We start from the raw sequence: 43,459 nt of genomic DNA, 5'->3' as shown, positions 1-43,459 counted from the left end.
CGCGCGTCCCGTTGTTCCGGCCATGCTCGATCTGATCGAGCAGGCCATCGCGGTCTGGGACGAGTTGGCCGGGTATCTGAACGATGCCTACTACGTGCGCCGTATCGATCCACAGGAGATCAGCGAGCCTCTGGTCGATGCGCACCGTGATCTGTGCGAGCAGCTCGACCTCGACTCGGAGGAGATCGCTGAACGTCTCGACCGGCTGGTCGACCGCTGCCATCACGACACCGTCGACCCTGCCCTGTACGCCGAGCTTCTCGGTGAGGACGCGGGCCCGACCGGCCGTTCCTCGCATCGGTAGCCGGGCTCGCGATGCCGGTCGTCAGGTGACATCACCCATCTGGGCGTAGCGGCCGAGGTCGAGCCGAGATTGGTTTTGCGCCGAGTGTCTGACAGCTCCGGTATCTGCAGCGCGGACCGGGCGGAGGGTGGTCCACGGCTACGGATCGGCCCTCCGCCCCTGTCCTGCGCGCTTATCGGTCTTCGTCGCCGCTGCTGTCGCCGTCACTCCCGGGAATGACTGCGAATCCATCCGCGAACACTGTCCACGTCGCGGCGCCCCGTCGAATTCGGGGACGGGTCACCGGAACGTGACCATGGCCCCTGCCGCCCGCGAGAACTGCTCATGCCGGCGGTCTTTCGGCATTCGCAGCGAGGCTGACTCCTGCTCAACGGCGGCGCTTATCGTGTTCGCCCCGGCGGAGGTCGTCCAGGAGGGTGCCGATGAAGCGTTCCTCCATCACCGACCGGCCGGCGCCGTTCATCGCCTTCGCCAAGGACGGATCCCAGGGGCTGGCCGCCGGCGCGCCGGCCAAGGGCAGACCGACCGGGTCGGCAGCGAGGTAATCGGAGCCTGACATGCGCCACGGCACGGCGTCCGGGTAGCGGGCCAAAGCGGCGGCGGTCAGCCGGATGCCGGCCCAGTCGAAGTCGTTGCGCCATCGGATCACCGTGCCCGCCGCCCGGCTTCCCAGGAGCGTGTGGACCGCGACGGACGGCACCCCTTCGGTGCAGATCAGCGGGGCGGTGGCCTGTCCCGCCGCGGCTCGCAGAACGGCCGGGTTCTCGCACACGTAGATGTCCGGGACCGGCAGGGACAGCGGTTCGAGTCGTAGCTGGTGCAGGGTCATGCGGAACGGGACATGAGCCGTCGCGGCGGAGGACAGCCAGTCGCCGAGAAGTCCACCGGTGGCGGGAAGGTTGAGCACCAGGGCCTGGCTGGCGAGGTCGTCGGGCACCAGCCCGGCCAACTCCCAGAGCGCCCGCTCCTGCTCCGCTCCGGTCGGTGGCTTGACCTGGTGCCAGGCGGCCAGCGCCCGGAGCACGAGGCCGCGCATCGGCCCCTCCGCGAGGGCCTTGGTGTCGCCGAGGACCCGTTCGGCGAAGACCGGCATCGGTTCGGCGCTGAGCGGCAACGCGTCGAGTGCGGTCAGCACCCGGGAGAACAGTTGTCCGCTTCGGGCCATCCGGGTGAGTGTCCCGTCACGGCGCAGCCCGTCCACCCATTCCTCGAACCAGGGCATGCCGGCGTGACGGCTGGCGGCGGCCAGGGTGAGCATCGCCTTGCGCGCCTCGGCGAGGGCGGCGCGCTCGGCGGGGCGGTCCCGGAACGGGCCCACCGCCGACAGCAGATCGATGTCGTGGGCGGTGCGCAGGAACGCATCGACCTCTGCCAGGCGAACGGTGACCCGGCTGACACCGGCGGGCCGGTGCACCCCGGTTATGCCGATGACGACGTGCCGTTCGGCTTCGTCCGGTGCGGTCAGGGAGACCGTCCCGGCGAGGCTGCCGCCGGTGCGCTCCAGGCTGCGCCGGGCGGCGGCCAGCAGCCGCCGCCAACCCGGATCGGTGGTGAGGTCAGGCATGGGAGGGAACCGTACGCGTCGACGGCGAGCCGAGCGCGGCAGCGAGCGTACCGTCGAAATCGGCCACGTTCACGGCGCCGTCCCACACCAGCAGGACCGTCGACACGGTGTGCTCGACCGTGGAGTGCGACAGGTCGTAGTGGGCGCACCCGGTCACCGCCGGATGGGTGGCCCACAGGTCGTACCCGGTCATGAAGAGGTCCAGATCGAACTGCTTGGCCAGGGACATCAGTTCGCCGCGCCCGTTGTCGTCGACACCGGCGAACGCCTCGTCGAGCCCGAGCAGCCGGGGCGCGTCCGGGCGGGCCGACCCGAAGAGCGCGTTGGCCGCCGCGAACAGCGGCAGGTGCAGCGACACCGACTGCTCGCCACCGGACAGCTGGCTGTGCCGGGCACGGGTGAGCGGCTCACTGACTCCGCCGGGACGATGCAGGGTGAACGCGAAGACCCGCCACTGCCGGTAGTCCAGCACCTCGGCCAGCAACTCCCGGTAGGGCTTCTCCGGGGCCTGCGCGCGGGCCGATTTGATCCGGGCCGCGAAGTGGCGGCGCAGGGTGGTCAGCTGACCCGGGCCGAGTCGTGCCGGGTCGCGTTCCAGCAGCTTGCACACCTCGCGCTGCTCCGGGTCGAGGTCGTCGGAGAGCCGCCAGCCCACGCCGACGGTCAGTCCGGACGACATCCGCCGGGCACGCATCTGCCGGTCCATCGCGTCGACCAGGTCGCGGGCCTCGATCGTACGGCGGTGTATCTGTCCGGCCAGCTGCCCCAGCAACGCGTCCTCGAAGACCCTCTGCTCGGCGTCGGTCAGCAGTTGTTCCTGGTCACGGCGTTCTCCGGAGATCCGTTCGGCGAAGTGCGCGACCGGGGTCAGGCCCTGTTCGTCGGCGACCCGCACGACGATGACGCCGTCGTCGGTGTCCCATTCCGGCCGGTGGTCGAGCCCGGCGGCCGGCAGTTGCGCCTGCAGTTCGGTGAGCGCGCCGGTCAACCGGGTCGCGCTCTGCTTGAGCGAGGTCTCGGTCGGGCTCAGCTCGCGGGTCGCGGTCAGGATCGCCTCATGCAGCGCTACGACCGCCGGGTCCAGGTCGTCGTCCGCGGTGTCGGCGGCGGGCCACCGCAGGTGCGGCGGGCAGCGGATCAGACCGAGAAGATCGCTTTGAGCGTACGGGCGGAGCCGCACCGCCTCGCGCCGCGCCTCGGTGATCGCCTCGGCAACGGACCGCTCGCCGACCTCGGCCCGGGCCACCGCGCCGGCTCGGCTCTGCACCGCCGCACTGTGCGCCGCCCTGGCCCGTTCCAGGGTCGCCTCCGCGTCGGTGACCGCGTTCTCGGTCTCGGCCACTTCGGCCAGCACCCGGGTCGCCTCGGCTCCGATCGCCGCGGAGAGGGTGCGCAGTTCCTCGTCCTTCTCGGTGTGCCGGGCCTGCGCCGCATGCGCGGCCCGAACGGCGGCTTCGCAGCGTTCCTCCGCCTCGGCGTGCCGCTCGGCGGCCTCCCCGGCGAGCACGCCGGCGCCGTCCGCACCGTCGTGGGCGTGCCGCAGCTCGACGCCGAGCCGGTCGAACCGGTCCAGCGCCGCGGCGGTCGAGTCCAGCCGATCGACCGGCAACGACCGGTCTGCACACGCCCGGCGCAGCCTGGCGCCGGCGGCGGCCCGGGCGGCCACGGCCGCGTCGAGCCGTCCCGCGGCCTCGAGGCAGGCTTCACGGCGTACCCGCAGAAGGGTCGCCGCCCGGTCCAGCTCGCGTTCGGCCTGGGTGATCGCGGTCCGCGCCGGAAGCTCCGCGCCGGCCCGGTCCATTGCCTCCAGCATCCGCTGCCGGGACCGGCGGGCCGCCTCGACCTCGTTGATCTCCTGTTCGAGGGCGGCGATCCGGCGGTCGCAGTCGGCGATCCGCACGGCCCGGCGCGCCGCGCGGGCGGTCGCCCCGATGTACTCACCACGGTCCTTGGTGAACCGGCCGACGCCGGAGCCCTGGGCCCATCGTCCGTCGCCGGTGACTCCGGAGGGACCGGTGATGTCGCCGAGCGCGATGCCGCGCAGCACCGCCGTGATCCGTTCGGCGGGCACGAGGCCCTGGTCCTCGGGTACGAGCACGTCTGCCAGCGTCCGGCCGGCCTGCTCGCCGGAGCGCAGGTAGGCATCAAGTTCGCCGTCGTCGGCGGTCGGGTGTACCCAGGCGTCGAGCAGGCCGGCCGCCTGCAGGGCGGCCTCGACGCCGGCCGCCTCGGTCTCCGGTGTTCCGTCGGCGAATCGGACGAGACGCCACAACGGCGCACCGGACCGGCCCTCCCGCGAGGCGGGCCTGGTCGGCGACGGCGGCGGCGAGTCGTCGTGCTCGGCCGCGATCAGCGCCCGCTCGTCCGTCGCCTCCCGGCGCTGGGCAGCCAGCCGGTCGGACCGGGAGCCGAGCGCGGCCACCTCGTCGCGGATCGCGCCCGCCGGGCCGGCCATCCGGTCGTGGTAGAGGTCCCGCAGGGAGGGGCTGGTCACCGCCGCGGCGAGACTGTCCGGCAGGTCCGAGACGCCGAGAGCGGCGAACAGTTCGGCGTGCTCGGTTCCCCAGGCCCGTACCTCCTCGGCCGTTCGCGCACGGACCACCTCGAGGGCGTCGCCGGTCCGTTCCTCCGCCGCCGCGGCGTCCTCCGCCGCGGCCCGGGCGGCCCGGTCGGCTTCCGCCGCCCGCACATGTTCGCGTTCCGCCTCCGCCAGCCGGTCCGCGAGTTCCCGGATCGCCCGTACGTCCGCGCGGCGCGCCGCGGGCCGGGATGCCAGCCGGGTGGCCAGCCCGTCGGCGTCCGCATCGCCGGCTCGCCATTCGATGCCGCCGGCTTCCGCCTCCGACGCGATCTCTGCGGTCACCCTGGCCACCTTGGCCCGTGCGTCGTGCAGCGCCGCGGCGGCCCGCCCGGCCTCCGCCCGCCGCTTCCCGGCGGCGTCACGCTCCACCTCGACGTGCCGATCGGCACGGCGGGCGGCGTCCGCCAGGTCGTGCACGTGCCGTTCGAGGTCGGCCAGTTGTTCGTGCGACCGGTACGCGGCCGAACTCTTCAAACGGTCCAGGTGCGCACGCAGCCGGCCGGGCTCGCCCTCGACCACTCGCAGCCGCTGCTCCGCCTCCTCGGCCCGCCCGCGCGCCGCCTCGGCCTCCTCCCGCGCCGCGGCCAGCGCCTCCCGGCGTACGTCCGCGTTGTCCCGGCGTGCGGTGAGCGCATCGGCCGCGGCTCGCGCGTGGGTCCGCAGGTAGGTGGCGTAGACGGCCAGGAAGGAGGTGGTCGCGGCATCGGCCGCGGTCAGACCCTCGAGGGTACGGGCCACAGCTTCCATGTCGTCGAACGAGCGCGCCGCCTCCACCAGCAGGTCGTCCTCCACCGGGCGCAGGCCGCGTTGCAGGGTGCGCGACAGTTCCACCGGATTCAGGTCCTTCGCCAGCTGCGGCTTGCGCAGGGTCAGGACCAGGTCGAGCAGCTGCTCGTAGCGGGCCGGGCCCAGGCCGAACAGCTTCGCGTCGACCAGGTGCCGGTACTCCTCTGCTGAGTCGCGTACCGCGTCCGCGCCGAGCCGGTCGATCAGGTCCCGCCGGGACACCGGCCGGTCGTCGGCGTCCAGCAGCGCCAGGTTCACCCCGACCCGGCCGTCGGCGACGAAGTGCCAGCGGGTCACGCGGTCGTTGTGCCGGTGGGCGCGCAACCCGATGCCGATCGTCACGAACCGGTCGCCGTCGCCGAACTCCATCCACACGTAGGCGTATGCCGTTTCCTGACCCCGGTAGAGCAGGTTCGACTTCATCGTCCGGTCCTCGCCGGCGAACGGGTTCAGCCGGCGCGGCTCGATCCGCCCGTCCAGCACGAACGGGAACAGCACTTCCAGGGCCTTCGTCTTGCCGGAGCCGTTCGGGCCGCGCAGCACGAGCCAGCCGTCGACGAACAGGAACTCCTCGTCGCGGTAGTCCCACAGGTTGATGATGCCGGCGCGGGTAGGGGCGAAACGAGCCAAGACGGAGTCCTCGATCTAGAAGAGGGTTCGTTGTTTGACCTGCGCGACCGTGTTGCGGTAACGGCCGATCAACGGGCGGGCCAGCACACCGCCGGGCACGGTCAGCACCGCGCCGAACCGGGCGAGCAACTCGATCGCCTCGGTGCGCAACCGGTCCGGATCGGCGTGCCATGCGGCGCCGAAGGCCGAGCCGTACCGCTGCAGGATCTCCGCGGTCGCCTCCCGCAGGAAGCTGTCGGTGATCAACGGCAGCCGCCGCTCCGCGTTCTCGCCCGCAGGCGGCGGGTCCGCCGCCGTCTCCGGTGCGCCGAATTCCAGCGGGACGCCGGCCGGCAACCCCGCGTCGACCTGGCCGATCAGCTTCTCCTGCGCCTCCGCCGGGTCCGGCACCGGAATGCGGCGTGCCCTGCGACCGTCCGGATCGGACACCCGGTCCGCGATCGCCACGGCCAGCAGCACGGCTGCCTGCGCTACCGAGCCGGTGCCCGGGAACCGCTCCGCCGACCAGCCGGCCGTGTCGACCAGCAGCACACCCTCGGCCCGCCGCTCCAGGCGCAGGCCGGTCAGCCGGTACAGGTCGGCCGGCAGCGCCTGCCCGCGCAGATGATTGCCGATCTCGGTGGAGACGTCGTCGTAGTAGACGACCGGCCTTTCCAGCACCGTACGCCGGGCGGCCTGCGCGGCGGCCCGGCGCTCGGCGTTGCCGCTGCTGCTCAGCGAGCGATCCAGCAGGGCGGTCACCGATTCGATGTGCTGCAGCACCCGGGGCGGCCGGAACAGTGCCAGCACGGCGTCACGCGCGACGTCGTACAGGGCCTCACCCGCGCCGGGATCGCTCGCCCACGCCGAACTGGAACCGTCGGCGAGCCGCAACACACCCCGCTCCTCCAGCCAAGCGACCGCGTCGACGAACGCCCGCCGGTCCGCGCCGATGTCCGGGTCCAGTCCCAGCCCGCTGATCCGGCCGGCGTCGGCGGCCACCGCCTCGGCCAGCTCGCTCAGCGTGATCTGAATGCCGGCACGGCCCAGCGTCGCCAGGCACAACGACAGATAGGCGTAACGCTGCCGGTCGAACGGGCGACCGGTGCGCGACACCGCGGGCCGGTCCGTCTCCAGCCGGTCGGCGGTGCGGACCAGCCGCGCGGTGGCGCCGTGCAACTCCAGCCGGTACCCGAACGCCTCGGACAGGTCACCGCGCAACTCGGCGGTGAACCGGCGGACCCGGGCCAGCGCCTTCTCGTCCGGCCAGGTCGAGGTGATCAGCGGATGCCGCAGCAGGAGCCGGACCGCGCGCTGATAGTCGGCGAGCTCCAGATCGGAGACTTCGGCGGCGAACCTCACGCGGCCGCCGTCCCGGTCCGGCGCGCGGCAGTGTGCACTGCCGTCGTCACGGACAGTTCGAAGCCGTCGATGTGCAACCTGCCCGACTCGGTGGGCACCGTGGTGAACCCTCCGGGGCAGGGGGTGAGCGTCAGGCGTACCCCGAAAGCGGCGGCCGCGAGCGGAGTCTCCCGCCGGCCCGCCTGCCGGGTCGCCAACGCGATGTCGAGCAGCCGGCGCAGCACACCGGCCTGCGCTTCGGTGAGGGTTTCCGCGTCGATGAGGCCGGCGGCCGCCTCCGCCTGGCGGCGCTCCTCGGCGACCTGCCGCTCCCGCAGAGCCCGGCGGGAGGTTTCCGACCGTTCGATCCGGGCGATCCGGCCGTTGCCCTGCCCGGGCATCCGGCCGCTCTGCACCAGCGTCCGGGACAGCTCCACCGCCGGCGCCTCCCACCAGGACAGCCGTCCCGGGATCGCGTCCGGATCGGCGTACGCCACCCCGACGTGTCTCGGTGCGCCCAGCCCGAACACCACGTCGAAGACGGCGTGCGCGGCCTCGTCGGAGCCGGCGCCGGTGAACCAGGCAGCCAGGTGCCGCAACTGGGACTCCCGGCTCACTCCACCGCGGCGGGCCTCCGTGACACGCCGCAGCAGCGCCAGCACATCCCCGATCGCCGCCATCGTCGCCCCGGAGAGCCGGTCGGCCTCACTGGGCCGGTCGGTTTCCGGCGCCAGCCACGAGCGCAGTCCGCTCCAGCGCCGGCGCCAGTCCTCGAGGCGTTCGACCGGTGTCGCGAACAGCCGCTCATCCGCTTCGGCCGCCGCCTCGATCATCCGATCCAGGCCGGTCGCCTCGACCTCGTGCACGGCCTCCCGCAGGCGCGGTGTGTACCGCTGCAGCTCGTCGTGGAAGTCCCGCAGGTGGGCGAGGAGTGCGTCCTTGTGGCTGAGGAAGACCTCCGGACGTATGTCGTGGGTTCGGCTCAGGTCGCCGAGCATGTGATAGAAGCGGGCGGCGCGTTCCGCGACGTCGGCCAGCGCCCGGTCCAGGCGGTTGAGCTTGCGGTAGACCTCCTCGGCGTCACCGTCGGAGTTCGCCGTGGCAAGGGCCTTCAGGTCGGCGAGCAGGTCGGCGAAGACCAGGCGGGACAGAGTGCTGTCGTCCAGCCCGGCGGCGAGAACGGACTCGACGGCTCGGTGGGCGCGGTAACCGGCCTCGGTGAACTGGTAGACCGAATGCCGGTTGCGGTATTCGGCGAGCGTGGCGGCCCGGGTGCCGTCCTGGCCGCGGTCCAGCACGCCCCAGTCGACGAGGGCGTCCAGCAGCCGGGGCAGATCGAGCCCGGCGGGGTCCGGGCAGTCCCGGTGGATCCCGGCAAGACCGGCCAGTGCCGCCTGCACGTCCGACGTGTGCAGGACGACGTGGTAACTCGATCGGGCAGCGTCGAAGGCGCGCAGAAGCCACAGGTACGCGAGCCGGTTGTCGGCATTGACATAGCTGAACAGCCGAAGGCGATCATCGACCCCGAAGTCGTCCAGTCCGAACGAGGCCCGCAGTTCCGGCATGCGGCCACGATACCGGTCAGGGCCCGACCGCCCTCAGACGCGGTGTGCGAGCGGTCACTTGGACGGATGAGCCGGCGACGCGCATCAGGCGTCAGAGGTTTGTAAGATTCTCCGCCGTCGATACCGGTTAGGTTCAATTCGTGCCCCGGAAACGGGGAAAAACCTCCAAGTCGGATATGAGGCGCGGGCCGGGGTGCCGATGGTCGTGCACCTTTCCCTGCGCCTCCCTGGGGTGGGAGAAACGATGCGGAAGTTCCTGGCCGAGTTCGTCGGCACCTTCTTCCTGGTGCTGACGGTCGGTATCGCGGTGATCAAGATGAGCGCGCTCGCACCGCTGGCCATCGGCGGTGTGCTGACCGTGATGGTCTACGCCGCTGGGCATGTCTCCGGCGCGCACTTCAACCCGGCGGTGACGCTCGCGGCCCTGGTCCGTGGGGTGATCTCGCGTGTCGACGCGGCCGGGTATGTGGTGGCTCAGGCGGCCGCGGGTGTCCTCGCTGCCCTCGCTGCCGGATGGATCACGCACCCGGCGCCGATCTCGACGTTGACTCTCTCCGGCCGTGCGATCGGGGTGGCGCTGCTGGCCGAATGCCTATTCACATTCGCGCTCGCCTATGTGGTCCTCAACGTGGCTACCAGTCGGGACCACCCCGACAATTCGTTCTACGGGCTTGCCATCGGCGGGACGGTAATGGCCGGCGCAGCGACCGTCGGCGGCATATCCGGCGGCGTCTTCAACCCGGCGGTAGCGCTCGGAGGCGCCGTTCTGGGGCTGTTCGCCTGGTCCAGCATCTGGGTCTACCTCATTGCCGCGCTGGTGGGCGGCTCCGCGGCCGGCGCCCTGTTCCTGGCGCTCAATCCCGGTGATCGGCCGAACGCGCGGCTGGATGCAGGGCACCAGGGCGTCACGAACGATCCCGCCCCCGCCAACGTCTGACCGAATTCTGATCGCCGCCCGCTCCACGCACGGATCCCACGACCCGTCCTGGCGGCGTGGACCGGCGACTCCGCAGAGCGGCAACCCGGGAAGGGAACCGATGTCCGAGAACCACGACCCCATCGTCCATGACGCCACCGAGGGAAGCGCCTCCGTACCGTCGCAGGGGCACGAGCCGATCGATCACGACGCGCGGGAGGGTGCCACGTCGCAGTGCCCGGTCGCGCACGGCCGCGCGCCGGAGCCTGTCCGGGGCGGCGGCAACCGCAGCTGGTGGCCGGACACGCTGAACCTGAGGATCCTGGCCAAGAATCCCGCGGTGGCCAATCCACTCGGTGCCGCTTTCGACTACGCGGCGGCGTTCAAGGCCCTCGACCTGCCGGCCGTCAAGGCGGACATCGAGCAGGTCCTGACCACCTCGCAGGACTGGTGGCCGGCCGACTACGGCCACTACGGCCCGTTCATGGTCCGGATGGCGTGGCACAGCGCCGGCACCTACCGGATCAGCGACGGACGCGGTGGCGCCGGGGCCGGGCAGCAGCGTTTCGCGCCGCTCAACAGCTGGCCGGACAACGCCAACCTCGACAAGGCCCGCCGCCTGCTCTGGCCGGTCAAGAAGAAGTACGGTCAGAGCCTGTCGTGGGCCGACCTGATGATCCTGGCCGGTAACGTGGCGCTCGAGTCCATGGGCCTGCAAACCTTCGGCTTCGCCGGCGGGCGCCCGGACGTGTGGGAGCCGGACGAGGACGTCTACTGGGGCCCCGAGACCAGCTGGCTGGGCGACGAGCGCTACACCGGCGACCGGGATCTCGAGAACCCGCTCGCAGCGGTGCAGATGGGTCTCATCTACGTCAACCCGGAGGGGCCCAACGGCAACCCGGATCCGGTCGGCGCGGCCCGCGACATCCGCGAGACCTTCAGCCGGATGGCGATGAACGACGAGGAAACGGTCGCCCTCATCGCCGGCGGTCACACCTTCGGCAAGACCCACGGCGCCGGACCGGCCGACAACGTCGGCCTCGAGCCCGAGGCCGCTCCGCTCGAGGAGCAGGGCCTGGGCTGGAAGAACGCCTATCGCACCGGCAAGGGTGCCGACACCATCACCAGCGGCCTCGAGGGCGCTTGGACGAACACCCCGACGACCTGGGACAACAGCTTCTTCGAAATCCTGCTGGGACACGAGTGGGAGCTCAGCAAGAGCCCCGCGGGCGCGAACCAGTGGAAGCCGAAGGACGGCGCCGCGGCGGGCACCGTCCCGGACGCCCACGACCCCGCCAAGACGCACGCGCCGACCATGCTGACGACCGACCTGGCGTTGCGCGTCGACCCGATCTACGAGCCGATCTCCCGGCGGTTCAGGGACGACCCGGCAGAGTTCGCGGACGCGTTCGCCCGCGCCTGGTTCAAACTGACCCACCGCGACATGGGGCCGCTCGCCCGCTACCTCGGCCCCGAGGTCCCGTCCGAGGTGTTGATCTGGCAGGACCCGCTCCCCGCGGTCGACCACCCGCTGATCGACGCCGCCGACGCCGCGACCCTCAAGGCCCAGATCCTCGCGTCCGGCCTGACTGTCCCGCAACTGGTCTCGACCGCCTGGGCGTCGGCGTCGACGTTCCGCGGCAGCGACAAGCGCGGCGGCGCCAACGGGGCCCGCATCCGCCTGCAGCCGCAGAACTCGTGGGAGGTCAACGATCCCGATCAACTGAACAGCATTCTGCGTACGCTCGAGGGCCTCCGGACATCCTTCAACGCGACCGCGACCGGCGGCCGGAAGGTCTCGCTCGCCGACCTGATCGTCCTCGCGGGCAACGCGGGCGTCGAGAAGGCGGCGGCCGTCGCCGGCCACGCCGTCGAGGTGCCCTTCACCCCGGGCCGCACCGACGCGTCCCAGGAGCAGACCGACGTCGAGTCGTTCGCCCCGCTCGAGCCGACCGCCGACGGGTTCCGCAACTACCTGGGCAAGGGCCATCGCCTGCCGGCCGAGTTCCTGCTCGTCGACCGGGCGAACCTGCTCACCCTCAGCGCGCCCGAGATGACCGTCCTGATCGGCGGCCTGAGGGTCCTCGGTGCGAACCACCGGCAGTCCCCGGAGGGCGTGCTCACCCATGCTCCCGGGACACTGACCAACGACTTCTTCGTCAACCTGCTCGACCCGGGCACGATGTGGACGCGGACCGCCGACGACGGAACCGCTTTCGAGGGCCGCGACCCGGCCACCGGTGAGGTCAAGTGGGTCGGCAGCCGGGTCGACCTGCTCTTCGGCTCGAACTCGGAGCTGCGTGCACTGGCCGAGGTGTACGCGAGCGACGACGCCGGGGCGAAGTTCGCCGCCGACTTCGTCGCCGCCTGGGCCAAGGTCATGGAACTCGATCGGTACGACCTGGACTGACCCGTGGGTCCGGGCCGGCCCGCCGAAGGGACGGCCCGGACCTGTGAGCGCCACGCTGTACGCCGTCCGATGGGCCGCGGCACCAGGGCCAGGTGAATCGGTTCCGGTTCCGGGTGGAAATCTGAGTCTCCGGAGGCGCGTAGCACCTCGGCGGAAATGGATCAGCCCGACGCCTGCTCGTCCGGCCGATCGATCGCGCCGGGGATCGCGACCCCCGGCGCCAGGAGCTTCGCGAACTCGTCGGCCGGCACGGCGCGCGAGAACAGGTAGCCCTGGCCGTGAGGGCATCCGAGCCCGCGGACGAAATCGAGTTGCTCGTCCGTTTCGATGCCCTCGGCGATGACGTCGAGGTTGAGGTTGAGGCCCATGGTGACGATCGTGCGGACCAGTTCCTTGCCGCGCGAGCTGGTCGTGATGCGCGAGATGAACGACCGGTCGACCTTGAAGGCGTCGATGGTCAGATCGTGCAGGGCCTCGAGGGAGGAGAAGCCGGTGCCGAAGTCGTCGATGTGGACCTGCACGCCCAGCGTTCTCAGGCCGCTGAGCATGGAGGAGGCGACCTTGACGTCGTCCATGATGACGCCCTCGGTGATTTCGACGGCGAGGCGGTCGGGGCTCAGGCCGTAGACGCGCAGGGTTTCGTCGACGTCCTCGATCAGCGTGCTCTGCCAGAACTGCCGGTTGGAGACGTTGATGCTCATCCTGAACGGGCGGGCGTCGCCGCGGTGCAGACCCCAACGGTGCATCTGCCGGCAGGATCCGTCGAGCACCCACGTGCCGATGCCGAGGCTGAGGCCCGACTCCTCGGCGACGCCGAGGAACTCGTTCGGCGGCACCAGTCCGCGGGTGGGGTGTCGCCAGCGGATCAGGGCCTCGGCGCCGATGACGGTCAGCGTTCGGAGGTCGACGATGGGCTGGTAGAAGAGGACGAGTTGGCGGTGCTGCAGCGCCTTGCGAAGGTCGCCCTCGATGGTGAGGCGGTCGGTGGCGGCGCGGTGCATGACGGGGTCGAAGATGGCGTGTGACCGCTTGCCGTGGGTCTTGGCCTGGTACATGGCGACGTCGGCATCGCGCACGATCGCTTCGGTGTCGTCGTACTCGGTCCCTCCGACCGTGATGCCGATGCTGGCCGAGACGACCACCTCGGTGTCGCCCAGACGGTGCGGTTGTGACAGGTCACGCTGGAGACGTTCGGCGACGGTGACCGGAGTGTTGTCGTCGATCTCCTCGAGCAGGATGGCGAATTCGTCGCCGCCGAAGCGGGCGGCGGTGTCGACGGAGCGCAGCGTCGTGGTCAGCCTGGTGGCCACCTGCTGGAGGAGCTGATCGCCGGCGTGGTGGCCGAGGCTGTCGTTGACGATCTTGAAGCCGTCCAGGTCGAGCATCAGGACGGCGTACCGGTAGTCGCTGCGTCGGTTCGCGCGGGCCATCGCGGCGGTGAGCCGGGTGCGGAAGTACGCCCGGTTCGGCAGCCCGGTGAGTTCGTCGTACAGCGCGGCGCGACGCAGGTGTTCCTCCTGCTCGCGCATCATCTTCAGCAGCGCCTCGTGTTCGAGGGCCACGCTGAGCAGGGCCGCCCACTGGTTCATCGTTTCGCGGCCCTCGCGGACGTAGGCCTGGATCCGCGCCACGACGGCCAGCATGCCCCAATCACCCGTGCCGACCTTCAGGTGAGCGATGTAGACCATGTGGTCGGCGGCGACATCGGCCAGCGACACCAGTTCCGCGGGCGGGAAGGCGGTGATCGGCACCAGTTCGTGCGGGCTGCCCGTGCCGCCGTCCTCGCGGTCGAAACGTCCGACAACGGTCAACGAGGCCCGTTCGCCGGAGACCGGCTCCTGTTCCGGCCATAGCCCCAGGCAGCCCGCTCGTACGTCGGTGACCTGGAGCCAGCCCAGGGATCGTGGGTCCTTCTCCTGGCTGCGCAGCAACTGGAGGCTGACCGAATACTGCGTGCTCAGGCTGCTCATCATCGACTTCGTGTGGACGGAGAGCTGGATGACCTGGGCCTGGGCCAGCAGCAGGAAGATCTCCTGCAGGCACACCTCCATCCGGCGGGTGACATCGAAATCCTTGTCCAGTCCCGCGCCGGACTGCAACTGCCATGCGTGTCGCCGGATCACGCGCACGACCGCGGCGAGACCCTCGCCGTCCTGGAGCATCTCGGCGAGCGGGACCAGGCTCGGGCGCAGGTCTCGATCGCCCGGCCGGCCGGTCCCCGCCAGGGCGCACCTCAGCGCGTCGTCGATCGCGGCCGCCGAGCCCCCGACATCGCCCCCGTGTGTCAGGTAACGGATTCCCGCGGGCTGGGACTCCAGCAGGGCCAGCAGGCTCGACGCCGAGTCCGGGGCGATGCCGGCGATGTCGGCCGCCCCGAACGCCTTGATCGCGGTACGCACCACGCCGGCGCACCCGCACGACTCGCGAACGGTCAACGCGGTCGGCAACACGTGCTTCCCGGACGGGACCTCCTCGCCGCCGCGCATGCGGATCAGCAACCGCACGGCGCGCGCGCCGATGTCCTCCAACGGCTGCCGCACGCTCGTCAGGCTGGGGATCATGCTGGCCCCGGCCTCGTTGTCGTCGAATCCGATCACCGCGAGGCGGTCCGGCAGGTCGATCCCGGCGTTCGTCAGCGCCTGGATCAGGCCGATGGCGTTACGGTCGTTGCCGGCCAGCACCGCGGTCGCCGGCATTCCCCGCTCGAGCATCATCCGCGCGGCGCGCTCCCCACTCGCCTCCTGCATGTCGTCCACGACGAACAACAGCTCCGGGTCCGCCGCCAGGCCGTTGTCGGCCATCGTCTTCTGGTACGCCTGGATGCGCTCGTGGACGTCCGTGTTTCCCGGGAAGCCGACGAACCCGACCCGGGTGTGACCATGGTCGATGAGGTGCTGGATCGCCGCGCGGGTGCCGGCGAAGTTGTCGGGCACCACGACCGGGCAATCGAAGCCGGCCGGAACGTTACTGATCACGACGACGGGGCGTCCGCTGTCCCGGGCCGCCCGCAGGTAGTCGGTGCTCACGCCGTTCAGGACGACGACGAAGCCACCCACGTGGTCCCAGGCCACGTGGTGCGGGAAGGGGGGCGGTTCGGGGAAGTCCTGCTCGATGGTCCCGGCGTCGACCGTCTGGATCGCTATCATCTTGCCGCCGGCGATCGTCAGTTCCCTGGCCATCCCGGCCATCAGCTCACCGAAGTACGGCCCGCCGAAGGCGGTGGACAGGACGCCGACGTTGATCGTCTCCGCCTTGCTCACCATCCCTCCGCCCTGCCTCGCCGCCGGAAACGCGATCAATCAGGGCGAGGCTACTGGAGAATATCGGCCCGGTCGGCCGCACATCCCGAAATTCTCCTAGGCTACGGGGAGACGCGGTCGCGGATGCTGTCCAGCACCGCCTCCGCCGCCCACGCCGCGGCGTCGGCGATGTCCCGCCGGTCCATGCCGAACTCGCGGCGGTACGTCACCCACGTCCCGACGGAGTCGAGGTGTGACAACGCCGCGATGACCGCTCTGCGATGTGCCGGGTCCAGCGACGGCACCTCGGCGTCGAGCAGGCGCTCCAGCTGGGCCCGCCCCGGGGAGGGCGCCGCGCCGCTGACCCCGCGCATTGCTGTCTCCGCGACGACGTGGGCGAGTTCCGGGCGTTCGTCGTACCGATGCATCGCGTCTCGGATGGCGAGAGGGATGTCGAAGATCGAGTGGGATTCCTCGCGGGCGAAGATCGTTGCCTCGATCCAGGCCGCGGTGGCCAGCAGCAGGTCGACGCGGGTGGGGTAGTTGCGGAACACCGTGCGCTCGGCGATTCCCGCGCGGCGGGCGATGACGCGGTTCGACACGTCGTCGCTGCCCAATTCCTCGATCAGTTCCGCGTACGCGGCGAGGATCGCCACCTGGGTGCCGGTCGGGGACGTCACCTCGGCGCCCAGGTCGCCTCGGGGAGCCGGGCCAGCACGGTGTCCACGGCGCGGTCGAAGGCGTCGCAGATGTCGGCGGCGTCCAGGTCGAAGCCGGTACGGAGGCGGGCCCAGAACATCGCCGACGAGAAGTAGCGCAGGGAGGCCGCTACCCGTCGCCGGTCCCGCCGGTTGAGCGTCGGCGCCGCCACGTCCAGCATCGCCTCGATCGCCCGCGTGATGTAGGCCGGCTCGATGTCGAGCGTCGGCGAGATCGCGGACGCGCGGGCGCCGACGTACGCGTACGCGGGCGAGGCGTCGAAGGCCCGGAAGCGCTCGTGCACGGCGGCGCGGAAATCGGACACGGTCACGAACGGCGGCAGCGGGAAGCGGGTCTGCTCGATCCAGTTCGAGAGGGCGGCGAGCAGGTGGGCGCGCGTGGGGTACTGGCGGTAGATCGTGCGCTCCGAGATGCCGACCTCGTCGGCGAGGGCACGGTAGGAGATGTCGTCGAACGTACGCTCGCGCAGCAGCACCGCGGCGCTCGCGAGAATCGCGGTCGGGGTGTCGACCTGTTCCTCCATCACCTCCCCCTTCCTCGGGTGGCAGCCCGGCGTGCGGGCCTGGCGACGTCCGGCGGGAGCACGTAGCGATCGGAATCGTCGAGCGTGAGCGCCAGCGACGAGACGTACTGCACCTCGCCGCGCGGGCCTCTCTCGGCGGAGGCCAGCATATCCGGCCGTTCGAACGTGTAGCCCGTGACGTGGCAGCGGAGCCGCTCGCCGGACGGGTTGCCGTGCTCGTCGAACCGGGGGGAGGCGATGCCGTCGGAGTAGCGACGCAGGTAGTAGCGCCCCCGGGTGACGAGGGCCGTGACCGGCGTGGCCACGAAAGCGACGCCGATCGCGATGAGCACCGAGAACGGTTTGACGGCGGCGCCGAGGAAGCCGGCGAACGCGAGCAGCGACAGCACCGAGGCGAGGCCCACCGACACGAGGCCCACTGGGTTCCAGTCGTGCAGCATGCCGCGGCGGAACTCGGGGAAGCGCGGCGAGATGCGCAGCAGCCACTTGTTGATCGCGATGTCGGTGGCGATCGTGACCAGCCACGCCATGACGACGTTCGCGTAGAGGCTCAGCACGAACGAGATGAGGGTGAAGACGTCCATCATCATGAGCGAGTAGGCGATCACGAGGTTGAACAGCACGAAGATCGTACGGCCCGGGTAGTGCTTCGCCACCCGCGTGAAGACGTTCGACCAGGCGAGGGAGCCCGAGTACGCGTTCGTCACGTTGATCTTGACCTGGGCGACCACGATGAGCACCAGGGCGAGGACGATCGCGAGCCAGTCGGGGATGAGGGTCCGGTACATCTCGACGAACTGTTTGACCGGTTCGGTGGCCTGGTGGCCGAGGCCGGGGTCGACCCGGACGAGCAGGTAGACGGCGAGGAACACCCCGATCACCTGCTTGGTGCCGCTGAAGACGACCCAGCCCGGGCCGGCGAACGCGAACGACGTCCACCACGAGCGGGCGTTCGACGGCGTACGCGGCGGCATGGCGCGGAGGTAGTCGATCTGCTCCGCCAGCTGCGGGGTGAGGGCGAAGCACACGGCCGCACTCGAGACCACGGCGCCGAAACTGATCGAGCCGTCGGAGTTGCCGGTGAACGACGTGAAGGCGCGGACCGCCTGGGGGTCGGAGACGACGATCCACAGCAGCGGCAACAGGGCGAGGGCGAGCCACAGCGGCGTGGTCCAGAACTGGAGGCGCTCCAGCGCCCGCATGCCGTAGATGACGATCGGGATCACGACGACGGTCGAGATGAGATACCCGGCCCACAGCGGCATCCCCGTCGCCAGCCGCAGCCCCTGCGCCATGATGGCGCCCTCCAGGGCGAAGAAGATGCAGGTGAAGCCCGCGAAGATCACGGTCGTGATGATGGAGCCGTAGTAGCCGAATCCGGAGCCACGGGCGATGAGGTCGAGGTCGAGGTTGTAGCGGGCGGCGTAGTAGGCCACGGGCACGCCGACGATGAGGATGATGACCGACGCGAAGAGGATGCCGAGCACGGCGTTGGGGGTGCCGTGGTCGATGCCGATGCTGGCGCCGATCGAGAAGTCGGCGAGGAACGCGATGGACCCGAGGGCGGTCGCACCGACGGAGGCCGCGCTCCAGCGCCGGAACGTGCGCGGCACGTAGCGGAAGGCGTAGTCCTCCAGACTGTCCTCCGCGGCCGCGCGCGCGTTGTCGGTCGACACAAGGCATGTTCGCTGTCCGCTGTTACGACGGCATTGCGGACGTGGGTCATGGCGCCTCAGATCGCCATGGCGGCTCGCACGGTGGCGGCTGCCGCCGAACCACCCTCGCCGTTCTGGGTGACGAAGCCGGAGGCGAGCACGACGTAGCGCTCGGCGGCCTCGAGGGCGAAGCCGATGTGCTGCTCGACCAGCAGCACATGGATGCCCTCGCCGGCCAGTTGCACGATGGTCTGCTCGATCTCGGCGACGATCGTGGGCTGGATGCCCTCGGTCGGCTCGTCGAGGATGAGCAGCCTCGGCTCGGTGATGAGGGCCCGGGCGATCGCGAGCTGCTGACGCTGGCCGCCCGAGAGCAGGCCCGCCTTCCGGGCGGCGAACTTCTCCAGCGCGGGGAAGCGGGCCAGCTGCGCGTCGATGAGAGCCCTGCCGCGCCGGCGTCCGCCGGCGACGAGCTGGAGATTCTCCAGCGTCGTGAGCTGGCCGAACGACTGCTGGCCCTGCGGGACGTACGCCATGCCGCGGGCAACCCGCTTGTTGGGGGGTAGCGACGAGACGTCCTCGCCGTCGAACAGCACCCGGCCCTTCGCCGGCTTGATGAGGCCGATCGCGAGGCGTAGCAGGGTCGTCTTGCCGGCGCCGTTGTGGCCCAGCACGGCCACCACCTTGCCGGCCGGCACCGTCACGCCGTGCAGCACCCGCGTACGCCCGTAACCGGCCTCGACATCGGTGAGCTCGAGCATCAGTCCTCCGTCAGCTTCTGCATCGCGGCCACCGGTTCGGGCACGGCCGACATGGCGGCCGTGGTGGCCGCGCCCGCGGTGCCGAGGTAGACCTCCTGCACCCTGGGATCGGCCTGAACCTCGGCCACCGCGCCCTGGGAGAGCACCTTGCCCTGGTGCAGCACCGTCACGCGGGTGGCGAAGCGGCGCATGAAATCCATGTCGTGCTCGACGACGAGCACGGTGCGCTTCGGCGCGATGCGTTGCAGCAGCTCGCCGGTCGCGGTGCGCTCGTCGTGGCTCATGCCGGCGACGGGCTCGTCGAGGAGGAGCACCTTCGCGTCCTGCACGAGCAGCATCGCGATCTCCAGCCACTGCTTCTGGCCGTGCGACAGGATGCCGGCCGGCGTGGCGAGCTCGCCGGCGAGGCCGGTCTCCTCCAGCGCCCGCTCGATCGACGGGTCGACCCCGCGCCGGGCCCGCAACAGCGAGACCGGGGAGCGGCGGAGCCCCGCGGCGATGTCGAGGTTCTGCAGCACGGTCAGCTCGTCGAAGACGCTCGCGGTCTGGAACGTGCGGCCGACCCCGAGGCGGACGATCTTGTGCACCTGCTTGCCGAGCAGCTCCGTCCCGCCGAGCTTCGCCGACCCGGTGCCCCTGGTCAGCCCCGTGATCGCGTCGATGCAGGTCGTCTTGCCGGCGCCGTTCGGGCCGATGAGGAACCGGACCTCGCCGGGGTGCGCGTCGAAGGAGACGCCGCCGACCGCGACGAAGCCCGAGAACTCGACGCGGAGGTCCGTGACCACGAGCGGAGCGCCGGTCATGACCGCACCTCTTCCAGCTCTGCCGCGGCGATCGCCGGGGCGGGCGGTGGCTCGGGTCTCCGGCGCATCGCGGCGAATCTGGCCGGCAGCGACGACAACCCGTGGGGCAGGAAGAGGATGACGACGACGAACAGCAGACCGAGGATGTACGTCCAGCCTTCCGGCCAGGTCGAGCCGAGGCTCGACTGTCCCCAGCCGACCGCCATCGCGCCGAGCGCGGGGCCGAAGAGCGAGGCACGGCCGCCGAAGGCGACGCCGGCGATCATGAGGATCGAGGCGGCGGCGCCGATCTCGGCCGGGGTGATGATGCCGACGAGAGGTACGAACATCGCGCCGCCGACGCTCGCCATCAGCGCGGAGACGACGAAGGCGACGAGCTTGACGTTGGCCGGGTCGTAACCGAGGAAGCGTACGCGCTCCTCGGCGTCCCGGGCGGCGACGAGGAGCTCACCGAAGCGGCTGCGGTAGAGCTGCCGCACCGCGAGCAGGCACCCGACGAGCAGCGCGGCGGTGATGGCGTACACCATGACCTTGTTCGCCGGGTCGTTCAGCACGAAGCCGAAGAAGTACTTGAAGTCGCTGAGCCCGGTGTCGCCGCCGGTCTCGCGGATCGTGGAGCTGATCAGGGTGGCCAGCGCGACGGCGAGCGCCTGGGTCAGGATCGCGAAATACGCGCCCTTCACCCGGCGCTTGAACAGCGCGTACCCGAGGATGCCGGCCACGACCACCGGGAGCAGCACGATCGCCACCAGGGTGAACCCCGCGCTGCGGAACGGCTCCCAGAAGGCCGGGAGCGGCGCGAGCGGGTCGTAGAGCACCATGAACCCCGGGACCCGGTCGCCGGCGGTCTCCAGCGTGAGGTGCATGGCCATCGAGTACGCGCCGAGCGCGAAGAACACGCCCTGCCCCATCACCAGCATCCCGCCGCGGCCCCACGCGAGGCCGATGCCGACGGCGGCGATGGCCCAGCAGCAGTACTTGCCGAGGTTGTTGAGCCAGTGATCGGAGAGGACGACGGGGGCCACCGCGAGGAGCAGGACGGCGAACACCCCGATGCCGCCGAGGGAGATCCATGGCTTCAGCTTGGTCATGCCAGACTCCTGGTTCGCACCGTGAACAGGCCCTGCGGGCGTACCTGCAGGAAGACGATCACGAGGATGAAAGCGAGCACCTGCGCCAGGCTGCCGGTCGTCCAGTAGGCGAAGCACGAGAGGGCGACGCCGACCGCCCACGCGGCGATGATGGTGCCCTTGAGCTGGCCGATGCCGCCGGCGGCGACGACGAGGAACGCCGGGATGATGTACTGCGCGCCCATCTGGGAGTTCGTGCCGCCGATGAGCGACGCGGCCACACCGGCGATCCCGGCCAGGCCCGATCCGACGAAGAAGGTGAGCCGGTCGATGGAGCGGGTGGAGATCCCGGTGGTCTCGGCGAGGTCCCGATTGTGTACGGTCGCCCGGATGCGGCGGCCGAACGAGGTGTACTTGAGCCAGGCCGACAGCGCGGTGACGCAGACGGCCGCGAGCGCGATGGTGAACACCTGCCGCAGCGGCCATCCGTAGCCGAGGACGTTCAGCTGCCCGTCGAGCCAGCCCGGCTTCTCCACCGGGACGCCCTGCGACGGGAAGATCTGCAGTGCCGCCTGTTGCAGGATCAGGCTGACGCCGACCGTGACGAGCAGGGTGTCGAGGGGCCGGCGGTACATCCAGCGGATGATGGTGACCTCCAGCAGGAGGCCGAACAGGCCGGCGCCGGCGAACGCGACCGGCAGCGCGACCGGGATCGACAGGTCGCCGGCGGCGATGACCTGCTGGACGAGGTAGGCGGTGAAGGCGCCGAGCATGAGGAACTCGCCGTGGGCCATGTTGATCACGCCCATCTGGCCGAAGGTGAGGGAGAGGCCCAGCGCGGCGAGCAGGAGCAGCGCACCCTGGGCGCTGCCGTTCAGCAGCTGCGGGATCAGCGCGTCCACGTGCGATCAGCCGGCCGCGTCCACGAGCTGCTTGCGGATGTCCGCCGGGAACCAGCCGTAGCCCTCGAGGTACGGGTCGGGCTCGATGAACTTGCCGGAGGCCCAGACGATGTCGAACTGGTTGCTGGCGTTGATCTGGCCGATGTGGCCCGGCTTGGAGATGTGGTGGTTCTTGCCGTTGAGCGTGACCTTGCCCTCCGGCGCGTCGAACGTGATGGTGTGCGACTTCGCCGCGGCGTTCACCGCGTCGACGTCGAACGAGCCGGCCGCCTCGACCAGGGACTTGTACAGGTACAGCGAGATGTAGGCGGCCTCCATCGGGTCGGAGGTGACGCCGCTGCTGTTGGGGTACGCCTTCCAGCTCTGGATGAACTTCGGGTTGGTCGGGGTCTTCAGGGACTGGAAGTAGTTCCAGGAGGCGTAGTTGCCGGTGACCTCGTGGCCCATGGCCGGCGCCTCCTCCTCGGCGATCGACACCGAGATGATCGGCGTCTTCGCGGGGGTCAGGCCGGCGTCGTAGTACGCCTTGACGAAGCCGACGTTCGACGAGCCGTTGATGGTGTTGAAGATGAAGTCGGGCTTGGCCGCCACGATCTTCGCCACCTGGCTGGTCCAGTCGTCCTTGTCGAGCGGCACGTACTCCTCGCCGACGATCTTGATGCCGAGCTTGGCCGCGTAGAGCTTGATGATCGCGTTCGCGGTGCGGGGGAAGACGTAGTCGCTGCCGGCGAGGAACAGCGTCTTCACGCCCTTGGCGGCGAGGAAGTCCATCGCCGGGATGATCTGCTGGTTGGTGGTCGCGCCGGTGTAGTAGATGTTCGGCGACGATTCGAGGCCCTCGTACTGCACCGGGTAGAAGAAGAGGCCGTTGAGCTTCTCGACGACCGGCTTCACGGCCTTGCGCGAGGACGAGGTCCAGCCGCCGAAGATCGCGGCGACGCAGTCCTGGGTGAGCAGCTTCTCGGTCTTCTCCGCGAAGGTGGGCCAGTCGGTGGCGCCGTCCTCCTGGACGTACTGGATCTTCTTGCCGAGGATGCCGCCGCCGTTGTTGATCTCGTCGGCGGCCATGTGCAGCACGTTCGAGACGGTCTTCTCGGAGATCGCCATGCCACCGGTGAGGGAGTTGAGGAAGCCGAGCTTGACGGTGCCGCCGGAGGTGTCGACGCAGCTGGCTGCCGGTGACGACCCGGCGGCGGCCGGGTCGTCACCGGCCCGGGCGCCGCAGCCGGCCAGCACGAGGGCCAGGGTCATCCCCAGGGCGCCGGTGGTCACGAGCGTGCGTCTGCGCGTGGTGGTGGTGGTGGTGGTGAACATATGCGAACTCCGTGGGGAGAGGGGGCAGGGCGTGAGAGCAGACTGACCCTGCGTCATTGCTCTGACATTTCTCGGATGTTCCAACTCTGTAGCCGCGGGGCCGGACGCGACGTGATCATGCTGGAAGACGGCGGAAAGCCACGGGATTGCGATGTCAAATCTCTGCCAGTGGATGGCGGGGCGAGAAGGCGGTGGCATAGTTCTGACACTCGCTACGCCAAAGCGCCCCGGCCGATGTCTCGGCCGGGGCGCTGCTGTTCGGCGTGCGTCAGCTGGTCGCTTCGGTGCCCGCTCGGGTGAGGAAGATCCATGCCCCGTAGACGCCCCAGAGCAGTCCGAGCAGGGCGCTCGGGGCGTAGAAGCCCAGGCCGTCGCCGCGGCCGGCGAGGCAGAAAGCTCCGCCGAGGGCGATGCCCGCCTCGAAGGCGGTCAGGGCGACGACGAGCACCGGCTGGGCGCGCTTCGACGAACCCGCGCGAGCGGCGGCATCGAGAACCAGCAGGAGGATCGCGCTCGCCGCGGCGGCGCCCAGGAGTTCGATACCGAGCGCCCAGGTCGGCTGGGGGATGACGATCAGCGCCGCCGACACGGTGACGGTCATGAACAGGGTGAGCGCCTGCGCGGCGCGGTTGCGATATTCGCGGGACACCGCGACCACGTCGTAGCGGAAGGCCACGACGATGAACATCAGGCCGGTCAGCCCGGCCGCACTGCCACCGACCGTGCCGGCGAAAGCAGACCACACGGGATGACTACTTCGTCTCGACCGTCCCCCACGGCTCCGCGCCGGCCTCGAGGGCGGCGACGGCGTTCTTCCAGGCCGGATCGTCGGCGTAGAGCTGGCTGCGCAGGTACGCCCAGATCAGGGCGCGCAGGGTCGCGACCCGCTCCGGATTCTCGTCGCTGGTCTCGGCCGCGTCGTAGCCGGAGACGCCGCCGTAGATGTGCTCCGCGTCGAAGATCGTGAGCAGCGTCTTGTTCCCGCCCGGGCTGTGGGTGTAGGCGTCCGAGCGGTAGCTGACCCGGTCGGAGAAGTACAGGTTGAGATCCTTGGTGCCGGCGACCACCAGGCCGGTCCCGGTCATCTGCGAGAAGTCGACGTACTTGAGGATCGGGTAGTTCTCGGCGGCCCACGAGGCCAGGTGCTCGTCGCCGATGCCGGGGGCGCCGATCACGACGCCGGCCTTGATGCGGGCGTCGGACAGATCCTTGTCGCGGTCGTCCTGCGGGTCGAGCATCCGGGCCCCCAGCAGCAGGGACACCGTGTTGCCGCCCAGGGAGTGTCCCACGGCGACGACACTGTCGCGATCGATGCGGCCGGCGAGCAGGGAGACGGCGGCCTCGATGTCGGCCAGGCGGTCGATGATGTGGGAAACGTCCAGGGCCCGGTCGCGCCAGAACAGGGGAGCGTCCGGCAGGCCCGTGTCCCGCAGGCCGAGCGCGACGGCGTCGAGGTGGGTCGGCTGGAGCACCACGAAGCCGTGGGCGGCGAAGAAGGTGGCCAGCGGTTCGTAGCCCAGGTTCGAGGCCAGGAAGTTGCTCGCGCCGTGGCCGTGCGACAGCACCAGCACCGGCAGGTTGTCGCCGGTCGCCGGCCAGGACACCTTGATCTCCAGCGGCGCGGGCCGCCCCGGTATGTCGAGGACGACCGGGCTGTAGGTCACCACGGGCTGGGCCTGGTTGACGGGGATGGTGCCCGCCTCGGTGAATGCGGTACTCATGACTGCTCCAATCGCCTGAGGGGCAGGGCGAACCGTGAAACGGAGACCCTCCCCAGAACGTACTGGGCAGGGTCTCCGTTTCGCAAGCCGCCTCGGTCCGTCAGCGCCGGATGCCCTCGAAGAAGGTCGCGACGATCTCCTGGACATGCTTCTCGTCGCCCGGTATCCGGGCGAGGTGGACGAGCGCGTCGAGGATCTGCCCGATGTCGATCCGGGAACCGCAGTCGCCGGCGGATCGGGCGGCTTCCAGTAGCGGCCGACCCGCCGCGCACATCTTGATCCGGTCTTCTCGAAGGGCCGACGTCTCGATCTCGCCCGCCGCGATCAGCTCCAGCACCACGTCGTTGCGTGCACGCGCGAAGTCGAAGAACAGCTGCAGCCAGCGGAACAGCGCCTCCCCGGCGGATCCCTCCACGGGAACCTCCGCTTCGGCGCAGATCTGGTCCACCCGGTCGGTGAAGATCGCCTCCAGGAGCTCCGCGCGGGTGGGGAAGTTCCGATAAAGGGTGGCCGATCCGACACCGGCACGGCGAGCGATCTCCGCCATCGACACGGACCCCACGGCACTCCCGGCGAAGGCCGATCGCGCGGCCTCGAGAATTCTCTCGCGGTTGCGGCGAGCGTCGATCCTCGTGTACTGCGGCTCAGGTTGCGGCATGAGCACCTAAATCGAGTGAGTCCGGGCTTGCGGCGATTCAGCATACGGGGAGATGCCGGGCGGCGGCTTCGCCGGTGCTGTGCGCCCTCGCCGCCCTCGAGGAGGTCTTCCCGCCGATCGGCAACGGCGGCCCCGCACCGGAAGCCTGGGCCTGGTAGGACGCCCCGCGGTGATCAGGCAGGCCCCTGCTCCGCATCGACCTGGCCGAGGAGGAAGGGGGCCAGGAGTTCACGAACTCGCGCGTCGGTGGCGCTCATGTCCGCGCCGTCCTCGATCATGCGGCTGGCGGTGTAGACGACCGAGCCGATCAAGCTCGCGGTGGCGGCGGGGTCGGGCAGGCCCAGTTGCTCGAGGGCGGCGCAGAGGGGCCGGCTCATCTGCTCGTGCATGAGCTGGGTGCTGGCGTTGGCCTGGTCGCCCGGCACGGACTGGATCAGCGCGGTGGCGAGGGCGTGCTCGCCGGCGGCGACCAGGCGCAGGTTCGCGGCGGCGTACGCCAGCACCTTCTCTCCCGGGGTGCCGGCGGCGTCCATCGCGGCGTTGACCCGGTGCGACCAGTTGGGCAGGACCTCCTGCATCAGCTCGAGCAGCATGTCCCTGCCGGAGGGGAAGTACTCGTACACCGAGGAGCGTGGCAGCCCCGCACGGGTCGCCACGGCCGTGAGGCTCGGCGCCTCGTGCGGGTTCTCCACCAGCAGGGCACGGGCGGCGTCGAGGAGGACCCGGCGCCGTTGTGCGCGGTGCTCGGCGATCGTCGGTGCGTCGATGCGCGGCACGGGCCCTCCTGTCGAGCGTCGCTCAGCCGGCGGACAGCCGCCCGTCGATCATTTCGACCATCCGGTCGCAGTGTTCCAGGACGGCATGGTCGTGGGTCACCATAACGGTAGCGACGCCCGACTCCTTGGTCTCGCGGGCGAGCAGCTGCACCACGTCGTGACTGCGCGCCCGGTCGAGAGCGGCGGTCGGCTCGTCGACCAGCAGCACCGACGGCCTGCCCATCAGCGCGCGGGCGATACCGACCCGCTGGCGCTCGCCGCCGGAGAGCTGGTGCGGCCGGCGGTCGGCCTTGTGCGCCATGCCGACGTCCGCGAGCAGTTCGGCGGGGTCGCGGCCGTCGGCCCGGCGGTTACTGAGCTTGGCGACCAGCCGCAGCTGCTCCAGGGAGGTGAGAGCCGGTATCAGGTTGCCGCTCTGGAACACGAACCCGATGTGGTCGCGCCGGTACGCCGCGCGCTGCTTGACCGACATGCCCGTGAGGTCCCGGCCGTCGACGCCGACCGTTCCCTTCTCCGGAACGGTCAGCGCGCCGGCCACGGCGAGCAGGCTCGACTTGCCCGCGCCGGAGGGGCCGACCACGGCCACGAGTTCGCCCGGCGCGACCGTCAGATTCACGTCGTCCAGCGCGGTGACCATGGCGTCGCCGTCGCCGAGGCGGACGGTCACGCCGGACAGGGCCAGGCCGGTACGGTCGTTCATCGCTGTGCTCCCAGGGCGGTGAGGGGGTCGATGGCCGCGACGCGGACGATGGCGACGGCCGCGCCGGCCAGGCCGAGCACGGCCAGGAGGGCGCCCGCGACGATCACCGCGGGCGCTTCGATGGCGAAGGGCACCGCGCTGCCGCTGATCAGCCCGCCGAGCCCGACGCCGACGGCGATCCCCGCGCCGATCGAGACGCCCAGCACGACCAGCGCCTGCGCCAGCCCGTCGAGCAGGAGGTACCTGCGGGCCGCGCCCATCGCCCGCAGGACGGCGAGCTCGTGCCGGCGGTTGATGGTCCAGACGGTGAAGAACGCGCCGACCACCAGCGCCGAGATGGCGTACAGGAACGCCTGGATGAGTTGCAGCGTCGAGGTCTCGGCGGTGTAGCCGGGCGATGCGCCGTACGCCTCGCTCTTGCCGAAGCTGGTCGTGCCGGCCGCGGCGTCGCCGGCGGCGAGGTCGAGGTTCGCGTTGCCCCGGATGGCGACGGCGGTGGCCTCGGCCGCCGCCGAGGCGCGCAGTTCCTCGCCGGGGCCGACGCCCTGGTGCAGGCGCTGCCAGGCGGCCAGGGGCACGTACGCGACGTCGACGTGGCCGTAGGTGTGCTGGTCCGCGGTCGCGCCGACCACGGTGAACCGGGTGCCGATCCGGTCGATGACGACGGTGTCGCCGACCCGCAGGCCGGCGTCGAGGGCGGTGCGGGACACCACGATGCCGTCCGGGCCGCCCAGCCCGGTTCCCTCGGCGACGCCGGGCTCCAGGAACGAGCCCGGCTCCACGCCGAACATGGCCAGGTCGATCGGGACGTCGCGGCTGCTGCGGGCGTTGACCAGCGTGTTGCCGAAGAGGGTGGCGTCGCGTACCCCCGGCTGCCCGCGCCATCGGTCGAGCTGTTCGCGGTCGACCACGCTGCGGGAGAACGCCGAGTCGAGCTTGGTGTCCCGGTCGAAGGCGAAGGCGGTCACCGGCAACCGCTGAAGCCCGGAGACGCCGTCGTTCACCAGACCCGAGGAGAGCCCGGACAGCAACACCACAAGGACCGCGATCAGGGCGACGACGCTACCCATGAGCGTGAACCGCCAGCGCGCGAAGCGAAGCTCGCGCAGAGCCAGGAACATCCGTCCTCCTACAGTTTTTCGACAGCGCGTCGGAAACTATATCGGCGCCCCGTCGGAAAAATGAAGCGGACCCGGCTCAGGGGCGGAAGCGGTAGCCCATCCCGGGCTCGGTGAGCAGGTGGCGGGGGCGGGCCGGGTCGGCTTCGAGTTTGCGGCGCAGGCGGGCCATGTACTGACGGAGGTAGTTGGTCTCGGTGAGGTACTGGGGTCCCCAGACGTCCTGCAGCAGCGACCGCTGGGTGATCAGTTTCCCGGGGTGCCGCAGGAGGTGTTCGAGCAGCTGCCATTCGGTCGGGGTGAGGTGGACGTCGTCGGCTCCGCCGGTGATGGTGTGGGCGGCGAGGTCGACGGTGTGGGCGCCGATGGTCACCGATGGCGGGGCCTCGGCGGCCGGCCGGGTGCGGCGGGTGACGGCTCGGATGCGGGCGAGCAGTTCGTCGATGCCGAACGGCTTGGTGACGTAGTCGTCGGCGCCGGCGTCGAGTGCGTCGACCTTGTCGCCGCTGTCGGCGCGGCCGGACAGCACGATGATCGGGATCGAGGTCCAGCCGCGCAGGCCGCGGATGACGTCGGTGCCCTCCATGTCCGGCAGGCCGAGGTCGAGCACCACCAGGTCGGGATGGTGGTGGGTGGCGGCCTGGAGGGCGGACGCGCCGTCGGCCGCGGTGTCGACGTCGTACCGGCGGGCCCGTAGGTTGATGCGGAGCGCCCGGAGGATCTGCGGTTCGTCGTCGACGACGAGGATGCGGGTCATCGCGGGGCCGCGGCGGGGAGACGGACGATCATGGTGAGACCTCCTCCGGGCGTTTCCTCGGGGATCAGGTCGCCGCCCATCGCCTCGGTGAGCCCGCGCGACAGCGCCAGGCCGAGCCCCACGCCGGTGTGGTTGTCGCGGTCGCCCAGGCGCTGGAACGGCAGGAAGACCCGGTCCCAGCGGTCCGCGGGGATGCCGGGGCCGTGGTCGATGACGCGGATCTCCACGGATCTTCCCAGGGAACTGGCGGTGATGACGGGTGGATCGCCGGGTGGGCTGTGCCGCAGGGCGTTGGCGGTCAGGTTGACGATCACGCGTTCCAGCAGGCCGGGGTCGGCGTACAGATAGGGCAGGTCTTCGGGGAGGTGCAGCCGCACGGTGTGACCGGCCGGGCCGAGGTCGTCCAGGGCACGGGGCACGATGTCCTCGACGCCGACGTCGATCGGGGTGACGCCGAGCGCGCCGGCCTGCAGGCGGCTCAGGTCGAGCAGGTTCGTGACCAGCCGGATGAGCCGGTCGAGGGATTCGTCGGCGGTTTCGAGCAGCTCGGCGCGGTCATGGTCGTCGAAGTGCACGTCGTCGCTGCGCAGGCTCGCGATCGCGGCCTTGGCCGAGGCCAGGGGCGTACGCAGGTCGTGGCTGACGGCGGCGAGCAGGGCGGTGCGCATCCGGTCGGCCTCGGCCAGGGGTCTGGCGGTGGCGGCTTCGGCGCTGAGCCGTTCCTGCCGCAGCGCGAGGGTGGCCTGGGCGGCGAACGCCTCGACGATGCGCCGGTCGCTGGCTTGCAGGGGCTTTCCCTTGAGCAGAACGACCAGGTCGTCGTCGGTGGTGACCTCCGCGTCGGCCTCGGCGGGCGAGGTGCAGCCCGGATGTCCGGCGCCGGCGACGACGGTGCCCCTGTCGAGCAGGGTGACCGAGTCGAGTCCGAGGGTTTCGCGCAACTGCTCGAGCACGGCCAGCAGGGGGCGCCGGCCGCGCAGCACGCTGCCGGCGACGGTGGCCAGGGTCTGTGCCTCGGCGCCGGCCCGCGCCGCCTGCCGGGTCGTGCGGGCGGCGGTGTCGACGACCCAGCTGACGGCGACCGCCACGATCACGAAGACGGCGAGGGCGAGCAGGTTCTCGCCCTGGGCGATGGTGAACCTTCCGGTCGGCGGGGTGAAGAACCAGTTGAGCATCAGGGATCCGGCGATGGCGGCGAGCAGCGCCGGCCAGAGCCCGCCGACGAGCGCGACGCCGACCACGGCGGCGAGGAACAGCAGGATGTCGGCGGTGAGCGACAGTCCGGACCCGAGCCGCAGCACGGCGGTGAGCAGGGGCAGGCCGAGCAGCACCACCGAGAACCCGGCGAGGCGCCTGGCCCGGGACAGCGCCGCGGGGGCTCGGCGGGCCCGGCGGCCCTTGCCGGCGCGTTCGTGCGTCACCAGGTGCACGTCGATGGGACCCGACAGGGCCGTGGTGGTGACTCCCACGCCGGCGGAGATCAGCTGGGCGAGCCGGCCGCGGCTGGAGGCGCCGAGCACGATCTGAGTGGCGTTCACCGCGCGGGCGAAGTCGAGCAGCGCGCGGGGCACGTCGGTGCCGAGCACCTGGTGGTAGGTGCCGCTCAGGCTCTCCACCAGCACCCGCTGGCGGGCGAGCTCCGCCGGGTCGGCGCCGGCGAGGCCGTCGTGACGAGCGACGTGTACGGCCATCAGGTCGGCACCCTTGCCGCGGTCGGCGATGCGCGCGGCCCGGCGGATCAGCGTGTCGCCCTCGGGCCCGCCGGTCAGCGCGACGACGACGCGTTCCCGGGTCGCCCAGGTGTCCTCGATGCCGTGGTCGGCGCGGTACTTGTCGAGCTGATCGTCGACCTTGCCGGCCAGCCACAGCAGGGCCAGTTCCCGCAGCGCGGTGAGGTTGCCCGTACGGAAGTAGTTGCCGAGCGCGGCGTCGATCCGCTCGGGCGGGTAGACGTTGCCGTGGGCCATCCGGCGGCGCAGCGCCTCCGGCGTCATGTCGACGAGTTCCACCTGCTCGGCGGCGCGGACCACGGCGTCGGGCACGGTTTCGCGCTGCTCGACGCCGGTCACCTGCGCGACGACATCGTTGAGGGACTCCAGGTGCTGCACGTTGACCGTGGTGAGCACGCAGATGCCGGCGTCGAGCAACTCGTGGACGTCCTGCCAGCGTTTGGCGTTGCGGGAGCCCGGCACGTTGGTGTGCGCCAGCTCGTCGACCACGGCGACCTGCGGCCGGCGGGCAAGCAGGGCATCGACGTCCATCTCGGTGAAGGCGGTCCCGCGGTGGTGCAGCGTGCGCCGGGGTTGCACCGGCAGGTCGCCGATCATCGCGGCGGTGTGCCGGCGGCCGTGCGTCTCCACCAGCCCGACCACGACGTCGGTGCCGCGCTCGGCGCGGCGGTGGGCCTCCTCGAGCATGCTGTACGTCTTGCCGACGCCCGGGGCGGCCCCGAGGTAGATCCGCAGTTCGCCGCGTGCCATGGCCTACTTCCCGTCCAGCGCCAGGTTGAGCTCGAGGACGTCGACTCCGGGTTCGCCGAGGAAGCCCAGGGCGCGGGCGTCGGTGTGCGCTCTGATCAAGGCTCGCACCCTCTCCGGGCCGACGCCACGTTCCCGGGCGATCCGTGGCGCCTGCAGCCGGGCGTACGCGGGGCTGATGTGCGGGTCGAGGCCGCTGCCGCCGGCGGTGACCGCGTCGGCCGGTACCACCGGCTCGGCCGGGGCGTCCCCGCGGATCGGGGTGATGACCGCACCGAGCGCCCGGTACTCCCGCCCCGGCTCGGCGGGTTCGACGGGCTGCCCGCCGTACGCGGTGAGGAACGGGGTGCCGGTCTGGTTCGCGGAGACGACCCGGGTGACCGGTCCGGTGAGGCCGTCGCGGCGGAAGACGGCCAGCACCGCGCCGACCCCGTCGGCGGTGCAGTACGGGCGGCGCCCGTCCACCCCTCGAGCTCGCCGACCGCGAGGCTGCGGGCGCAGACCCGGGTGAGCAGGCTGATCCGGTCCGGCGTGTCGACCACGTCCTCGGGACCGAGGTTGCCGGCCGAGGTGGCGGTGGGGTCGTAGCCGTCGCCGGCCGCCGACGGGCGGCTCTGGAAGTAGCGCGGGTCGGGGTCGCCGTCCGCGTCGGTGAACGACTGGCCGATGAGCCGGCTGCCGACCGGCCGGCCGGCGACCGTGACGAGGGAGCCGTCGGCCCGGTCGGACAGGCCGGGCAGGCGGCCCACCGCGACCAGGGCGAGCGGGTACGCCAGCCCGAGCAGGACGGTGAGGACGAGCAGGGCCCGCAGCGCCGCGAGGTGCTGCGACAGCCAGGAAGGCAGGCGCATGGTCAGATCCCGGGGAGGTGCTGGATGAGCAGGTCGAGGAGCTTGATGCCGGCGAACGGGGCGATCAGGCCGCCGAGGCCGTAGATCAGCAGGTTGCGGCGCAGCAGCGCACCGGCGCCGGCCGGGGTGTAGCGCACGCCGCGCAGGGCCAGCGGGATCAGCGCGACGATGACCAGCGCGTTGAAGATGACCGCCGACACGATCGCCGAGCCCGGCGAGTGCAGCCGCATCACATTGAGCGTCCCGAGCCCCGGGTAGACCGCGGCGAACATGGCCGGGATGATCGCGAAGTACTTGGCGATGTCGTTGGTGATCGAGAAGGTCGTCAGCGCCCCGCGGGTGATCAGCAGCTGCTTGCCGATCTCCACGATCTCGATGAGCTTGGTCGGATCGGAGTCGAGGTCGACCATGTTGCCGGCCTCCTTGGCGGCCGACGTGCCCGTGTTCATCGCCACACCGACGTCCGCCTGCGCCAGCGCCGGGGCGTCGTTGGTGCCGTCGCCGGTCATCGCGACCAGCCGGCCGCCCTCCTGCTCCTTCCTGATCAGCGCCAGCTTGTCCTCCGGGGTGGCCTCGGCGAGGAAGTCGTCGACGCCGGCCTCCTCGGCGATCGCCCGGGCGGTGCGGGGATTGTCGCCGGTGATCATGACCGTACGGATGCCCATCCGGCGCATCTCGTCGAAGCGCTCGCGCATTCCGGGTTTGACGACGTCCTTGAGGTGGATCACCCCGAGCGCCCGGGCCGGCCGGCCCGCGACGTGCTCGGCGACCACGAGCGGGGTGCCGCCGGCGTCGCTGATCGCGTCGACGATCTCGTCGATCTCCCCGGCCGGGTGGCCGCCGTTGCGGCGTACCCACGTCAGGACCTCGGTCGCGGCGCCCTTGCGGATCTGCCGGTCGCCGAGGTCGAGGCCGCTCATCCGGGTGAGCGCGGTGAACGGCACGAACGTCGCCTCGCCGATCAGGCCGGGCTCGCGCTCGCGCAGCCCGAAACCGGTCTTGGCGAGGACCACCACCGAGCGCCCCTCGGGCGTCTCGTCGGCAAGGCTGGAGAGCTGGGCGGCGTCCGCGAGGGTCGCGGCCGGCACCCCGTCGACGGGTACGAATTCGGCAGCCAGCCGATTGCCGAGGGTGATGGTGCCGGTCTTGTCGAGCAGCAGGGTGCCGACGTCCCCGGCCGCCTCGACGGCGCGGCCGCTCATGGCGAGCACGTTGCGCTGGATCAGGCGGTCCATGCCGGCGATGCCGATGGCCGACAGCAGCGCGCCGATCGTGGTGGGGATCAGGCACACGAGCAGCGACACCAGCACGATGCCGGTCACGCCGTCACCGGTGACCGCCGCGGTGTCCGGCGCGGCCGCCTGCCACTGCTTGGAGAAGATCGCGAGGGGTTGCAGCGTCACCACCGACAGCAGAAAGATGATCGTGAGGGCGGCGAGCAGGATGTTCAGGGCGATCTCGTTCGGTGTCTTCTGCCGGTCGGCGCCCTCGACCAGGGCGATCATCCGGTCCACGAAGCTCTCGCCGGGCCGCTGGGTGATCCGTACGACGATCCGGTCGGACAGCACCCGGGTGCCGCCGGTGACCGCTGAACGGTCGCCGCCGGACTCGCGGATCACCGGCGCGGACTCCCCGGTGATCGCCGACTCGTCGACGCTGGCGATGCCCTGGACGACGTCACCGTCGCCGGGAATGATCTCGCCGGCCTCGACCACGACGGTGTCACCCTGCCGCAGCTCGGGCGCCGGGGTGAGCCGCTCGACGCCGTCGACCAGGCGGCGGGCGACGGTGTGCTGCTTCGCCCGGCGCAGGGCGGCGGCCTGTGCCTTGCCCCGCCCCTCCGCGACGGCCTCGGCCAGGTTGGCGAACACGACGGTCAGCCACAGCCACACCGTGACGATCCACGCCAGGACGCTCGGCCCGGCGACGGAGAGCACGGTGGTGAACAGCGCGCCGGCCTCGACGACGAGCATGACCGGGTTGTGCCACAGCGTCCGCGGATCCAGCTTGGCCAGCGCGGACGGCAGCGAGCGCCACAGCTGGGCGGGGTCGAGCAGGCCGCCGCCGACGGTACGGGTGCCGGCCGCGGCCGCCGCCGGCACGCCCTCCGACAGGGTGGGAGTGGTCATGACAGGCCCTCCGCGAGGGGTCCGAGGGCGAGCGCGGGCAGGAAGGTGAGGGCGACCAGGACGACGGTGACACCGGCGACCATGCCGACGAACAGCGGCTGATGGGTCGGCAGCGTGCCTTCGGAGGGCGGGGTGGGCCTCTGCCGGGCCAGCGATCCGGCCAGCGCCAGGACGAGCACGACGGGCAGGAAGCGGCCGAGCAGCATGGCCGACCCCAGGGCGGTGTTCCACCACGGCGTGTTGACGGTGATGCCGGCGAACGCCGAGCCGTTGTTGTTGCCGGCGCTGGTGAATGCGTACAGGACCTCGGACAGGCCGTGCGGGCCGGTGTTCAGGGCCGTGGCGTTGTTGCCGGTCGCGAAGGCGGCAGCCGTGCCGGCCAGCACGATGGTGGGGGTGACCAGGAAGTACAGCGACGCGAGCTTGATCTCACGGGCGCCGATCTTCCGGCCCAGGTACTCCGGGGTACGCCCGACCATCAGACCCGCCACGAACACCGTGATCACGGCGAGGACGAGCAGCCCGTACAGGCCGGCGCCCACCCCGCCGGGGGCGACCTCGCCGAGCATCATGTTGACGATCGGCATCATGCCGCCCAGTGCGGTGTACGAGTCGTGGGACGAGTCCACCGCACCGGTCGACGTCAGCGTGGTCACCGCGGCGTAGGTGGCCGAGTTCGCGACGCCGAAGCGGACCTCCTTGCCCTCCATGGCACCGCCGACGGCCCGCGGCACGGTGCCGGCGCCGTGCACCTCGAAGCCGACGGTCAGGGCGACGCCGGCGGTCGCCAGGATCGCCATCACCGCGACGATCGCGTAGCCCTGCCGGTTCTGCCCGACCATCCGCCCGAACACCCGGGGCAGGCTGAACGGGATCAGCAGGATCAGGAACAGCTGGAGCCAGTTCGTCCACGCGGCCGGGTTCTCGAACGGATGCGCGGCATTCACGTTGTAGAAGCCGCCGCCGTTGGTGCCGATCTCCTTGATGGCCTCCTGTGAGGCGACCGGACCACCGGTGAGGTGCTGGGTCGCCCCGGTCAGCGTGGTGACGTCGGTGCCGCCGGACAGGTTCTGCACCATGCCCGCGGCCATGAACACGAGCGCCGCGAGCACGCTGAGCGGCAGCAGGATCCGCAGCGTGATCCGGATCAGGTCGACCCAGAAGTTGCCCAGCCGCGGCGTGCCGCGGGCGGCGAAACCGCGCACGAAGGCCACGGCCACCGCGATACCGACGCTCGCGGACACGAAATTCTGCACCGCCAGGCCGGCCATCTGCACCAGGTGGCCCAGCGTCGACTCGCCCGCGTACGCCTGCCAGTTCGTGTTGGTGACGAAGCTGACCGCCGTGTTCCAGGCGAGGTGATCGGGCACCGCGGGCAGACCCAGCGACAGCCACAGCCTGTTCTGGACCCGGAGGAACAGGTAGAGGAAGAGGACGGAGACCGCCGAGAACGCGAGCACGCTGCGGGCGTACACGCCCCAGGTCTGCCCGACGGACGCGTCCACACCGATGAGCCGGTACAGGCCCCGTTCCACGACGGTGGCGCGGGTGCCGTTCACGACCCGGTACATGTAGTCCCCGAACGGCCGGTACGCCGCCACGAGGGCGACGATCAGCGTGCCGACGAACAGCCAGCCGGCCATCAGAACTTCTCGGGGAACAGCAGGGCGGCGACCAGGAACGCGGCCAGCAGCACGGCCACGATCAGGCCGGCGAGGTTGACGGCGCTCACCGGCGTTCGACCGCCCGGACCAGCACGGTGAGCGCGGCGAACAGCGCCACCGTGATGCCGACGAATACGAGATCAGCCACGAGGAACTCCTGAGGGGGTGTGTTTGTGCCGGACAAAGCACACCGCCCCGGCCAACCTCGTGTCATCGGCGTTCACGCGATGGCTACGCCGCCCCCGCGAGTATTGACGCCCTGTTGACGGGGGTTCAGGGTTTGCGGCCCACCGCGCAGTACACGTCCAGGGACTCCGGTTCCGTGCCGGGCTCCGGGCGCCACAGGGACGTCGGCACCACGCCCGGGTCCAGGAGCTCCAGGCCCTCGAAGTAGCCGGCGATCTCCTCCGGCGTGCGGAGGTTGTACGGGTGGCCGCCCTCCTTCGCGACCCGCTGGCTCGCCACGCTCTGGGCGCTGGTGCTCGTGCCGTCGCTCACCGCGAGGTAACTGCCGGACGGTACGGCGGCGAGCAGGCGGGTGACGATCGAGCGGGCCTCGGTGTAGTCGGCGACGTTGCCGAGGATGCCGATCATCGTGAGGGCGACCGGGCGGCCGAGGTCGAGGGTGCGGGCGGCCTCGCCCAGGATGCGTTCCGGGTCCTCCACGTCGGAGTCGACGTACGCCGTCGCGCCCTCGGGGGAGCCCGTCAGCAGTGCGCGGGCGTGGGCGAGGACGAGGGGGTCGTTGTCGACGTAGACGACCCGGGAGTCGGGGGCCACCCGCTGGGCGACCTCGTGGGTGTTGTCGGCCGTCGGGAGGCCCGTACCGATGTCGAGGAACTGGCGGATGCCCACCTCGCCCGCCAGGAGCGTGACGGCCTGGACCAGGAATCGGCGCTGGGCCTGGGCGACCGCCGCGATTCCGGGGTTCGCGGATCGCAGCGAGTCGCCCATCTCCCGGTCGACGGCGAAGTTGTCCTTGCCGCCGAGCAGGTAGTTCCACACCCGAGCGCTGCTCGGCCGGCTCATGTCGATGGTGGGGTCGGTCATCACGGAACCCTTCGATGGTACGGCCGTCAGGCCGTCCATTATGGCGTGATGGTGACCGTGACCGTGCGGGTGTAGAAGTCGCGGGCCGCCGTGCCCTGTTCGCGCGGGCCGTAGCTCGATTCCTTCTCGCCGCCGAACGGGGCGTGGAAGTCCACTCCGGTGGTCGGGGCGTTGACCTTCACCAGGCCCACGTCGAGCTGGTTCGACAGGGTCAGCGCCGCCCTGAGGTTCTGGGTGTGGACGCCCGCGACCAGCCCGTGCCGCACCTCGTTCGCCACGCGGACCGCGGCGTCGGGGGAGTCGGCCGGGAGGACCACGCAGATCGGCCCGAAGTATTCCTCGCTCAGCAGGTCGTCGCCGGGTGGCACGTCGGTCAGCACCGTCGGCGCCTGGAAGTAGCCGTCGCGGTCGGCCTGGCCGGCGCCGGTCAGGACGCGGGCGCCGCCCTTGGTGGCGCGCTCCACCGCCGTCCGGATCGCCTCGCGCGGCCGTGACTCGATCACCGGGCCGACCACCGTCGCCGGGTCCGCGGGATCGCCCAGGGGCAGCGCCTCGACGGCCGCGGCGAGCCGCCCGGCGAACGGTGCGGGGTCGCCCACCACGATGACCCGGCTGGTGGCGGTGCATTTCTGGCCCGCGTACCCCATGGCCGCGGCCGCGATCGCCGTCGCCGCCGCGTCCTGGTCGGCGTCCGGGAGCACGATCGCGGCGTTCTGGCCGCCCATCTCGCACTGGACCGGGATGCCGCGGGCGACCGCCCGCCGGGCCACCGCCCGGCCCGCCGCCACCGAGCCCGTGAACGAGACGGCGTCGGTCGTGTCGACGATCGCCTCGCCGGTGCCGCCGAGGCCGGTCAGCACCGTCAGCACGCCGTGGGGGAGCGTGCCGGCGAACAACTCGGCCAGCCGCAGCGCCACCGCGGAGGATTGCGGCGCGGGCTTGAGCAGGACGGTGTTGCCGAAGGCGAGGGCCGGCGCGGCCTTCCAGAGGGGGATCGCCACCGGGAAGTTCCACGGGGTGATCAGGCCGACGACGCCGTGCGGCCGGCGCCGGGTGTGCAGCAGCGACACGCCGTCGGACGGCGGGTACACCTCGCCCTCGGCGTGCAGGGCCTGCTGCGCGAAGTAGCGCAGGATCGCCACGCCGCGGCCGACCTCGGCGCGGGCCTCGCCGATCGGCTTGCCGACCTCGCGGACCACCAGGTCGGCGAGCTCGCAGGTCGCCGCGGCCACGGACTCGGCGCAGGCATGCAGAGCGGCCGCGCGTACGTGTGCCGCCTGGTGCGCCCATCCGGTGCCGGCGTCGCGGGCCGCCCCGGCAGCCGCCGCGACCGTCTCCGGCGACGTGTCCGGGACGCGTACGACCAGGTCCGACGGTGCTTGCGGGGAACGGCTCTCGATCGTGGTCATGCGTGTGCCTTCCCGTTGGCGGGTTCGCCGACTGCTACCACCGGGTTCCTGAGCGTCCCGAGTGCCGCGGATGTTATCTCGATCGTGTCGCCGGGTCGCGTGGTGAAGCCGGCGTCCGGCACCACGCCGGTGCCCGTCAGCAGCACCACGCCGGCGGGGAAGCTCAGCGCCCGGAACAGCCAGTCGGCCAGGTCCGTGAAGCCGCGGGCCATCGCCGAGGTCGAGGTGGTGCCGGCGTACGCCTCCTGCCCGTCGCGCAGCACCCGCAGCCCGATCGGGAACGGGCCGGAGTCGATCGCCCAGCTGGGCACGATCGCCGGGCCCATCGCGCACGACCGGTCGTAGATCTTCGCCTGCGGCAGGTAGAGCGGGTTCTCGCCCTCGATCGACCGGCTGCTCATGTCGTTGCCGAGGGTGTAGCCGAACACCTCGCCGGCGGCGTTGAGGACCAGCCCGATCTCGGCCTCGGGCACGTCCCAGCCGGAGTCCGCGCGGATGCCCACGGCGTCGCCGTCGCCGACGACCCGCCACGGGCTGGACTTGAAGAAGATCTCGGGGCGGTCGCTGTCGTAGACGTGGTCGTAGAGGGAGCCGTGCCCGGACTCTTCCTTGCGCCCGTCACGGCTGCGCAGGTACGTCACCCCGGCCGCCCACACCTCCTGCCGGTCCACGGGGGGCAGCGACTCCTCTCCGGGCATGTCGCGGCCGGCGTTCCCGGCGGCGGCCTCGATCACCGCCCGGGCCCGGTCGAGCGGCAGGGCGAGCAGGTCGGCGAGGGTAGCGTCGACCTCGCCCCACTCGCCGTCCTCGTGTACCGCCCAGCGTGAAGAGGCGCCGGTGCGCAGATGGTGAAGGGAAATCGGCATCGAACCATCCTAAATATGCGAAATACAGAAATGTGACCGTTTAATGGTGCCGGGCCGGAGGCGGTCGCGCGGGCCGGCGCGGTTACTCTTTTCCCGTTGCCGGTTCATGCGGAGATCGTGGACACGGGTCCGGCACGTCGAAGGGACTAGCGACATGCCCCGCGTGGTACCGGCGGTCATCCGCGCGCTCGACATCCTCGAACTGTTCCTGGACCGCCCCCAGCTGTCGGCCCGCGAGGTGGCGGAGCGGCTCGACCTGCCGCGCACCACGGTGCACGAACTGCTCGTCACGCTCGTGGCCCGCTCGTACCTGATCTCCGTCCCCGGCCAGCCGGTGCGGTACCGGCTCGGCATGCCCCTCTTCCAGCTCGGTGCGGCGTTCGCCGGCCGGCTCGACCTGGTCCGCGAGGCGCAGGGCGTCGCGCGGGACGTGGCCGCCGCCTGCGACGAGGCGGTGCACGTGGCCGTGCTCGACGGCGCCGACGTCATCTACCTGGTCAAGGTCGACAGCACCCACCCCGTCCGGATGGTCTCCGGCGTCGGCCTCCGGCTGCCCGCGCACTGCACGGCGGTGGGCAAGATCCTCCTGTCGGGCCTCGACCGGGACGGGCTGGACGCTGTGCTGGGCAAGGGCGTCCTGCCGGGCATGACGCCGGAGAGCATCACCGATCCGGACCGGCTCCGGGAGCACCTCGAGGGCGTCCGCGCCGACGGCGTGGCGTTCGACAACGGCGAGTCCGACGGCGCCATGCGCTGTGTCGCCGCCGCGGTCCGGGACCATTCCGGCGCGACCGTCGCCGCGATGAGCATCTCGGCACCGATCATCCGCTGGACCCCGCAGGCGCACGCCGAGTGGCCCGGCCTGGTTCGCGAGGGCGCGGCCACGCTGTCCGCCCGCATGGGCTACGTGACCCAGCCATAGCCGGTCTGGCGCCTCCAGCCGGAAATCGCTTCGAAACATTGACACCTCTCGCGGTGGTCCTCTAGCGTCGCGTCCACTCCATACGATATCTCGAACCTGGTTCGAAATTTCGAACCAGCGGGTGCCGTGACTCTACCGGCGAGCGCGCCCGCGGTCGACGGCGGAAGCCACCCGAATACCCAAGACGCGAGACCTACCCCGAAATCCCAGGAGGCGAAGGCCATGGAGGAAAGCCCGTTGTGGTCCCGGCGCGGCGTACTGGGGATGGGGGTGGGAGTTCTCGGCGCCGTCGGCTTGGCCGCCTGCGGGGGCACCTCCGATTCCCCCACCGCCGCACCCCCCGACGTACCCAAGGACCTGCTGGACGCCGCGGCGTCCATGAAGGGTTCTTCGATGGGGATCCTGTCCCAGAAGCTCTACTCGAACGCGGCGAACGCGGCGCTCGACAGCTCCATCGCGGCGTTCGCGAAGGCCACCGGCACGAAGATCGAGAACAGCCTGGTCCAGGCCGACGCCGGCGACGTGGTGGCCAAGATCGACGCCGAGGTCAAGGGCGGGGTGGCCCGGGACCTCGCGTTCATGACCGACTCGCGGTTCATCGCGCAGTTCCACGGACTGGGTGACCTGGAGGACGTGACGGACGTCGTCAAGGCGCTCACCGCCAAGTACGGCGAACCCTGCGCGGAGGCCAAGAACTTCTGCGTCTTCGACGGCAAGTGGTATGCGATCCCGTACCACTTCATCGGCATCGGGTCGTTCCTGCGCAAGGACTGGATGCAGGAGAAGGGCATCACGCCGAAGGACGTCTACAGCTGGGAGGAGATCCGGGACGTCTGCCTGGCCATCTCCGACCCGGGCAAGCGCCGGTTCGGCTGGGGCATGACGGTGAACCGGTCCGGCGACGCCAACGGCACCATCGAGGCGCTGATCAACGCGTACGGCGGGGCGATCGCCTCCAACGACGGCCGGAAGGTCACGTTCGACTCGCCGGAGACGGTGCAGGCGGTGACGTTCCTGGGTGACATCTACACCAACCCGAAGTACAAGCCGATGCTCCCGCCCGGGGTGGCCAGCTGGACCGACACCAGCAACAACGAGAACTGGCTCGCCGGCATCCTCGGCTACACCCGCAACAGCTTCAGCGTCTACGCGGACTCCAAGACCAAGAAGAATCCCGTGTACGCCAACACGCACGTCTTCTCCGACTGCACCGGACCGGCCACCGACAAGTCGCTGCTGCTCGGCCAGTCGCAGGGCTTCGTCGTCTTCAAGGGCGCCAAGAACCCCGCGCTCGCCAAGCTGCTGGCGCAGTACCTGGTCAGCGCGCCCGCCCTGGTCGGCGTGTCGAAGGAGGCGCCCGGCCTGGTCATGCCCGCCTGGGAGAAGGTCTGGGACGCCGACCCGTTCTTCACCAGCGGCGACCCCGGGTTCCCGATGCTGCGCACCATGTCCCAGCAGCCGTTGCCGCTGGAGACCAAGAACGGTCTCAAGTTCCCGCAGAAGGCCAGCGCCGGCCAGCAGGCGGTGGTCGCGGCGTACGTCCTGACCGACATGATGCAGCAGGTCGTCCAGGGCACCGCGCCCGCCCAGGCGGTGAAGTCGGCCCACGCGAAGATGGTGCAGATCTTCACGCAGCAGGGGCTGCCCCAGTGACGGTCCGTTCGGCGCCGGCCCCGGCCAAGCGGGCCACCCCGCCGCCGGGGCCCGGCTCCCTCACCACGACCCAGCGGCGGCTGGGCCGCGACTGGCGGCTGGCGGCGCTGTTCCTGGCGCCCACGGCGTTGCTGGTCGGTGGGCTCGTCCTCCTGCCGATCGGCCGGTCGATCGTCACCAGCACGACGGAGCGGCACGGGCAGGAGAGCGTCTTCGTCGGCCTGGGCAACTACCTCGACCTGGTGAGCGACGACCAGTTCCGCACGGGCGTGGTCAACTCGTTCGTCTTCACCGCGTACGCCGAGATCTTCAAGGTGGTGCTCGGCCTGGCCGCCGCCCTGCTGCTGCACCACCGGCGGCGCGGGCGGGCCGTGCTGACCGGCCTGCTGCTGGTGCCGTGGGTGGTGCCGACGGTGGTGACCGCGTTCAGCTGGCGCGCGCTGCTCGACCCGATCTTCGGCAGCGTCAACACCCTGCTCACCGACTCCGGCATCGGGCCGCTGCTGGCCTCCGCGCATCTGGTGGACAGCTGGCCCGCGGGCTGGCTGTCCGACCCGTCGCTGGCCATGCCGTCGGTGATCCTGGTCAACGTCTGGAAGGGGGTGCCCTTCTTCACCGTCTGCTTCCTCGCCGGGCTGAAGGCCATCTCCGCGGACCAGTACGAGGCGGCGACCATCGACGGCGCCTCGGCGTTGCAGCGGTTCATCCACGTGACGCTGCCCGGCCTGCGCCACGTGATCACCGTGACGGTGACGCTGTCGTCGATCTGGACGTTCAACAACTTCGACCTGATCTGGCTGCTGACCCAGGGCGGCCCGGGCAACGTGACGGCGCCCTACGTGCTCGTCGCGTACTCGAAAGCGATCCTCCAGTTGCAGTACGGCGCGGGAGCGGCGGTCACGCTCGTCATGCTGCCGCTGATCGGCGGCCTGGTGTTCGTCCTGGTCCGGATGCTGCGCCAGGACAACGGGAACGCGCGTCCCCGGCGTACCCGGATGTGGCTGGGATCGGTCCGCAAGGCCCTGCCCTGGGCCGTCGCCGTGGTCTTCGTCGGCCTGCTGATCTGGGCGTCGCCGCACATCTTCTGGAAGGCGGCGGTGGTCCTCGGGGTGATCCTGCTGATCGCCCTCGCGGCCGGCCGGGTCGTCACCACGCTCCAGGCCCGGGGCGGCCGGCGCGCGTCGGCCGTGGTGTCCAATGTGGGCTCCGGGCTGGCGCTGGCCGGGTTGCTCGCCTTCGTGCTCGGCCCGCTGTACTGGATCGCGGTCACCGCGTTCAAGTCGGAGGGGCAGGTCGTCACGCGCGTCAACGACCTCTGGCCGACGCCGTGGACCACGGAGCAGTTCACCGGGCTCTTCACCAACCAGCCGTTCGGCCGCTGGTACCTCAACACCCTGCTGGTGTCCGCGGCGTCCACCACGGTCGCGCTGATCTGCGCCGTCCTGGCCGGTTACGCGCTGGCCCGGCTGCGGTTCCGCGGGGCGCAGGGCTTCACCGTCACGGTGCTGCTCACCTACGTGATGCCGGGTGCGCTGCTGTTCATCCCGCTGTACCAGCTGCTCATCCAGATGCGGCTCACCGACTCGATGTGGTCGCTGGTCCTGACGTACCCGACCTTCACGCTGCCGTTCGCCACCTGGCTGCT

32 protein-coding genes and 2 pseudogenes (1 of these 34 only partly in view) are annotated in these 43,459 nt (G+C 71.0%); 6 read left to right on the top strand and 28 right to left on the bottom strand.

The genetic code is table 11. From position 1 onward, the window contains the following. Positions 1-304 (top strand): annotated as a pseudogene (locus CLV70_RS33155) (hypothetical protein); the annotation flags it as partial. A gap of 367 nt (positions 305-671) precedes the next feature. On the opposite strand, the gene CLV70_RS33150 reads toward CLV70_RS33155, so the two are convergent. Genes CLV70_RS33150 through CLV70_RS33135 form a run of 4 tightly spaced genes read right to left on the bottom strand, consistent with a single transcriptional unit; the run spans position 672 to position 8,750 of the window. Continuing rightward, positions 672-1,868 carry a TIGR02679 family protein gene (locus CLV70_RS33150; protein ID WP_106130572.1) on the bottom strand — a complete coding sequence of 399 codons (1,197 nt, stop codon included), beginning with the start codon at positions 1,866-1,868 and terminating at the stop codon, positions 672-674. Next, positions 1,861-5,865 (bottom strand): TIGR02680 family protein, encoded by a 4,005-nt coding sequence (locus CLV70_RS33145; RefSeq protein WP_245908619.1) that lies wholly within the window; start codon positions 5,863-5,865, stop codon positions 1,861-1,863. The genes CLV70_RS33150 and CLV70_RS33145 overlap by 8 nt, the downstream gene beginning before the upstream one ends. A gap of 15 nt (positions 5,866-5,880) precedes the next feature. Further along, complete coding sequence (locus CLV70_RS33140; protein ID WP_106130570.1) at positions 5,881-7,206, bottom strand: TIGR02678 family protein; 1,326 nt, start codon at positions 7,204-7,206, stop codon at positions 5,881-5,883. Next, on the bottom strand, positions 7,203-8,750 hold the full coding sequence (locus tag CLV70_RS33135) for a TIGR02677 family protein (RefSeq protein ID WP_106130569.1): 1,548 nt from the start codon (positions 8,748-8,750) through the stop codon (positions 7,203-7,205). Before CLV70_RS33135 ends, CLV70_RS33140 begins: the two co-directional genes overlap by 4 nt. A 244-nt stretch (positions 8,751-8,994) precedes the next feature. Here CLV70_RS33135 and CLV70_RS33130 point away from each other — a divergent pair, with 244 nt between their 5' ends. Further along, a complete protein-coding gene (locus CLV70_RS33130) occupies positions 8,995-9,687 on the top strand; it encodes an MIP/aquaporin family protein (RefSeq protein ID WP_106130582.1) in 693 nt (230 codons plus the stop codon). Positions 9,688-9,787: 100 nt separating this feature from the next. Next, entirely contained in the window at positions 9,788-12,076 is a 2,289-nt protein-coding gene (gene katG / locus CLV70_RS33125; protein ID WP_106130568.1) for a catalase/peroxidase HPI, read from the top strand. Between the two features lie 161 nt (positions 12,077-12,237). Here the strand turns inward: katG and CLV70_RS33120 are convergent, their stop codons facing one another. From CLV70_RS33120 to CLV70_RS33005, 24 genes and pseudogenes are all read right to left on the bottom strand, one after another. Next, positions 12,238-15,336, bottom strand: a complete 3,099-nt coding sequence (locus CLV70_RS33120) for an EAL domain-containing protein (RefSeq protein ID WP_158277878.1) — start codon at positions 15,334-15,336, stop codon at positions 12,238-12,240. A gap of 101 nt (positions 15,337-15,437) precedes the next feature. Beyond that, on the bottom strand, positions 15,438-15,995 hold the full coding sequence (locus CLV70_RS33115; RefSeq protein ID WP_211303991.1) for a TetR/AcrR family transcriptional regulator: 558 nt from the start codon (positions 15,993-15,995) through the stop codon (positions 15,438-15,440). After that, positions 15,992-16,558 carry a TetR/AcrR family transcriptional regulator gene (locus CLV70_RS33110; RefSeq protein ID WP_106130565.1) on the bottom strand — a complete coding sequence of 189 codons (567 nt, stop codon included), beginning with the start codon at positions 16,556-16,558 and terminating at the stop codon, positions 15,992-15,994. The genes CLV70_RS33115 and CLV70_RS33110 overlap by 4 nt, the downstream gene beginning before the upstream one ends. Continuing rightward, positions 16,558-18,234 (bottom strand): purine-cytosine permease family protein, encoded by a 1,677-nt coding sequence (locus tag CLV70_RS33105; RefSeq protein WP_211303990.1) that lies wholly within the window; start codon positions 18,232-18,234, stop codon positions 16,558-16,560. The genes CLV70_RS33110 and CLV70_RS33105 overlap by 1 nt, the downstream gene beginning before the upstream one ends. 56 nt (positions 18,235-18,290) lie before the next feature. Continuing rightward, positions 18,291-18,974, bottom strand: a complete 684-nt coding sequence (locus CLV70_RS33100; RefSeq protein ID WP_106130564.1) for an ATP-binding cassette domain-containing protein — start codon at positions 18,972-18,974, stop codon at positions 18,291-18,293. Further along, a complete protein-coding gene (urtD, locus tag CLV70_RS33095) occupies positions 18,974-19,777 on the bottom strand; it encodes an urea ABC transporter ATP-binding protein UrtD (protein ID WP_106130563.1) in 804 nt (267 codons plus the stop codon). Before urtD ends, CLV70_RS33100 begins: the two co-directional genes overlap by 1 nt. Next, a complete protein-coding gene (gene urtC, locus CLV70_RS33090) occupies positions 19,774-20,868 on the bottom strand; it encodes an urea ABC transporter permease subunit UrtC (protein ID WP_106130562.1) in 1,095 nt (364 codons plus the stop codon). The genes urtD and urtC overlap by 4 nt, the downstream gene beginning before the upstream one ends. Further along, complete coding sequence (gene urtB, locus CLV70_RS33085) at positions 20,865-21,749, bottom strand: urea ABC transporter permease subunit UrtB (protein WP_106130561.1); 885 nt, start codon at positions 21,747-21,749, stop codon at positions 20,865-20,867. Before urtB ends, urtC begins: the two co-directional genes overlap by 4 nt. A 6-nt stretch (positions 21,750-21,755) precedes the next feature. Next, entirely contained in the window at positions 21,756-23,063 is a 1,308-nt protein-coding gene (urtA, locus tag CLV70_RS33080) for an urea ABC transporter substrate-binding protein (RefSeq protein ID WP_211303989.1), read from the bottom strand. Positions 23,064-23,331: 268 nt separating this feature from the next. Further along, positions 23,332-23,808 (bottom strand): hypothetical protein, encoded by a 477-nt coding sequence (locus tag CLV70_RS33075; RefSeq protein ID WP_106130560.1) that lies wholly within the window; start codon positions 23,806-23,808, stop codon positions 23,332-23,334. Between the two features lie 7 nt (positions 23,809-23,815). Beyond that, positions 23,816-24,784, bottom strand: a complete 969-nt coding sequence (locus CLV70_RS33070; RefSeq protein WP_106130559.1) for an alpha/beta hydrolase family protein — start codon at positions 24,782-24,784, stop codon at positions 23,816-23,818. Between the two features lie 100 nt (positions 24,785-24,884). Next, positions 24,885-25,442 carry a TetR/AcrR family transcriptional regulator gene (locus tag CLV70_RS33065; protein WP_106130558.1) on the bottom strand — a complete coding sequence of 186 codons (558 nt, stop codon included), beginning with the start codon at positions 25,440-25,442 and terminating at the stop codon, positions 24,885-24,887. A 173-nt stretch (positions 25,443-25,615) separates the two neighbouring features. Beyond that, a complete protein-coding gene (locus CLV70_RS33060; RefSeq protein WP_106130557.1) occupies positions 25,616-26,218 on the bottom strand; it encodes a TetR/AcrR family transcriptional regulator in 603 nt (200 codons plus the stop codon). Positions 26,219-26,240: 22 nt separating this feature from the next. Beyond that, positions 26,241-26,918 carry an ABC transporter ATP-binding protein gene (locus CLV70_RS33055; protein WP_106130556.1) on the bottom strand — a complete coding sequence of 226 codons (678 nt, stop codon included), beginning with the start codon at positions 26,916-26,918 and terminating at the stop codon, positions 26,241-26,243. After that, a complete protein-coding gene (locus tag CLV70_RS33050) occupies positions 26,915-28,039 on the bottom strand; it encodes an ABC transporter permease (protein ID WP_106130555.1) in 1,125 nt (374 codons plus the stop codon). The genes CLV70_RS33055 and CLV70_RS33050 overlap by 4 nt, the downstream gene beginning before the upstream one ends. Before the next feature lie 76 nt (positions 28,040-28,115). Beyond that, positions 28,116-28,793: a response regulator gene (locus CLV70_RS33045; RefSeq protein ID WP_106130554.1), complete on the bottom strand. Its 678-nt coding sequence runs from the start codon at positions 28,791-28,793 to the stop codon at positions 28,116-28,118. Next, positions 28,790-31,273 (bottom strand): sensor histidine kinase, encoded by a 2,484-nt coding sequence (locus CLV70_RS33040; RefSeq protein WP_106130553.1) that lies wholly within the window; start codon positions 31,271-31,273, stop codon positions 28,790-28,792. The genes CLV70_RS33045 and CLV70_RS33040 overlap by 4 nt, the downstream gene beginning before the upstream one ends. A 3-nt stretch (positions 31,274-31,276) precedes the next feature. Beyond that, positions 31,277-32,121: pseudogene (locus tag CLV70_RS33035) on the bottom strand (potassium-transporting ATPase subunit C). Between the two features lie 2 nt (positions 32,122-32,123). Continuing rightward, entirely contained in the window at positions 32,124-34,250 is a 2,127-nt protein-coding gene (kdpB, locus tag CLV70_RS33030) for a potassium-transporting ATPase subunit KdpB (protein WP_106130552.1), read from the bottom strand. Then, positions 34,247-35,893: a potassium-transporting ATPase subunit KdpA gene (gene kdpA, locus CLV70_RS33025; protein WP_106130551.1), complete on the bottom strand. Its 1,647-nt coding sequence runs from the start codon at positions 35,891-35,893 to the stop codon at positions 34,247-34,249. The genes kdpB and kdpA overlap by 4 nt, the downstream gene beginning before the upstream one ends. Next, positions 35,893-35,982, bottom strand: coding sequence for a K(+)-transporting ATPase subunit F (kdpF, locus tag CLV70_RS41470; RefSeq protein ID WP_106130550.1), 90 nt, complete (start codon positions 35,980-35,982; stop codon positions 35,893-35,895). The genes kdpA and kdpF overlap by 1 nt, the downstream gene beginning before the upstream one ends. Positions 35,983-36,187: 205 nt before the next feature. Beyond that, complete coding sequence (locus CLV70_RS33015) at positions 36,188-36,964, bottom strand: SAM-dependent methyltransferase (RefSeq protein ID WP_106130579.1); 777 nt, start codon at positions 36,962-36,964, stop codon at positions 36,188-36,190. 38 nt (positions 36,965-37,002) lie between these two features. Beyond that, a complete protein-coding gene (locus tag CLV70_RS33010; RefSeq protein ID WP_106130549.1) occupies positions 37,003-38,373 on the bottom strand; it encodes an aldehyde dehydrogenase family protein in 1,371 nt (456 codons plus the stop codon). Continuing rightward, entirely contained in the window at positions 38,370-39,239 is an 870-nt protein-coding gene (locus tag CLV70_RS33005) for a fumarylacetoacetate hydrolase family protein (RefSeq protein ID WP_106130548.1), read from the bottom strand. The genes CLV70_RS33010 and CLV70_RS33005 overlap by 4 nt, the downstream gene beginning before the upstream one ends. Positions 39,240-39,393: 154 nt before the next feature. Between CLV70_RS33005 and CLV70_RS33000 the strand changes: the two genes are divergently transcribed. The 3 genes from CLV70_RS33000 to CLV70_RS32990 all read left to right on the top strand — a co-directional run. After that, entirely contained in the window at positions 39,394-40,161 is a 768-nt protein-coding gene (locus CLV70_RS33000) for an IclR family transcriptional regulator (RefSeq protein ID WP_106130547.1), read from the top strand. A 222-nt stretch (positions 40,162-40,383) separates the two neighbouring features. Continuing rightward, the gene (locus CLV70_RS32995) at positions 40,384-41,814 is read left to right on the top strand and encodes an extracellular solute-binding protein (RefSeq protein WP_106130546.1); all 1,431 of its coding nucleotides are present in this window, start codon (positions 40,384-40,386) and stop codon (positions 41,812-41,814) included. Beyond that, a protein-coding gene (locus CLV70_RS32990; protein WP_106130545.1) for an ABC transporter permease crosses the window boundary here: on the top strand, positions 41,811-43,459 show its 5' portion. The gene runs 361 nt beyond the window's last position; the window shows 1,649 of its 2,010 coding nt (coding positions 1-1,649); the start codon lies at positions 41,811-41,813; its stop codon lies off the right edge, out of view. The genes CLV70_RS32995 and CLV70_RS32990 overlap by 4 nt, the downstream gene beginning before the upstream one ends.

Origin of the sequence: Pseudosporangium ferrugineum, from assembly GCF_003002065.1 — a bacterium.
GTDB classification, from domain to species: domain Bacteria; phylum Actinomycetota; class Actinomycetes; order Mycobacteriales; family Micromonosporaceae; genus Actinoplanes; species Actinoplanes ferrugineus_A.
The sequence above is the reverse complement of the archived record's forward strand: the minus strand, read 5'-3'. Positions and strand labels throughout refer to the sequence as shown.

What these genes read in the sequence shown, in the direction of transcription:
- CLV70_RS33150 (WP_106130572.1), bottom strand. Translation starts at nt 1,868, where the DNA reads ATGCCTGACCTCACCACCGATCCGGGTTGGCGGCGGCTGCTGGCCGCC.
- CLV70_RS33135 (WP_106130569.1), bottom strand. Translation starts at nt 8,750, where the DNA reads ATGCCGGAACTGCGGGCCTCGTTCGGACTGGACGACTTCGGGGTCGAT.
- CLV70_RS33130 (WP_106130582.1), top strand. Translation starts at nt 8,995, where the DNA reads ATGCGGAAGTTCCTGGCCGAGTTCGTCGGCACCTTCTTCCTGGTGCTG.
- katG (WP_106130568.1), top strand. Translation starts at nt 9,788, where the DNA reads ATGTCCGAGAACCACGACCCCATCGTCCATGACGCCACCGAGGGAAGC.
- CLV70_RS33110 (WP_106130565.1), bottom strand. Translation starts at nt 16,558, where the DNA reads ATGGAGGAACAGGTCGACACCCCGACCGCGATTCTCGCGAGCGCCGCG.
- CLV70_RS33100 (WP_106130564.1), bottom strand. Translation starts at nt 18,974, where the DNA reads ATGCTCGAGCTCACCGATGTCGAGGCCGGTTACGGGCGTACGCGGGTG.
- urtD (WP_106130563.1), bottom strand. Translation starts at nt 19,777, where the DNA reads ATGACCGGCGCTCCGCTCGTGGTCACGGACCTCCGCGTCGAGTTCTCG.
- urtC (WP_106130562.1), bottom strand. Translation starts at nt 20,868, where the DNA reads ATGACCAAGCTGAAGCCATGGATCTCCCTCGGCGGCATCGGGGTGTTC.
- urtA (WP_211303989.1), bottom strand. Translation starts at nt 23,063, where the DNA reads ATGTTCACCACCACCACCACCACCACGCGCAGACGCACGCTCGTGACC.
- CLV70_RS33070 (WP_106130559.1), bottom strand. Translation starts at nt 24,784, where the DNA reads ATGAGTACCGCATTCACCGAGGCGGGCACCATCCCCGTCAACCAGGCC.
- CLV70_RS33065 (WP_106130558.1), bottom strand. Translation starts at nt 25,442, where the DNA reads ATGCCGCAACCTGAGCCGCAGTACACGAGGATCGACGCTCGCCGCAAC.
- CLV70_RS33055 (WP_106130556.1), bottom strand. Translation starts at nt 26,918, where the DNA reads ATGAACGACCGTACCGGCCTGGCCCTGTCCGGCGTGACCGTCCGCCTC.
- CLV70_RS33050 (WP_106130555.1), bottom strand. Translation starts at nt 28,039, where the DNA reads ATGTTCCTGGCTCTGCGCGAGCTTCGCTTCGCGCGCTGGCGGTTCACG.
- CLV70_RS33045 (WP_106130554.1), bottom strand. Translation starts at nt 28,793, where the DNA reads ATGACCCGCATCCTCGTCGTCGACGACGAACCGCAGATCCTCCGGGCG.
- CLV70_RS33040 (WP_106130553.1), bottom strand. Translation starts at nt 31,273, where the DNA reads ATGGCACGCGGCGAACTGCGGATCTACCTCGGGGCCGCCCCGGGCGTC.
- kdpB (WP_106130552.1), bottom strand. Translation starts at nt 34,250, where the DNA reads ATGACCACTCCCACCCTGTCGGAGGGCGTGCCGGCGGCGGCCGCGGCC.
- kdpA (WP_106130551.1), bottom strand. Translation starts at nt 35,893, where the DNA reads ATGGCCGGCTGGCTGTTCGTCGGCACGCTGATCGTCGCCCTCGTGGCG.
- CLV70_RS33015 (WP_106130579.1), bottom strand. Translation starts at nt 36,964, where the DNA reads ATGACCGACCCCACCATCGACATGAGCCGGCCGAGCAGCGCTCGGGTG.
- CLV70_RS33010 (WP_106130549.1), bottom strand. Translation starts at nt 38,373, where the DNA reads ATGACCACGATCGAGAGCCGTTCCCCGCAAGCACCGTCGGACCTGGTC.
- CLV70_RS33005 (WP_106130548.1), bottom strand. Translation starts at nt 39,239, where the DNA reads ATGCCGATTTCCCTTCACCATCTGCGCACCGGCGCCTCTTCACGCTGG.
- CLV70_RS33000 (WP_106130547.1), top strand. Translation starts at nt 39,394, where the DNA reads ATGCCCCGCGTGGTACCGGCGGTCATCCGCGCGCTCGACATCCTCGAA.
- CLV70_RS32995 (WP_106130546.1), top strand. Translation starts at nt 40,384, where the DNA reads ATGGAGGAAAGCCCGTTGTGGTCCCGGCGCGGCGTACTGGGGATGGGG.